This window comes from Paenirhizobium daejeonense (genome assembly GCF_014280875.1).
GTDB lineage: Bacteria > Pseudomonadota > Alphaproteobacteria > Rhizobiales > Rhizobiaceae > Allorhizobium > Allorhizobium daejeonense.
Genome location: NZ_JACLAL010000003.1, coordinates 568,592 through 626,262 on the forward strand (window position 1 = coordinate 568,592; position 57,671 = coordinate 626,262).

The window sequence follows — 57,671 nt, forward strand, 5'->3', positions numbered from 1 at the left end:
GCCTTCCATGAGGGTGCGTTCACGCTCGCGGTAGGCCTTCGGCGAAAGGCCGGCGTGGCGGGTAAAAAAACGGCTGAAATAGGCCTGATCGTCGAAGCCGAGGGCGGTTGCCACCTGTTGAACGGAAATCGAGGTGAAGACCAGATCGCGTTTGGCCTCCGAGATGATTCTTTCCGCGATCATGCGGCTCACCGGCTTGCCGCAAATTGCCCGGGTGATACGGTTCAGATGGGTCGTCGAGACGCCGAGGCGGCGGGCATAGGCGTCGACCGGCATGTGGCTGCGGAACCCGTCGCCGATCAGGTCGTTGAGTTGCGCAAAGCGTTGCTCGTCCTTTGTCGCCAGCGCTGCGGCGGCGTTGGCGCCGTTGACGGCGACGAGAAGCTGGATCGCCGTGCTGAGCAGGCTTTCGATCAGGGCCGACGGGCGCTCCGAACCCTGCATGATCTCCTTTTCGCCCCTCGTCAGCATCTGCGAAACGAGCTGGCTATCAGGTTGATTAGAGGGAAGGGGAGCGAGCCGGGGGCGGGACAGCCATTCGGTCATGCTGGGCTGCGCCGGAAGCCGTGAGAGAAAGCGTCGCGACATGATGGTCATGACGGCGCCGTCGACGTCATTCGAGAAACGGAAACCGTGGTCGTGACGTTCGGGAACGGTGATGACCGTCATCTCGCCGAAGTCATGCCAGCGGTCGTTCAGCAGAGCCTGTCCTTCACCGCTGCGGATGTGGAGGATCTGGAACAGGCGCTCGTGACGGTGCCGGCTGATCTCCCAGTCATGCAACTGGCTGCGGCTGGCGATCGATTCAGCATGCAGCCAGAATTCCGGCGTTTCCGCTGCCGTTTCGCCGTAAAGACTGTAGGTGGGCACCCTGCGGTTCATGGCGGCCTTGAGGGGTATATGTTCGATTTGTCCAAGAACTTGCCGGATTATTCCATTGTCGGCAAGGGTGACTTGCTTATCATTTCGCAAGAATTCAGGGAGGAAGTTCCATGCGTACTCAGGTCGTCATCATTGGCTCGGGCCCATCCGGGCTGCTTCTCGGTCAGCTCCTCGGCAAGGCTGGTATCGATAACGTCATCATCGATCGCGTCGATCGTGACTACATTCTCGGCCGCATCCGCGCCGGTGTTCTCGAAGTCGGAATGGTTTCGATGATGGATCAGGCGGGTGCGGGCGAGCGCATGCACAAGGAAGGCCTTGTGCATGACGGTTTCGACCTTTCCTTCTCCGGCCGGCGTCACCGCATCAATCTCAAGAATCTTACCGGCACGTCTGTCATGGTCTATGGCCAGACCGAGCTTACCCGCGATCTGATGGACCATCGCGAGGCCGATGGCGGTGCCACCGTCTACAATGCCGCCAATGTCACACCGCATGATTTTGACGGTGAGAAGCCTTACGTCACTTATGAGAAGGATGGCGTAACGCATCGCATCGATTGCGATTTCATCGCCGGTTGCGATGGTTTTCATGGCGTCTGTCGTGCTTCGGTGCAGGACAAGGGCATCCAGAATTACGAGAAGGTCTATCCTTTCGGCTGGCTCGGGATCCTTGCCGATGTTCCCCCGGTGCACCACGAACTGATCTATGCAAACCATGCGCGCGGCTTTGCGCTCTGCTCGCAGCGCTCCCTGACCCGTTCCCGCTACTACGTGCAGGTGCCGCTCACCGACAAGGTGGAGGAGTGGTCGGACGACGCGTTCTGGGACGAGATCCGCAGTCGTTTGCCTGTCGATGTCGCGGAGGCCATGGTCACGGGGTCTTCGATCGAAAAGTCCATAGCACCACTGCGTTCCTTCGTGGCTGAGCCGCTGCGTTTCGGCCGCCTGTTCCTCGTTGGCGATGCCGGTCATATCGTGCCGCCGACAGGCGCCAAGGGGCTCAATCTCGCGGCTTCCGACGTGCACTATCTGTTCGAGGGGCTGCAGGGCTTCTATGGAGAAAAGTCGATTGCCGGCATCGACGCCTATTCGGCCCGTGCGCTTGCCCGTATCTGGAAGGCGGAACGGTTCTCCTGGTCGATGACCACGCTGATGCACAGGTTCCCCGCAGAAGGCGAGTTCGGCCAGAAGGTGCAGGAAGCGGAACTCGATTACCTCTCGTCTTCCAATGCCGCGCAGACGGCCATGGCCGAAAATTACGTCGGCCTGCCTTACTAATTCACTGCCTGTTTCCTCCCAGGGGCGGCGGGGCTCAGGCTCCGCCGTTTTGCTTTCGTCAAAATATGATAAAAATCCTCAAGTATATACTTTACTATAATAGTCATGTTTTGTAGGTTCCGAATCCGAAGGGCGGGGGCTGCGAGAGGCCGGTCCTGTTGCGAGAGGAGTTTTTGAGACATGGCGAAGAAAAAGAAGCGCGACGACCAGAAGGGCGGGGCAAAATCCGCCGCCGCTGACAGCCGGGCTGCTCTCGATGTCAAAAGCTTCCTTTACGTTGGCGGGCGGGATTGCCAGGTGGCGCATCTGCGTCAGATTGCGAATAACTTCGGTGCTGAACTCATTCACCACGATGGAGGTCTCAGAGAAGCCGTATCGCGCATCGATACGGTCCTGCCCTCAGTCGACTGCGTTTTCTGCCCCATCGACTGTATCAGCCATGATGCGTGTCTGAGGGTGAAGACTGGCTGCAAAAAATTCGGCAAGACCTTCATCCCCTTACGCAACGGCAGCAAGTCGAGCTTGGAGCGAGCGTTGCAGACGTTGAATGAAAGGAATGAAAGTCAGTGATGGACGATGAACTCGACGCTGCCATGCTAGTGGCATCGCAGACGGTAGAAGACGAAAACGGTGACGGCCTTGTTCCGGCCCTTCGTGAGCGTTCGAATGATCGACGGCCACAAAATGCTACAATCGCTCAGATCATTCCAATTCCACCCTTGCACAAGCGTAGGGTGACGCCCATTTATCAGCGGTCGTCATGGGGCGACGCGATAATCATTGATTTTCCCGCCCCGAAGTGGCAGCGGAATGCTGCAAGGAAACACGGCTGAGGGCTTGAGGTTACGACGTCGGCGGGAAGACGAACCGGGAACCGAACGCATGAATGCGGAAAACCGTGTCGACTTCACGCAGGTCGATGTTCTGCCGATTCTTCCATCCCTCAATTTTTCACAGACAAGACAGTTCTACATCGAGAAGCTAGGCTTCGAGGCGGTAGAGAACTTGTGCGAAGAGTATATGAGTGTGCGTCGGGATAGCCTCGAGCTGCATTTCTGGAATTGCCAGGATCCGACTCTCAGCGAAAGCAGTTCCGTCTTCTTCCGCTCCGAAAACGTCTGGCAGCTCTATGACGATTTCGACAAGCGAGGCGTGGAACTCACACGCCATGTCGATGAATTCGATCGGCCGATCGACAAGTTTCATGTTCGTGACCCGCACGGAAACCTCCTGCTCTTCGGCCGCCGTCTCGGTCCGCCGAGCGCCTGAGGCTACTCACTCGCGCGCTGCCGGAAGAATGCTCCGGCAGCCGTGATCAGCCACCCGACCATCATCAGAATGCCGCCCGTCGGTGCGGCCATTGGGAAGAGGCGCGTTCCCATGAACTGTTTGCTGACGAGATCGCCGGCAAAGAGAATGGTTCCGAGTGCCAGCACAAGACCTGCGGCCGTTGCGGTGGGGATGCGATTTCCAGTCAACCTCAGAGCCAGCAGCGCCGGCGCGTGAACGAGACACATGGTAGAGGCGGGGCCCAGCAGCCCTTCGCTGCCGGTATGGGTGGCGGCGGCGGCAAGGCCCACGCCCGCAGCCCCCATCAGACCCGCGATAGCCAGCAACAGGCGGTTCAGCGCCTCGGAATTCTGCGACACGGTCTATTCCTTGTTCTGCATGTGATGAGCAAGCTTCTCTATGGGATCCCAGATGATGGCGCGCAGCTTCTCGTGGGTAACAGTGTCTTCCATGGCAAGGCGGAAGCAGAGTAGCCACTCGTCGCGCTCCTCGGGGCCGATCTCCGCCAGGAAATGGCGGCGTCTCAGCATCGGATGGCCTCGTTTCTCAATGTAGAGCTGTGGCCCGCCGAGGTAGCCGGTGAGATATTCGTAGAGCTTCTCCTCACTGCCTGAGAGGTCCGGCGGATGGATCGCGCGGCAGCGTGTGGCCTCGGGCAGGCTGGCCATCAGTTCGTAGAAGCGATGGGTAAGAGCCCGAACAGTCGGATCGCCCCCGATAGCCTCATAGAGTGTTATTGTCTCTTCGGTCATTTCCGGATTCCGGTTGTCGGTATTTTTCCTTACCTGCGACGGCGTGCCCTCGGCAACAGGGGAGGCGGCAATGCGGCAAAAGGCGCGTTGCAGGTCATTGCACACCGTTAGGTTATGTGTTGCCCTGTCATCACACGTCCAAAATGCTGCTCAGACAGGTATGATAAGTTTCATACTCGGCTGCAATTCATAATGAATCTGATATGATTCCGCTCAGGCTTTTTATTATACATCGTGGCCAGCTCCGCCTAAGCAGTGAGAGTGGTCATTTTTGCCGGCGCGAGGACGCATAAGCAAATGCCGGCCGAGGAGGAGTTTCGATGAAAAAGTTGGTTGTCACCACTATTGCGGCCATTCTTCTGAGTGGTACGGCCTATGCTGATACCATCAAGGTGGGTGTCATCGGGCCGTTTTCCGGGCCGTTCGCGCTGCAGGGCAAGAATTTCAAGGCGGGCATCGATGCCTATATGGCGCTGAACGGGAATAGCGTGGGCGACGATACCGTCGAAATCGTCTATCGCGACGTGCCGCAGGCAGATCCGGCCCAGTCCAAGGCATTGGCTCAGGAGCTGGTGGTCAAGGAAGGCGTGCAGTATCTCGCCGGTTTCTATTTCACGCCTGATGCCATGGCCGTCACGCCGCTTCTCAAGCAGGCCAACGTGCCGATGGTGGTTATGAACGCCGCGACTTCGGCGATCGTCACCAAGAGCCCGCTCGTCGTTCGCACCTCGTTCACGACCTGGCAGACCTCGACCCCGCTGGCGAAAGTTGCTTTCGACAAGGGTATCAAGAAGATGATTTCCGTGGTCAGCGATTACGGCCCGGGTATCGATGCCGAAAACGCCTTCAAGACCGGCTTCGAGGGGCTGGGCGGTTCGGTGGTCGAGACCATCCGCATGCCGCTCGCCACCAATGATTTCAGCCCGATCATGCAGCGCATCAAGGATTCCGGCGCTGAAGGCGTGTTCGCCTTCCTGCCGTCCGGCCCGACTACGCTTGGCTTCGTCAAGGCTTACAACGAAAACGGCCTGAAGGCCGCAGGCACCCCGCTTTATGGTCCCGGCGACTTTACGCAGGAATCGGATCTTCCGGCTCTCGGCGACATGGCGCTCGGCATGCAGACCGGTTTCCACTATTCGGTGGCGCATGATTCTCCGGAAAACAAGGTATTCGTCGAAGCCGCCCGCAAGGCGATCGGCAATCCGGCAGAACTCTCCTTCCCGGCTGTCGGCGCCTATGACGGCATGTATGTCATCTACAAGATGATCGAGGCGACCGGCGGCGAGCAGGATGCCGCCAAGGCTGTTGAAGCCGTGAAGGGCCTCTCCTGGACCAGCCCGCGCGGCCCGGTCAGCATCGATCCGGAAAGCCGTCACATCACGCAGAACATCTATCTGCGCGAAGTCGCCAAGGCCGATGACGGTACGTATTACAACAAGGAGATCCAGACCTTCGAGAACCAGAAGGATCCGGGCCTCGCCGCCGCGAAGTAACGCAGCGGTCCGCGACGCAAGGGCATTCCGGCGAATATTCCTTTTGCCGGAATGCCAGATTGGCCCAGTCGGTATTGGGTCAGAATATCCCGCCGGAGCCCTGGTCCGAGTCCGGCCCGGCCTGAGAGCGGGAGCTGCAAGGTGAAGGCCGCCTGCGTATCGAGCGGATGCGCAAGGCCAAAAGACAGGAACCACACAATGCAAACCATGTTCAGCATAGCCATCGATGCGCTCGCCTATGGCATGGTGCTGTTCGTCATTTCCATCGGTCTTTCAGTGACCATGGGCCTGATGCGCGTCGTCAATCTGGCTCACGGCGCTTTCGCCATGATCGGTGGCTATTTCGCTTCTTATGCGGCGCAGCACTTCGGTATCGGCTATGTCGGCGCGATTTTCGTCGCGGTGATCGGAACGGTGATCATCGCCATTCCGCTGGAACGGCTTCTCTATCGCCGGATCTACGGTTCGCCGCAGTTGACCCAGGTGCTGATGACCATCGGCATCACCTTCTGCGTGATCGGTATCGCCAACTACGCCTTCGGGCCTACGCTAAAGACCATTCCACTGCCCGATCAGCTTAAGGGTTCCGTCGATATCGGTTTCCGCTCTATCGGCGCGCATCGCATCTTCGCGATTGTCTGCGGTCTCGCGGTTGCCGGAGCACTCTGGTTCCTGATCGAGCGGACGGCCTTCGGCGTGAAACTGCGCGCTTCGGTCGATAATGCAGCCATGGCGGCAGCACTCGGCGTGCGGACAGAGGTGGTCTATGCGATCTCGTTTGCTGTTGCTATCGGTCTTGCCGCGTTCGGCGGTGTCGTCGGTGCGGAGCTGATGCCGGTCGAGCCTTATTACGCGCTGCGCTACATGGTGACCTTCCTGGTCGTCGTTTCGGTCGGCGGCGCGGGATCCATTCCCGGTGCGCTTGCAGCATGTCTGCTGCTTGGCGGCATCGACACGACCGGACGCTATCTCGCGCCGGAATATGGCGAATTCTTCTTCTACCTAGCCGTAATCGTGGTGGTCACTCTGTTCCCCCGCGGCCTCGCCGGAAGGCTCAAGTGAAAATGGCGGTCCTCATGAACGAAACCAATGTTGCCGGTGCTGTGCCCCGCAGAAAGATGGAAATCGGCGGTCTCGTCGGCGTGGCGGCGATCATCGTCGTCGCCATCATCGGCTACTTCCTCTTTCCCAGCAATCTGGCGCTCCTGACGCGCATCATCTCCACGGCGCTTCTGGTGCTGTCGATCGATCTTGTCACCGGCTATTGCGGCATCGCGACCCTCGGTCATGCGGCCCTGTTCGGTGCGGGCGCCTACGGCGCTGGCATCGCGGCTGCCCATTTCGGCATTACCGAACCGCTGACGATGACGTTGATCGGCGCTGCCGCCGGTGCGGTCGCCGGCCTTGTTTCCGGCGCCATCGTGCTTCGCGCCCATGGGCTGTCGCAGCTGGTGCTGTCGATTGCCGTGATCCATCTCTTCCACGAGGCCGCCAACAAGGCGTCCGGCTGGACGGGCGGCAGTGACGGTCTGGCCGATATCATGCCGGATGCACTTCTCGGTGTGTTCGAATTCGATCTCTGGGGCCAGACGGCTTACATCTACGGCGTCGTCCTGCTGCTGGTGGTCTTCGTGCTCCTGCGCATGCTGGTGCGCTCGCCCTTCGGCATGCTCTGTCGGGGTATCAAGGAGGATCCGATCCGGGTTCACGCGATGGGTGCCTCGGTCAACTCGACGCTTCTGAAGATGTATGTGATCTCCGGCATGGTGGCCGGCGTTGGCGGCGCGCTCAACGCGATCTCCACCCAGGTCGTCGGTCTTGACAGCCTGAGCTTCACGCTCTCCGCCGAAGCCCTGGTCATGCTGGTTCTCGGCGGAACGGGTTCGCTGTTCGGCGCGCTGATTGGCACCGTCACCTTCATGTGGTTCGAGGATCTCGTCTCCGCGGCCAATCCGTTCCACTGGCTGACCATGGTCGGTGCGTTGTTGATCGCGGTCGTGCTGTTTGCTCCCCGCGGACTTTACGGCACCGCGCAGCATCTGTTCAGCCGCCGCAAGGAGCGCAGCGCATGAGTGCGATATTCGAAGTCCAGCAGTTGCGTCGCAACTTCGGCGGTCTGGTCGTCACCAATGACGTGTCGATCTCCATGGCCAAGGGCGACCGTATCGCCCTGATCGGTCCCAATGGCGCCGGCAAGACCACTTTCGTCAATCTGGTGACGGGCAATCTGAAGCCTTCTTCGGGCAGCGTGAAGCTTGCCGGGGAGGATGTGACCGCGCTCAACTCCATGCAGCGTGTTCGTCGTGGCCTCGTGCGGTCCTTCCAGGTCACCCGACTGTTCTACGACATGACACCGGAAGAACATGTGTCGCTCGCTGTCCTGCAACGGGAGGGCAAATCCGGTCGCATGTTTGGCAGCCATGCCGGCATGCCCGAGGTGATGGAGGAAACCTATGACATCCTCGGAACCCTCGGCCTGACGGCGCTTGCCCGGAGCCGGGTGAGCGAGATCGCCTATGGCCAGCAGCGGCTTCTCGAAATCGCGCTCGCCCTTGCGCTAAAGCCCAAGGTGTTGTTGCTCGACGAGCCGGCGGCGGGCGTGCCGCAGAGCGATACGGGCCGTATCGAGCAGGCGCTGGAAAAACTGCCGGCGGATCTCGCCGTGCTAATGATCGAACATGACATGGACCTCGTCTTCCGGTTCGCCAAGCGTGTCGTCGTGCTGGCGGCAGGTACGGTGATCTTCGACGGTTCGCCGTCCGATGTGACCAACGACGCCCGTGTCCGTGAAGCCTATCTGGGGAGCTATGCCAATGCCGGCAGCGCCGCTTGAAATCCGCAACCTGAGCTCGGGCTATGGCCCGACGCGGGTGATCGAGGATGTATCCTTTTCCGTCGCCGCCGGCTCGCGCCTTGCGGTTCTCGGCCGCAACGGCATGGGCAAGACGAGCCTGTTTTCCACGCTCGCCGGCCAGACGAAGCGTTATGGCGGCGAGATTCGCCTTGGCGAACGCGACATTGCCGCACTGCCGAGTGCTGCACGCGCCATTGCGGGCCTCGGCTACGTACCACAAACACGCGACATCTTTCCCACGTTGACAGTGGAAGAGAACATTTTCGTCGGCCTCAAGGGACGTTCCAAGGACGCGCTTGAGGAAGCCTATGCGATGTTCCCCCGCCTCAAGGAACGGCGGCGGAACCTCGGTTCGCAGCTTTCGGGCGGCGAGCAGCAGATGCTTTCGACCGCGCGCACCATTCTCGGTCAGCCAACCGTGCTGTTGCTTGACGAACCGCTGGAAGGTCTGGCGCCCGTCATCTGCGAGGAACTGATGGCCGCCTTCTCACGGCTTGCGCAGACCGGTGACATGACCATTCTGCTGGTCGAGCAGCGTATCCAGAGCGCACTCGATTTCGCCGATCACGTCATCATCATGGAGCGCGGCCGCATCGCCTGGCGCGGCACACCCGTCGAACTTTCCGCCGACAAGCAGGCGGTCGAGGAACTGCTCGGCGTCGGCGGTCTTCACTGACTGGGTGACGGCTCCTTCTAAAGCATCGGAACGCCGCGCTTCTAATCGAGGCGCGGCGTTTGCGTTTGATCTGAGGCGCACGGTGTGGCGGAGAGATTGGGGCCTGCTTGCGGTTGTTGCGTCGTCGTTTCGCCTGCATTCTCCCGGCCACGCGGGGTTTCACGATCCGGGTGGGGCTTTCCTTCATCCTTGGGGTGGGGTAGATGAAGTAAAGACGCAGGACGCATCTGCTTGGGAGTAGAAAGCTGATGTATCTCATGGAGTTGAAGTGATTTTCCATCGCGAGTTGATGGCGATGGCGGTCTCTCCTGCTGGAGGTGAGAGCTATCTGACCTAATGCGGCTCCATTGATCAGGGTTGGTGAACGCGGCGATCTCGCGGGTCGCTGAAGGTTGCGAAACGAGAAGTTTTCATGCGCATTCATGAAATCACCAATTGGGCTTACGGTCTGACGCTAGTCTTCACCGGTCTCTCCGCAGTTGCTTTCATCGCTTCGTCCCACAGCGCGGATCGCGAAAGAGCCGCCGTTGAACACCACCTGTCTCTTGACACCCTTGCCGAGGAATTGGCGCTTGGCGCCGATGAACGCACCAACGAAGCCCGGCTCTATGTGATGACCGGTGAGGAGCGCCGCCTCGTTTCGTTTTCTGACGAGGAGAGAGAGGAAAAACGGCTGGAGGGTACGATTGCCACCATCCGCTCGCTTGAACCGCCGAAGTCGGAAGTTGATCTGCTGAATTCGATAAGGCAGGACGCGGACTTTCTCGACGCCACGGAGCGCGGTGCCATCGATGCCTATCAGCAAGGAGATGTAGATAAAGCGCGTAACACACTTTTCGGCCCGGAACATGTGCGGGTTCACACACGCTTCATGGCGAATGTGGAGGATTTTCGTAAGGACACGGCAAACCGCACCCTTTCCGCGGTGCATGATGCGCAGTTTCGGGCCGATTTCTTCGGCGTGATCGCGCGCGTCCTGCTGGGCGCGACGGCAGCGCTTTTTCTTGGAGTGCTCTATTTCGTGCTGCGTCGGCGTGTCGCGATGCCCCTTGTCAAGATGGCCGCCGTCGTGCGTCGCCTGGCGCGACAGGACTATGAAGTCGAGGTCTTGCCTGATGAGCGGCATGACGAAATCAGCGAAATGAACAATGCGCTCGCGGTGTTCCGCGAAAACGGTCTCGAGCGTGAACGTCTCGATGCGGCGCGGCGAGCCGAGCAGGAGACCAAGGACCTCATTCTGCAGATGATGCACCGGCTGCAGGCCTGCCAGACACGCGGGGAAGTGGCGGAAATGCTGACCCGCTTCATGCCGCAGATCTTTCCCACGCTTGCCGGCCATCTGCTGCTGCTCAATGATCGGCGCACCACGTTGCGGGTGGATGCCACTTGGCTGGAGCCGAGGCGTTGTCAGGATCAGTTCGAGCTTTCCGACTGCTGGGCATTGCGTCGCGGTCATCCTCATGTCAGCGACGCGCGCGGCGGCGATGCTCAATGCAAGCATCTGCGCGAGGGGGGGCAGGAGGCGCTCTGCGTGCCGCTTTCGGCGCTGGGGGATACCATCGGTCTTCTCTATTTCGAGGAGATGGATGCTGCTGGGGCCTCCGGAGAAATATCGCGCCTCTACCTGGAGTTGATCGCGGAAAACGTCGCGCTGGCCATCGCCAATCTGGAATTGCGTGAACGTCTGACTGACATGGCTATCCGCGATCCGCTGACTGGCCTCCTCAACCGGCGTTCGCTGGACGAGATGCTGAACCGGTTCGCCGACGGGCAGGGCAGTTCGCTTGCCTGTATGATGCTCGATATCGACCACTTCAAGCGCTTCAACGATGAGTTCGGTCATGACGCCGGCGATATGGTCATGCAGCATGTTGCGCAGATTATCCGCGAGAGCGTGGCGGACCGCGGAAAGGCGTTCCGTTTTGGCGGGGAGGAGTTCACAGTGCTTTGTCCCGGCATGGAAATGGAGCAGGCGCTCGATATGGCGGAAACCATTCGTGTGACGGTGGCCGATGCTCCCCTCAACCATCGCGGCCGTCCGCTTGGCCGTATCACCGTTTCGATCGGCGTGGCGCAGTCACCGAGTGAGGGTCCGAGATCGACATTGGTCAGCCGTGCCGATGCGTCGCTGCTCAAAGCCAAGGAGGAGGGCCGTAACCGAGTGCGCCCCGGTCGCGAGCAAACTTTCGATCTCGCTCCGTTGATTGATAGCTGATTTGCGGATGACGGTTGAGTTTTGCGCTCGGCTGTCCCCGTTCACCGCACCGCGCTTGTATTTCCCTGTTTACTTGCCTGCGCCCTTTTCACGCGCCGACGAGGGTGCAACTTTAAGTGGCAATGCGCAGTGGAGAGGAGAAAGCTGGGAACTCTATATGATTGTTTAACATATGTAATCCGCATCGGGGCGTGGCGCGTTCCCGCCTCGTGCCACCTATCGAGGGAAATGCTCGACGTGCGTCTCGGCGCTACGACCGAAATACAGCACACGCTTACCGAGGAATGAGACGATGTATCCCGCGCAGCCCAGCGCCTTCACGTTCTTGCAGAATGCGGCGTATGAGTATTCAGGATGGTTCGCCTGCGCTCTTTTGATCTGCGCTACCACGCCGGGCTGGTCGAATTGCGCGGCGACCTTGTCCTGCGACGGCCGGTTCTCCAGTGTGACATTGTCCCCATCCGCAAGGAAATAAGTCGTCGTGTTGCGGCGATAATCGACGACGTAGCCTTCGAACCCGGCCTTGATTAACGCTCCGACGATGTCTGGAAAGGTCATTGTCTTGTCATAGGCCGCGTTTAGGCAGCGTTCGGCAATAGCCGTTTGTTGCGCATCCATGGCGCGTTCCTTTCATCGGCTGTCAATGTTCAAGTGGCGATCAGTCGACGGGAACGCTCGTCAGTTCGCGTTCCTCGGCGATCTTTCGCAGAAGCTGCTCAAGCCGTCGGCGTTCGTCCGGAGCGAGAGCGCCGAAAAACTCTTCGTCGTTCTCGTCCGCAAGTGCGGCCAGGCGCGGGACGAGCTCCCGACCCTCCCGGTTCAAGGCGAGCGTATGGGCGCGCCTGTCGGCGGGATTGGCACGGCGTTCTATCAGGGACTTTTCGAGAAGTCGGTCGGCGAGCTTCGAGATTGCGCCCTTCGTCATGGCCATCCGGTCCGCCAGCTGGGACGGTGCAACGCTCCCAGTGTCATAGAGGGCACGCAGGAAGACCCACTCCGCGACCGTGACCCCTTCGCACTCGACCTTCCGGGCAAAACTGAGGGAGACGCCATTCGATACCATCCTGAGCCAATAACCCAGATGGGCCTCCAGCGTTGATGGGGACGAACTCGACAGCATGCGACCTCACTTGTTGACTAGGAAACTATAAGATTTTTGTTTCCTAGTCAATCAAATTTATTCTGGCGCAGGAAGGCAATGAGGCCGTTGCGGCACGCGGGGCGCAGTCGAGGGTGATTTGGCATGTGCATTGCAATTTGGCGCACCAGAGATGATGAAGATGAGAACTTTGAACTGGAGATCGAGCTATGAGCAAATCGAACGCCCGCCTCAGCGATCTTGGTGCGCTAAGTGATGCGCTGGAGCAGAGAAAACGTCTGGAAACAGTGCGGGTATTCCTCGAAGAACATGATGCTGATGGTGAGCTCTTGGGTGCTATCGATGAGGCGCTTGATGATCTGGATTTATGGATCGACGAAGAGTTGCTTGCCCAAAGTCATCCACTCCCGAGACTGTCCTCTTAAATATCCTGACGATCATGAAACCAACATCCCGAAGCTGCACTTATCTGGGCAATAGGCCTATCTTGTGGCCCGTGGTTCGTTTGAGGGCAACAATCTGGAAGGCAGGGCAGTTCGATTGGAGTTGCTGCTAGCCGATCTCGATGGTTGTTTCGTTCGACATGAGCCAAGCCGACAAAAGTTCGGCTGATACGGTAACCTTATCGGGCTTTCGCAGCGCGCACTCCCAGACTGTTGCCACACGCCACCCGCTTTCCAGAAGCGCGGCGCGAACGGTAGCGTCCCGAGCCACGTTTGCCTCGAACTTGGCCTGCCAGAATTCCGGGCGCGTCGATGGAGTGGAGGTGTAGCGGCAGCCATTATGGCGATGCCAGAAACAGCCATGCACGAAGACAACCGCGTGGTGCTTCGGAAACACGAGGTCTGGTCGTCCAGGGACATGCTTTGCATGCAGCCGGTACCGGAAGCCACGCGCATGCAGTGCTCGACGAAGAGCCAGTTCGGGCTTCGTATCTTTTCCTCTGATTCCCGCCATCATGCGAGAACGGGTCTGCCTGTCGACTATATCCATCATGTGAGCCCTGGTATTCACTGCCGAACCTGGTATACACGGCCTGAACGATTTAGGTCAGGAGACTGAATGCCTTCCACTTTCGGCATTGTCGATTTGTTCGCCGGCCCGGGGGGGCTTGGCGAGGGCTTTGCGTCCATCGTCGAGGGTGGGCATGCGCCTTTCCGGATCGGAATTTCGATCGAGAAGGAGGCATCGGCTCACCGGACCCTGACGTTGCGTGCCTTTCTGCGCGAATACCGGGCACGTCACGATGCCTTGCCCGAACAGTTCATCGATTTCCACGCAGGGCTTGTCCCCGAACCGGATTGGTCGGTGGTCGACGCGGAAGCGTGGCGGCTTGCAATTGACGAAGCTCGTGCACTCGAACTCGGCACGGAAGCTGCTGCGACTGCGATCGATGGCGCCATCGTGAAGCTGAAGGACAAATACGCCGACACGATCCTCATCGGCGGCCCGCCCTGTCAGGCTTACTCCCTGGTGGGGCGCGCCCGGGCCAAAGGCAAGGTCGGCTATGTTCCCGAGAAGGATGGACGGCACTACCTTTTCCGCGAGTACATCCGGGTGCTCGACAGGCTTCGGCCCGCTGCCTTCGTGATGGAAAACGTCAAGGGCATGCTGTCCTCGACGGTCGAGAGCCGCCTCGTCTTCGAGATGTTAATGGAGGACCTGTCCTCACTCGGTACGGGCCACGGTCATCACTACGAATTGCGGGCGATCCGGTTGGCGGATGGGAAGGCCAGCCTGCAGGAGGCGGTGCAGTCGTCGGATTTCATCGTGCGCGCCGAGAACTTCGGTGTTCCACAGCGACGCCACAGGGTTATCATCGTCGGAATCCGCTCCGACCTTGCGAGCAGGGCCGCCGGTGCGGAGATCGCCGTCTCCAGGATGAAGCGTACGGTGGGCGATACCCTCGGGACAATGCCCGCGCTGCGCAGCGGCATCAGCCGTGGTTGGGACAACGCGACCACTTGGCGACATGAGGTCGTCGACGCGGCGAAACTACTGGCCGACATCTACACGGTGCAGGACGGCGGCTCGCTTCGGGAAGCCTTCGCCTCCGCTGCCAAGCGAATGAAAGAGGAGGCGCCGGTCCGTCGGGCCGCGTCATGTATGCCGGAAGGCTACGGCATATCGAACGATGAACTGTTGCGCTGGCTTGATAGGCCTGAGCTGCGCGCCATTGCCCAGCACGAGACACGCGGGCACATGGCATCGGATCTCGGGCGCTATCTGTTCGCCGCCGTGTTCGGAGCCGTACGCGGCTATAGCCCGAAAGCTGCCGATTTTCCCCTGGCGCTCAGCCCGGATCACCGCAACTGGCACAGCGGCGCCTTCAATGACCGCTTTCGGGTCCAACTGGCTGACGAGGCTTCGACCACTGTCACAAGCCACATCTCGAAGGATGGCCACTACTTCATCCATCCGGATCCGATCCAGTGCCGGAGCCTGACGGTGCGTGAAGCAGCCCGGCTGCAGACCTTCCCCGACGACTACCTGTTCCTCGGGAATCGAACCCAGCAGTACGTCCAAGTCGGAAATGCCGTGCCGCCGTTTCTCGCGCGTCAAATCGCTAAATTGGTCCTTTCAGCCCTGACTTCTTGATCGGTTGGTGCTGATCAGCGCTGCTCTTGCGTCGTCCATTGACCACCAAGGGCGTTGAGCATGTATCATGCGGTGGCAGTTCGAACAGACCAAGGCTAGGTCACTCAAGTTGGTCTTTCCTTGCTCACCGAGCAACGAAATGGGCAAGATATGGTGACATTCGATGAATTCCCGCCCCCTCTCTCCATACGTTTGCAAGAAATCGAAGCCGCAAACCTCACAGGCAAGACAGCCGTGCTTTCGTAGCGCGGCTTCCTTCTTTTTCTTTACGAGTGTAAGGTTACGCTCTCTGGAAAGATGAACTCGGGTCATTATTCGACCTTCTGGTGCTTCGAATTCGATATCGCCGAAAGTCGCCGCCTCGGCATCGCTAGTGCCAATTAACTTCAAAATCCCGGTTGCAACACGCGCTACTTCGTCCGTACGTCCCGAAAACTCCTCCCAAAGCTTAGCTTCAAGCCCGTTGCCATTGGGCAGGCCCTTTCTGCCGTTTTCAGTGTATTGGGGGTCATAAGAACTGAAGTTTCGCAACTTCATGGCGATTGCATCTGGTGTTCGCAAAAGCACTTCGTGTCCCGTCAGACCCAAGGTCTCGCCAACCTTCGCGATACGCTGCGTGAGTTCGCCAATTTCCTCGGATTCAGGACGAGGATCATAGTTGCGATTATTCAGATGATAATCCAATGCAATGATTAGCTCATCACGGGTCCAGTCTGGGTTTCGGCGTCGCCCAGGTCTTCCGAAAAACTCTCGAACTTTGTTGAGCAGCTCTTCATCGCTGCGGCGTATCCAATGATCGTGGACTGCTCGATCTCGTTCGCTGAGTTCAGCTCCTCGCTTCTGACCATCTGACCAGCCCTTTCGACCATTGTCGAAAAGGGAATCGAATATATCACGTGTATTCCTGAGCGTATGGCGAAACTGTTGTTGAGAGCGACCGTCCGAAAGTACGTCAAAGAACAGATCGTACGCACCATTCCAGCTATCGACGCCCAGTGAGGCAGGGGGCCTCGGTACTTCGCCATCTGAAAATTCTGTGCAACGGGAGAGAAAGTACCCGACCAATATAATGTCGTCGGATCGTTTCCGTGTCTCGCCGATGTCTCGAATTTTCGCCATTTCTGTAATGACCGAATGATCTCTATTGCTTGATTTCAGGAATGGACGAGGAATGAGGCGGGTAGTTCGCTGTTCTAACTTTAGCCCACGTGTCCGGACGTTTCGCCACTTCTGAAATCTGCTGGCCTGGGGCAATCCTGTTGAACTCGGCGTTCACGATGACCGCCCAGTCCCAGAGTAGATCCCGCAGACCACCTGAAATCCCCTGTCGCATCCAGATTTGCTCAAGGTTGAGCCTGTCGCCGAGTCGGTCGGCAACGATCGACACGACATAGGTGGCGATGTTCACCCACCCCTGACGGAAAATCTCCTTCGCTTCTTTCGTCTTGATCATGCTTTCGATTGCCTTGAACAAGATGACCTTTGCGATCATCGCCCGATACCAGGGGGCATCGAGCGGGTTCGGGACAATGGTCGGATCATCATCAAGAGCACTCATGAACGCTGAGAAGTTTTTCTCGCCTGCCATTGCGACTTGACTCGGCTTTCCGCGCCACGCTTCGTGGTACTTCGCAATGTCGTTCTTGGCCAGCTTGCGTTTTGGCGGGATCATCTCCTGCAACTTCCGACGCTTCGGCGGAGTGTTGCCATCTCTCAGCAACATCACGTTGTATGCGCCAGCCGCACGCTCATAGAACCACCGTGTTGTGCCGTCGGGGCACCATGTCTCGTTTGCCAGCTTTTCAAGCTGGACATGGAACGGACGGTTCGCCGACAGGTCGGACATCTTCACAGCGTTCTGACTGTTCGCATAGCGGGAGACGTTGCTGATCAGCCGCTCGCGTGCTTCATCGTGCGACACCTTGAGAATGATGATCTTCGCCGGGACCATGACATGACTCAGGTCGATGGTCCGATCGTCGCGGGACGCGAAATAGATGGTCGAGGTCGTCTGGCCGCCGTTTACGATCTGCAGGCCTTTCAGAAACGAAAGACCCAAGTTCCCGTCGTCAGACTGCTCGAACGCCGCTTCGTCGCAGACGAGGACAAGTCCGTTGTTGAATGCAAGGAAGTGCTCCGGTTCCTTTCGCAACGTTTCGACGATCCCCTTGTTCACCGCGCGCTTTGCGCCGAGGAAGGTCCGGACATTGGCTTCAAGCAGACGAGTACCGAAACGCAGGTAAAGGTCGCGGATGACCTGCCCCGGAATTGCAGTCAGGGCGTACTCGTAATCAGCATCCGGATCCGGGACATGGACACAGGGGAGCGGTCGGCCGATCGACTGGACAAAGCTGAGGGCGAGCTCATCTCGAGGCTTGCCGTCGGTGTGACGGAACAGCCTCTCCATGTCCATGGCCTCGACAGCGACCATCTTGCTGTGGACCTCCTTGTTCGAGAAGCGTTTGGTCTTGGTCTTGCCATCAGTGATCACGAACACCCGAAGGCGGTCGATATCGCTCCAGCGGGACCGGATAGTCGCGACCAAATCGCGGACCGGATGAGTGGGGTCAATCTTCGCGTCGAGATTTCCGCTCGCCGCGCGAAACAAAAAACGCACGCCTTCACTGGCGGTGGCTGTAGCATCCGTGTCGGCCAGATCTTGCAGTTGGTCAGTGCCAAAATAGTGGGTCACGAACAGGTCTAGGGTTGTTTCATCGGAGCTGAGAGCATAGCCCGTGATGCGAAGCTTCACGTTGCCGACCTTGCCGTTCCAGTGGCAGACGGTCGGCTCGTCACAGATCCCGGTGTCCGCGACGTGCTCCATTACCTTTTCCGCAAAGACAAGTTCCTCCGAAGGAAAGGGCCCTTCTCCAGCCTCAACGCGCTCGGCAATGGTCGTTTGCAGGTCGGATCGGAAGTTGCGGTGAAATTCTTCAAGGCTCATGTCAATCCAGTCCAAATTCTTTGATCAGTTCCGAAAGTCCGATTGAGGGGATTTCGAGGGCGTCAAGGTCGAGCACATAGGCAGCTGAGCGGATGGCCGCTGGCAGCGCGGCGCGCGTAAGGCGCGGCATATCACCTTCCACACGGAGTGCTCTTGCATCCTTCAATGTCAGCGTTCGCCCGTAGAGCGGTGCATGTTCGTCGAGGTACCCCATCACCATGAGCAACGCCTCGAATCCGCGCTGCACTCCGGCCAGTCCCAACCTCTCGCGGAGTTCGGACACGAGACCGGCAAGTGAGATTCCGTCCGTATTTTCCTCAAAGCGGAAGGCTGAGAGGAAAATGGGTGTCCTGTCACCATCCAGCTGCTCGATACTGTTGATCCGCGCGAGGAAGCTGCCGGTCCGAACCGTGCTTTTCACCTCTATCGCGCCACCCCGAACATGGAAGTCCTGCGCCGCTCGCAACGGTCCCTGCCAGCAGTCGAGGGCACCGGCTCCAAGGGAAGTGTCCGCGAGCAGCCTGAGCATCCACAGCTCGCCGAGCAGGCCGATCTGCACATCGGGCGAGAGTGGGCGGTGCGTTCGAGCCATGAAGGCCTGCCACTCCCTGACCCGCTCAAGGAAGGCGTCCAGGACATCCCGGTTCGCTGTGCTGGCTGCGGCTTCCAACGTCCTCAAGACATCGACGACCATTATAGCGAAGATATCTGGTGACCCCTCGGGCCGCCTCACGAGAGCGATAGCCGTCTTCCCGGCAAAGACACTTTGACCTTCGATGCATGAGACGTCGAAGCCCTTGCCTTCGGGCAGCCTTGCCGGATTGACCGGCCATGATCCGGGAAAGGAGACGATCAACGCTTCCCGACCAAGAGGAAAGTGACAACCCGCCTCGACCGAGACAGCACCCATTCCAGTGAGGTGGACAAATCGCCAGTCTTCCGCCGCCTCCTGGCGCGCGAGCGCTCGCCACGCACGTGCGAGCCCGTCTTCAGTCCACCCACTCATTAAGGCCTCCCCACAGTACGCTATTGGCGATGTACCTCGAGTTGGAGACCCTTCTCTCGGAAGTGCTTGACGGAAAACTGATTGCCCAAGCAACGACGGGATCGGCATCCTTCAACTCATCGACGCCAGCACCCTCGGGATCGAGCAGATAAAGCATGAGCAGGCCACGTTCCCGGCGAGCCGGTATGTCCGCTTCGGCGACGCCTTCTCCAAGTATGTGACGAATCTGCGGACCTCTCGGTTCGGACGGCGGCTCCTTGCCTTCGTTTCGATCCGTGTCATTGCGCCAGGTCTTCTGGCTGAGATCGCGCGCAGCCTTCCATTCCGGCTCGGTCAGATCGATGGCCTGATCGCGAGGCGAGATCAGGGTCTTGATCGAATATCGATCCGCATGTTCGGTCGTTCTCCTCCGCTTCAGCATGTTGACCGAACAACCGCTGACCGTCCGGTACTTGTCGTCCGGACCGCTGTCCTTTCCGATCAGCGCAACCGTCCAGCTCGTGAGCTCGCGATCCTTGTTCATCTCCTCGATGAAGTCCGCAATCAGCGGACTCATGATGCGGAAGCTGGCGGGGTGGGTCCTGTAGTCCCGCAGAAACGAGATGACGTTCAGGGCTGACACATCCCGCCAAAGATGACCGTACCACTTCTGACCTTGCGGAACGAAATGCTGATCGTTCAGATCCGTCGACGGGCCAAGTGAACCGATGAACCGATCCGAAGCATTGAAGTTTGCAGTGATGTCATCCTTCCGGTTGGGAAACACGATGGTCTGCAGAAGATCGCCCGAATAGGTCAGCTGCATCGCGCGAGCGTTTCTCATCTTGGCCCGAGAGGTCACGGTCAGCACTGAGTGCGATTTCACGCGGAGGCCGAACTGCTTGGGCGTGGCGCCCGCCGCGACCATGTTGTCGAATTCTTGGCGCAGCTCTTCCGCGGCATCGGCGATGTGGCCGAACCACTCCACCATTTCCTGCGACGTGTAGAGGCGGCAGACATCAAGGTATCCATCGCGGTAGCCGAACCACCGCCCCATCTGCATGAGTGTGTCATACATGCGTGCGGTTCGCAGAAAATAGCTGGTGCAGAGACCTTCGAGCGTCAGGCCACGCGCCAGCTTGTCGCCGCCGATGGCAATTACCTTGAGGCCGGTGCCATCGTTCTCGGCATAATCAAGTGCGTCCTTCGCCGTGCCGTTGATCTCTCGCACGCGAAAGTCCGATAGGACATCGGGGAGGACGGAACGAATGTCCGCCCACGAGAAGTCCTCCAGCGTTTCCCCTTCGACCAGGGCAGAACGGATTCCCTGCATGCCTGGCAGAAAGGTCTCTTCATACTCCTTGCGCATGGACGCCTCGAGGTCCGCAAGTTCGATGCCGCGGGTGTAGCGGCCCTTCAGATCTCGCACGTACTCGGCGACCTGGTTTACGACGGCGTTCTGTACCGAGGTGAAGCGGGTAACGTGGATGAGCATCGAGGAATGCTTGCTGCCCTGTCCCCGGAGCTTCCGCACCCCACAGGCATAGACGAAGGAACGGATCGCTTCTGCTAGCGAGTCCGGCACACGGTCCTCTCCCTGCCATCGCGGTCGGTAGCCGTTCTTGTGTCGTGCCGGCATCCACGGCTGGAACTCGTCGTCCAATAGCGGGCGCACCAAGGGCAGGTCTTCGGGCGTGCTGGAGGCCGATCCGAACACGCGTCCCGGCCCGACGTAGTTCGATGGTGCTGCAAGGCTGGTGATGAAGGCTGCCGGGAAAAGGTCCGGTCCGTGCTCCTGTGTCTGCCCGCGGTCATGGATGAAGATGTTTGCGAAGGGCGTGGCCGTGTAGCCTACATAAGCCTTCCGCGAGAAGTGGTGGAGGACCGACCGGATCAACCTGTTGATGGTCTTGGGCTCATGTTCGAGATCCGGGTTGCCGAACTCGTCCACGACGTCTTCGCCCGTGTCGACCGATCCATGATCGGACTCGTCATCGATCACCAGGAGAGGCAGATTGGTGACGAGCTTTCGACCCGTTTCAGGGTCGACCTGATTGGCGACACGGTTGCGGATCCAGTGCCGCAGGCGCTCGAGGACCGTCTTGTTCTTCTTGACCACGAATAGCCATGGTCGCTGTTCGGGGCTGATGTTCATCTTTGCCGCAAGGGCCGTATTGAAGTCGCCCTTGTCGCTTCGATTGGTTGCGGCGTTGGGACGAACGGACGTGTCCTTGTCGATCAGTCCCACACCGACTGCAGGGAGATCGTCGGCGTCAGCGATGGTGGCAAAGCCAAGGAACCCCTCGTCAAGGCGGATCTGTGTCTGGGCTCTCAGGTTGTTGTGCAGGCCGGCGAGCACGATGATGATCTTGTAGCCGGCGTCGGCGGCCTTGCAGATCAGCCCGGTGTAGTTGCCGGTCTTTCCCGACTGAACGTGACCCACGACCAGACCACGACGATCCCATGCGCCTTCCCGGGTGGGGTCCTCGATTTGCGACAGGACTTCATCGGTGGCGACGTCGAGGGCGTCGAGGGCCGTCCAGGGGATGCGCGCCTCCATGTACTCGGAATAGCGCTGCCAGTATGTCCAGCCCTTCTTCCTTTCCGCATCGAGCCAGGCGACATGGTCTTCGCCGCTCGATAGGGTGGCATTAGCGCCAACAGTGCGGCTCGACCTGCGGATCAGTTCGTCAACGAGCGCGTTCCGATCGATGAGGGCAAAGTCCTCCTCCATCATGATAGCAAGCTTATTCAGCTCCCTTTCGATCATTTCCGGAGTGACAGCACTTTGGGCGCGCTCCGCAGCAAGGCGGAGCATATTCTGCGCCATGGAAAGGATTGAATCAAAAGCCTTTTGGTTCGAAATCATCATTGCGTGTCTTTCACTTCAAGGGCTGAAATCAGATCAAGATGCCGGTCGAATGGGGGCGTGCGGCCGAGCCGTTCGCGCGCCTCCGTCGGGCTGAGTCCACGAAACTTCACGAGTGCTTCAAACATCGAGGATAGCGTATCCATCACGTCGTTGTCGGGTGCCCCGGCAAAACCTGTCCTAGGCGTCTCCTTGTCTTCCGCGGTATCCAGCCAGATGCGCTGAACGGGAACTGTTTCCTCGATGAGCCGGAGGAGTGCTAGGATGTCGGGCTTGAGTGAGCCGGCGCGATTCAGGATCGACGCGACAAGGTCGTGGTCGCGGGCAATCCGGTAGGACGTCCCTTGTGCTGAACGCCGCGCCTGCCAAGCCTCCGCTACAGCGTTCGAGCGTGTGCCCGAAACCGGCGTGATGTGGCCCCGGTGGGCAAAAACCCGTCTCGCGGTGTCGCGGGTTTCCGATGCCAGGCGGTGAAGCTGGGATCGCAGTCGTACCGGCGGACCGGCCGTCGACTTCAGGACATTGATCTTCCATTCGGCGTCCGCGCTGTTTGGTATGTCGAGCCGGATGCGTGCAAGCCTATGGGCTTCATCGCGCGGCCATGGTTTGCCGCCATCGCCGAGGCCCAGCCAGCCCCCGGCGAGAAGGAGACGCCTGTTGCGATAGACGTAGAAGCCCTCCTGCTGCGTCCATCCTCCGGGTCCGGCGGCGGCTTCCTGCTCGGTGGGCTTGAGCATGTCGCGGTGCGGAAGGACATGGCATTGAACCGTCACACCCGTGGTGTGGAGGATTCGATACTCGGGGCTTTCGAGCGCCTTGCCGGGATGTCCCATCAGGTACGGATCCCAAGGCTTCACCTCTCGGGCGTTAAGAAGGAGGCGAAGTCTAGGCTGCTGACCGTCAAGAAGGCGATGAAAGGTCATCGCAAGATGCGCCTCGACGCGATCAGCAAGCTCGATCATGTCGGTGGCGGCGAAGCCATCGGTCACGATACGGTCCAGTTTCTCCCAGAGAACGACCGTGCCGTGGGCCATCTGGTCAAGCGGCGCAAGCAGATGCTCAGACCCCGGCGCTGGTCCCTCAAAGAGTGGCCATTCGGCGCCTGGCTCCTGACCGATGAGATCGAGGTCCCAGCGCAGGCACACGACAGGTCCACCGTTCTGCCGACTGGCTACGGTCAATCGCCGAGCCTGCGAGAAACTTGCTGTCTTCAGCCCCAGCCCGAAGCGCCCGAGGTCGCTGGTGGAGCGTTCAGCCCGCGGATCGCGTGCGCCGAGCCGCATTCCGGCCTCCAGAGCAGCGTCATCCATGCCGTCGCCGTCATCAACGATCCGAACCCAGCTCTCCAGACCAGCCCATTCGAGATGAACGGCGACTTCGCTCGAATTCGCAGCAATGGAATTATCGACCAGATCGGCAAGTGCAGTAGGAGGTGCGTAGCCGAGACCGCGAAGAGACTCGAGCATCGAACCGGCATGAGGAGGAGCATTTCTTACACCCGCCATCACAACCCCAGCAATTCTTGGAGGCGACGCTTGCGACCAGGATGGGAAAGACGATCGAGACCCTTCGCCTCGATCTGGCGAATGCGTTCGCGCGTCACTCCATACAGCTGGCCGATCTCCTCGAGGGTCATGTCGGCGTCACGCCCGATCCCGAAGCGCATCCGGATCACATCAGCCTGACGCTCCGGCAGTTCAGCCAGTGCGTCCGTCACGATCCTTTCGGTCTCTGCCTGATCGAAGACATTCGCTCCCACCTGCTCGGACAGCAAATTATCCCAGTCGTCGATGCTATCGGGATACTCGACCTCACGGGGAATCCCGCGAAACTGTCTCACCTCGTCAGTTGTCCATTCCAGTTCAGCGGCGAGTTCATGGTCGGAAACAGTGCCGTCAACCCGGACTTCGAGCCTTTCCATGGCACGATCAAGCTTGGCGATTTTCTCGTTCCGATGCACCGGGATACGGATTGCTGCGCCTTCATCAGCGCGCCATCGTACAATGGCCTGCCGCATCCAGTAGGTGGCATAGATCAGGAAGCGATAACCGCGCTCCGGATCAAAGCGCCGTGTGGACCGCTGCAGACCCACGAACGCCACTTGGAAGACGTCTTCCGGTTCTTCGCCTTCCTCCACGTTCCGTGCTGCAAAGCGCCGTACGTAAGACAGGTGCTCGCGGACAAGGTGCTCGGTGACAGCTTCGAAGACCAGAATCTGTGCATCCAACTGGATGGCATGCTCTTGGCACTCGGGGTCCTGTTCCAGGATGCGGACCAACTCCTTGTGAAAAGCCAGAGAGAAATCGAACGCTTCGAGCGCCGCAAGCGCTTCTCTTCGCCGTTTACCGTCCATCACGCGACCATTGGTCTGCCAGGACTTCAGGGCCTCCGCAGCGGCCATGAATTCGGCAGTCTCGGTGTGGCCCGGACGCGAAGGAATGATGGTCCTCAGCGAGACAGAACCGGGGTCTCGAAACCCGGCGCGGATGTTGTCGACGACATTGAGGATCGTTTCGACGGCAGCTTCGGAAGCGAGAATTCCCAGCTGAAGCTCCTGCTTTGCCCGTACCATGGGCTCCAGCAGCTGCAGTTCGGCGGACTTATCCATGACGAAGCGCTGCGTGCCGGGTAGCCGCGTCGCACGAGTAAGGGCTGCCTCAATCGCTTCAGCCAAGTCGTCGGGCGATATGTCCGATCTGGTGTCCCAGAACTCGACATTATACCTGTTCACCTGATCGACCAGATCGAAGCCCGCAGCTTCCAGGTTGCGCTGGAGGTTGACGCGCAGTTCCTCTAAATCACCATTGCCTTCGCAAAGGGCAACCAGCCGGTCGATATCATCGAAAGAGCACCATCCCTTCGCCAGAGTTTCCACTGCCCAATTGATGCAGATCTCCGGATCGATCGACAGTCGCGTGCCGGTCTGGACGACAGCGCGTCTGACCGATTGTCGGCCACGATTGCGGACCCTCAGGAAGTCATGCTCTGCACCATGATCGGCGACTCCTGCCGCTCTAGCGCTGATGCCCTCTCCGACAATCTGTGCAGGTGAAAGGTCTAGATCCCAATCCCCGTAATCATCATCCGAAATAGCAGGTGCCGAACTGACGAGCGCGACAAATGTCCCCGCAACCATTTTGCCCGTGTACTGGCCGAAGAATTCCTCGGGCTCTTCCTCGGCCTCGAAACTCAGGAGACCATCGAGGTCGTCAGTTGTATCGTCCGGACCCGTCTCTTGGATCAAGGTGAGGCGACGCTCTGGAACTGCATCAGTATCAACCGGGGTGGTCTCGATCTCCGAGATATCATCGTGGTCGTCGACCGGCTGGGGCTCCGGTGACCTCGCAACAAGCGAAGACAGCAGCTGCGCGGCGAAACCATGCCCTTCGGCAAATGCCACATCAGCGGGTGTCTGCCGGTCATGGTTCCGTGATGTGGGATTGGCCCCCGACCGAATGAAGAGATCGCAAACGGCAAGATTCCCCGTGCGCGCGGCAAGGTGGAGCGGCGTGTCTCCCTTGGGGTCGGTCGCGTGCAGGCGAGAGGATGCCGCGAAATTGGTAAGTCTCTCGAGTTTCCCTTCGGCAATCAGCCGAATCTCGACAGGGTCGAGAACATGGCTTTCCGGTTCGCTCGTCAACCGGGCGCGACTGCCGAGGATACGGGACAGTCTATCCATGATCTTCATGGACAACCTCCCTGTTGAGAAGCACGATCTGCTGATCCTGCGGCTTCCTTGCACCGGGATCGGTATCAAGCCCGAGACGCCTGAGCGCATAATACAGCAGCGCGCGCCGGACCTTGATCTTGGCCTTGCCCCCACGCATCCCGTAGTCGAGGGCGATGACCTTCGCTTGGGCTTCCGAAAGGGCAGGGTGGGGTCCAATCTCCAGTGTGACCTCAATATTCCAGTCGCGGTCATCCTCCGCAGGCACGCCGCTCTCCTGCGACCCACGAATTTCAAGCATCCGGGAGAGCAAGAAGTCCTTGAACGCCTCGTCAGCAAGGCAGAATGCCCGGGTGTGCCAGCGGAATCCGTCGAAACCGATGGCGTGGGGAGCAATCCAGCGCCAACGCGGCTCAGGGCTGGATAGGGACTGGTACCTCACCTCGATTGCCTGGGAGTGTCGAATGGCACCGACCACCGACCGGAGCGTTACCGGATTGACGCCACGCACAGGTGTCGGGGCAGATGCGAAGGATGGAAGATTAGCGACCCAAGAGTCCTCGCGGTCGAGGATTCCGTCAGCCACCGACCGCAATTGGGTGAGATAGCGACTCGCGTCTGGCTCGAGGAACAGAGGCTTGAAATCCGAGCCGCGGATATAGGTCCGTGCACTCTTATCATACACCATGTTGTCTGGCGCGAAGCCGATGTAACGGTTCAGGTCGGTGGATGCTTGGTTCACCGAGAGCCCGAATTGCTCCATCAGGTCGCTACGATTCACATGCCCCTCCCAAAACAGGCGGAACTCTATGAACTCGAGACGCTGCTCGACTCCCCAGCGAAGTTCGGACCTCACGTTGTCCACCACGGCCCCCAAATCATGATGCGCATGAAAACTATGCGCGCCCATTTTTTGGGCCTATGTCAAGCTAGTCAATGGATCCCTGCGTGGCAATCACAATTCTTGGTGGCAATCACAATTCTTGGTGCAATGTTAGCTTCTTCCTTCGTTGATCCTAAAGGCTGAGTTGGTTAAGCTATCGGCTGTGTCGGCCTATAGCTCTTACCTGTTCCACAGCCAGTTCGAGATCATTGTCCGGGAGCCTACGTGCAACGGCCTGCAGTTCTTCGAATAACTGCGCTCTTCGAGGGGATATGGCCGTCTCATCGAAGTCGAACAGATCGCCAAGCGGCACATCAAGCGCCTGGGCCAGCTGTTCGATGGTGATGAAGTTCGGCAGGCTTTTGCCGCGCTCAAGGTTCGACAGGGCATCGACCGAGCGGCCAATGCGAACCGCCAGTTCTTCCTGTGTCAGCTTCTTTTCCTTGCGGAGTTGTCTGAGGCGAACTCCGAACTGCGACTTCGTGACCATACCCGTATTTCAATCCGGGTTGAGATTTACGGAACGGAGTACACTTGGAAACGATTTGTAAACCCGTATAGTTATACGAGTTTTAAGGTGAATCCCGAGTCTGTTTCTGTTTGTCTCGCGTCTCTACCGTTTGCGGATTTGCATGAGGGACTTCCCCTCCAAAATTTCCAACCACGCCCGGTATAACGACCGGGACAAGACGGAGTTCCTGTCGTGAGCACAACAGCACGATTTTCATTCGCACTCATGGCCCTTTCGGCAGTGCCGGCTCTCGGTGCCGATATCGACCGCCCGATCATCGGCAATCAGGGCGGCTTCACCTATGTCGAGCCTACCGGCGTGACGGTGGAAGACCAAGGTGGTGTGACCGGCTATGTCGAGGGCAGCTTCAACAAGGCCTTTGATACACCCTATGACGTGGACAGCCGGACCTGGGCACTGCGTGGTTCCGTCAATTTCGAGGGCGACAGCGGATTGAACTTGCAGATTGATGCCAATTATGCCCGAACATCGACCGAACATGTCGATGTCAATCAACTCGGTGGCGCCGGTCACATCTACTACCGCGATCCATCTCTTGCCGTCGGCGGTTTCTTTCAGGCAAACCGGCTGGATGCGGGCTATCTCGATTACCTCGGTGACGATGCGATCAAGGATTACATGGGCGGCATTGAAGCGGCGTGGTTCACCGATCCGGGAACGCTTTACGGTCGATTGGGCTATGGTCAGGCAACCTTCGCCGGTTATTCCGCCGATCATTACTTGGGCTCGGTTAGTGCACGCTTTTACGTGAACGACAATCTGCGCTTCGATGTCGAAGGCAGCCTGAACCGTATCAGCTATTCAACGGTAGACCTGGATACACAGTCAGTTGTCATCTCCGGCAATTACCGGACGGAAGCCATGCCGGTCACACTGTTCGCCGGTTATCGCTATGACCATCTCGACCTGTCTGCAAACAACACGTCGATTACTACCGGCAATACCAATACGGTCTTTGCCGGCTTGCGGTTTTCCTATGGCTCGCGCAGCCTGAAGGATGAAGAGCGCAAGGGGCCGGTCTGGACAGCGTCAACGCTGTTGCCATAAGCCAAGCGTGAGATTGCCGATATACCTGCAGACCTCTTCATGGCAAGATGAAGGGGTTCTTCAGTCCCCATGATCAGACTGAGATGGAAAGGAACCCGAGCGATGAAGCTGCTTTCCGAACCGCCGCGTAAACAGGAGACTGATCCGTTTATGGAACTCCGACGTGAACTCCGCACTGTATTCTGGCTGACGGCCACCACGTTGGTGTTGACCTTTCTTCTCTTCGTGCGGGTCATGTTTTTATCCGCACCGTTTCCGTAAATATTGAATAATTACAATAACATATTGTTTCAATCAGGTTTTCATCCAGAATGTTCAGGTCAACACAACTTCTGGAGTTTCATGTATCATGAGTAGCACGCACCCTTACACGGCCGACAAGGCAGCCCTTCTCGCGGACTATGTCGGACGCGACTTCCTTCGCCTTGCACGCGAACTGCGGCGGGTTCAGGAACAGCGCAGCGACCTGTTTATCGAGGTTGCCGAGGAGATCGGCCTTGGACGCCGCAAGGCGTTTGCCCTTGCCCGCGTCGCCCGCATATTCGACGATCTCGACATCGATGATCTGCGATTGAACAAAATCGGCTGGGCCAAGCTCAACAAGGTCAGCAGCCGCCTCAACGAGGATAATGCCGAACGGCTCCTCACATTGGCGGAAGAACATACGTCCCACCAGCTCGACTCAGTCCTGAAGGGCGAGCTGCCGGTCGATGGCGCCAGGGTTGTTCTGCTGTATTTCACCGAGGAGGATTATGCGCTCCTGAGCAAAAGGCTGCTCGAACATGGCGCACAGCTCTCCTCGAACGGCGGGATCGCCGGCAAGGAACAGGCGCTGATGAGCCTCATCAGGGAGCTTGGTGGTTCCTGATTGTTTGCGGATTCGTTCCAATCCCCTGTTGCCCGGAGCATGAAGATGCTCCGGGCATTTTGCGTTTCAGGCGGCTGTGTATCGGCCACGAAACTGAGCTGAACAGGGCATTCCTGCGAGACAGGGCTGGTGCATGGTTTGCTCCGGTCCGCGGCGCACTGCTTGCAATGCAGGGAAAGCGTCGTCAGCTTCTGTCTCGGCAGGACATGATGTTCGTGACTTCTGAACAACGGACATCGGACCTGTCTTCATCTCTCGAATGAATTTGGAGGCCGCAATGAATTTTCTGGACGATGACGCCCCCCTGCTGGACGAGGAGGGAAGCGGTGGTCCGGTTGTCGACGCATCCTTCCTGACTGTCGCTCAGTTGGTAAGGCGTTGGCAGATTTCCGAGCGTCACATTCGTCGTCTCATCGATACCAACGCACTTTCCGTTCACCGTTTCGGAAGAAAGGTGCGTATCGCCAAGGAGGAGGTGCTCGCCTACGAACATTCCTGTCGCTGAATTGGTGCCGGCCAATCTAGCTGTTTCGACGGCGAATACGGTCATGGGGAAACACCCATGACCGATTTTCAACAAAAATAGGCAGTGGGGGTTTCACCAAGCGTTCCCTCCTGCATCCCCAGTCATCACCAGACATGTCACGTCATGAAAGGAGGCTTCACCATGGCCGCTCCTAACGATCCCGCTTTGACTCTTGAAGGGTTGCGGGCACGTCTCGAGAACGAGACGTCACTTTCTCCCTCAGTACGCGGAGAGCTGCGCTCGAAGCTCAAGCGTTTTGCCGATGTTGCGGGCAAGCATCCCTCGGAAATCATTGCCGACCCTGCTGTCATCCGCAAGGTCGTGGCTCTGGCCAACTGGCAGTCGGCGGGCCTTTCGAAGAAGGGGTGGGCGAATGTGACCTCCGGGGTAACCCGCGCAATGGTCATTGCCGGTATCAAGGTCCACCGTCGCCGCAGGAACTTCAAATTGTCCTTGTCCTGGGAGTATCTGTTGGCGCAGATGAGCCGGCGCGATCACGATGAAATCCATCGTTTCGCGGGTTGGTGTTCTGTTCATCAGATAGCCCCCTTGTCTGTCAATGCCGGCACGTTCGCCGCTTATCTGGATTATCTCACGAACGAAACGATCCAGACCAATCCTCGCGAACGGTGGCATGTGGCACACAGGGCATGGAATCGTGCGGTTGTTGCCGAAGGCGAGGCTTTCCCGGTGATACCCGATATCGCTCTGCCAGGGTGGCGTGGCTTGGACTGGTCTGCCTTCCCGGAAGCCCTGGTCGCCGAGTTTGATCAGTATGAGAAAAAGATGCTTGTGGGCGACCTTCTGGCAGATGAAGAAATTCGCCCGCTAAAGCCGATTACGATCAAGGGGTACAAGGACAAATTCCGCTGGTATCTGTCGCGCCTTGTGGAGAGTGGCGTCCCGATCGAGACGTTTTCGTCGTTGAACGCTTGCGTTGCCGTGGAACTCGTGAAGCGTGGCATTCATGCCCATCTCGGCGGGCGCCCCCTTGATGACAAATCCCGGCCCGGCCTTCATGCCATGATGACGGCGATCCTCAGCGTCGCCAATCATGTGGGTGTCGGTACCGAACAACGGGCCTTGCTCCACAAGCTTGCACGCAAGGTTCGTCATCGCCCGACCGGCATGACGGAAAAGAACAGGAATCGTCTCGCGCAATTCAAGGACCGCGAAGCCCGGCGTATGTTCATCCGGGCTCCGTTTCTGGTTGCGCAGGAGTTGAAGGATATCTCCAATCCGACCGCGCATCAGGCGTTGCGGATGCAGTATGCGGCAATCCATGCGCTTCTTCTTCATCTGCCGGTTCGTGTGAAGAATGCCGCTATGCTCGATCTCGACAAGCACATTTATCGTCCTCCGGGCAAGAAAGCCGGCCGGTGGCGTGTGCATTTCGAAGAGGGTGAGGTGAAGAACAAGGTGGTGATCGACGCCGAACTGAACGAAAAGACCAGCGCCTTGCTCGATCTGTATGTCAGGGTATTCAGGCCGCGTCTGATGAAAAAGGCCACGAGCAGGCTGTTTATCAATCAGCACGGGGTGGCCAAGGAAACTTGCACTGTGTCGAAGCAGTTTTCCAAGTTCGTGAAAAGGGAAACGGGCTTTATCGTGAATGCCCATCTGCTCCGGCATTTCGCGGCTTTCACGTTCCTGGAGGCAAATCCCGGCCATTACGAGACGGTCCGTCAGTTGCTCGGGCACAAGGACATTGCTACGACCATCCGCTTTTACGCCGGTGCTGAAACTATGAACGCGCTGGAGCGTTATGATCGTCTGCTGGCCCGGCTCATGCGTTCGGAGGGCGATGGTGCGAAGGAGCATGCGCCCAAGGTTCACGGTCTTGATGCGGAGGATCTGTGATGGACAAGGAATCCTTCACTTCCATGAAGCTGAAAGACTGGCCGGGCCGGGATCGTGAGCTGTGGCATAAGGCGCTCCAGCCGGGTGACATCCTGGATGACGACGTTTCCCCGGCATCTGCCTGGCGCCCTGCCACCCGGCGTTCTACAGAAAAGGCTTGGGGGACTTATCTCTTTTGGCTGGAAACGAGCGGCAGCCTTGAGCCTGACGATACGCCCGTCAAGCGGGTGAACTTGGCGTCCATGTCTTCGTTCATCGCGCTGTATTCTGTCGGCCGCGCTGAATTGACAGTCGCGGGGACCGTGAGAGGGATTGCCTACATGCTGCGCGCCACGGCTCCTCCTGACGGGATGCCCTGGCTGACGAAATTGGCGCACCGTCTGATGAACAATGCGGCATCCGTGCGCCCCAAGCTGCCCCGTATGGTGTCGATCAGTGATCTGGCGAGCCTCGGCCTCAAGCTCATGGCCGATGGCCGAGCGATGCTGGCAAACGGTAAGGCAGATGGGGCGATGACGTTTCGTGATGGCCTGATGATCGCCGCGCTGGTTTCACGCCCGATGCGTCGTCGTAATTTCGCAGCCTTGCGGCTGGGCGTATCGTTCCTTGTGACCGATGCAGGGGCGCGTGTTGTCTATCCGGCAGAGGAAACCAAAAGACAGCAGCCCATCGATTTCTTTTATCCGGACTGGCTTCATGAACACTTTGATTTCTATCTCGCAAGAGTTCGTCCCATTCTCATTCACTCCGGCAAATCAGAAGATGCTGGCTGGCTGTGGTTGGGCAGGAGGGGCACGGTTCTGACAGAGAATTCCATCGGGACTATCATCGGAGCGACAACGGAAGAACATCTTGGCCGTCGTGTCAGTCCTCATCTGTTTCGCGATTGCGCGGCAACGGACGTCGCGCTTCACGATTCATCTCATGTCGGGATCAGCAAGAGTGTTCTCGGTCACGCCACACTCGCCAGCAGCCAGACCCATTACAATCAGGCGACGTCGTTCGCGGCCATGCGGCGCTATCAGAAGGTTCTGGACGATTTTATGGACGAGGGGGAATGACCATTCCTGTGCAATCAATTGCAAATTTGAATCAAATCTTAACGATGGTGCGGGTCATGCGTTTGGGACCGTTGTCGAGAAATGAGGGTGGTGCGCGAATGGCGCCACTCGGCCCGTGGTACTCTGGTGGTCTTTTTCATCCGGTCATACAAGATCGGAGATGGAACACGACACAAGAACCTTCAGCGCCGAAACGGATCGGATCGAGAGCTTGTCTCTCGATACAGCTGTTGTTTGCCCGGTGGGTCGCCGCGGTCATCGTGATGGCATTGCCGTCATCAGCGACGTCCCCGAGTCACTACCGGTCACGGCCGAAGAGATCGGGCTTCTTCGTGCGTTCCTTCGTGATGAGATTTCTGCCATCCTTCATGGTGACGACGGACCGAGGAAATAGCCAATGACCGCTATGAAGGCCGCTATTTACGTCCGCGTCAGCACGACCCGTCAGGCCGAAAGTGATCTATCAATCCCCGATCAGGTCAGCCAATGTCGTTCCTATTGCGACCGTCAGGGATGGCAGGTCGTTGACGTCTTCACCGAGCCTGGGGCTTCAGCGCTCGATGAGGACAGGCCGGCGTTTCAGGAAATGATCTTCAAGGCAACACGCTTTGACCATCCGTTCGACCATGTCGTCGTGCATTCGCTCAGCCGTTTTTCACGGGATGCCCTGCATTCGGAGCTTTATGTCCGGCAGTTGCGGAAGGCCGGTGTCGAGCTGGTTTCCATTACTCAGGACATAGGCCAGGACGGCAGCGGTGAGTTCATCCGCAAGGTTCTGAACATTTTCGATGAACATCAAAGCCGTGAGAACGCAAAGCATGTTCATCGCGCCATGCTCGAGAATGCGCGGCAAGGCTTCTGGAATGGCGCTCGCCCGCCGTTTGGTTATGACACGGTGGTCAAGGAAATGCGCGGCGCCAAGGAGAAGAAGGTGCTCGTGGTCAACGAGGATGAAGCCCGCACCGTTCGTCTCATCTTCAACCTGGCCGCAGGAGAGAGGGGACGGCCGCTGGGCGTCAAGGCAATAGCCACCCATTTGAACGAGCGGGGAATTTCCCGCAGGGGCGTGCGCTTTTCGACCGGTGGGGTTCACGATCTTCTGACATCGACCACCTATATCGGTCAGCACCATTTCAATCGCAACGACAGCCGTAATCGCAGTGCTCGTCCGCCCTCGCAATGGATCGATCTGCAGGTTCCTGCAATCATCGATGAACAGACGTTCAATGCAGTGCAGGGACTTCTTCAGAGTCGTAACCCCAAGCGTGTCGCGCCGAGGGTAGTTAACGGCCCAACTCTGCTGGCGGGGATAGCGCGTTGCGGCTATTGTGGAGCGGCTCTGATCCAGAACACTGGCAAAGGAGGTACCTACCGCTATTACTGCTGCTCTCGCAAGCTCAAGGAGGGGCCGCTATCGTGCCAGGGTATTCGCATGCGCATGGAACGCCTTGATGACATTGTCATCGGGGAGATTCTTGAGCATGTTCTCAACCCGGCCCGTCTTACGGTGCTTCTCGAGGCCTACCTGAAATCCGCTACCGAGCGGGCTGACAGGAACAAGCACGAGATCGACCGGCTGCGTCAGAAGCACCGTGATACGCAGGCAGCTCTCACGCGATTGCTGTCGCTTGTAGAGAGCGGTTTGATGGAGGCAGAAGATCCGGCGTTGAAAGAGCGCTTGCTTGGGCTGAAGTTGCAGCGTGACGAACTAGCTGTGGAGATCAAAGATCTGCAACAGCGCCTGTCATCGAGTGAGCCGGAGATCACGGCTGAAAAAATCGAACGCTTCGCAATGCTACTGCGTGATAAGCTGGCCAATGGCACACCGGAGTTCCGTCAGGCTTATGCCCGGATGGTCATGCGGGAAGTAAGTGTGAGAGACGACGAAATCAGGATAAGCGGATCCAAGGCAATCTTGGCTAAAGCCACATCCCAAGGCCTCGGCAAAACTGATTGCGCTCCCTTGATTCGTCGCTAGCCACAAAAGCGTCGTTGATTTCACTACTGTTTCACAACCACCATCGCAAAGGTATAGGCGTCTCGATCCGATAGCTTTGTCCGTCCCAGAATTGAAGATATAAAAAAAGGCCCGCCGAAGCGGACCTTTCGAAATCTGTTTGATCGAATCGGGGTCAAAAATCGAGGTTGAGAACGTCCTGTTTCAAGTAGTACCGTGAGTTCCGGCCGGTCGGTTCGAACAAGGACTTGATACCTTTATCTGCGACCTTGTCGCGGACGGTGACACCGAACATTCCTCTCTGCTCTGCCAAGTGCGCCAGCGAGATGTAGTTCTCCATGAAGGTTTCAACTGACTTCGAGCAGATGTAGTCGCGCACTCGCTGCGTCTTCGGATTGAAACCTTTTACGTGTTTCAGGAAACCGAAGTTCAACAGCTCCGTCACTGTGCCAGTTGCCGTTGCCAGCTTTTGGCGCGCTTGTGCGGTGTTCATCAGACCGCACTCCTGATCAGCCGGATCAAAGATCGGCAACGTCAGTCCAGTCGCCGACTTCTGCCGGTCCTCAACAAGTGGCTGAAGCTCCGCCAAGCTTACTCCTAGTCCTGAAATAATTCCATCCTCACTGAGACGGCGAAGACCGGCCAGCTGTCCGTTGAAGACGAGTTCGATGATGTCGACAATGGTGCAGAACAAAATCTGGGTGGCACGACCAATAGGAACCAGCGCCTCAATCTCTGTCGGCGTAGCCATGGGCGCGTCCAGGCGCTTTTTGAAGGCGTCGAAATCAGAACGACGCACGCGGGAAAAGATTCGTGTTCCATCCTGGGCAGCTTCGACACGGGGCAAAAGATTTGCGTCTAGCATTTGCCGTACGCGATCAATGTTGATGCCAAGCTCTGATGCGATTTCAGGTGTTGTCAACGTAGTCAGGGCGACAGAGAGAATGTCGTGCGTCCGTTGCGCATCAAGGTAGATGCGCCCGCTCGACAAGTCTGTCGGTTCCGTCAGACCCGCGTCTAAAGCGAGCTGATAAACTCGGTCTTCAAACATTCCATATTCGATGCTGGCGGACCGAACGGAATGAAGATGGCGTTGACGTGTGGGAAGAACAAACGTTTCATCGCTGCCGATAGGCAGGTTTCGCTCGGCGATGCCCTGAAAAAGCTCGATGACTCCCGCGAACTCGTCTTTGTCTTCGTTGCGCAGTAACCAGCGGCGGAGCTTGCCAAAAAAGCCCTGCATCTCAATCGCGAAGGGACGTTCCCGTGTAATAACTTCAGCGATCATTGCTTCAATGCGTTCCGGCCCCTGGCAGGCAATTTCGAAACCGTAATCGACCAGGCTTAATTCCCCGACCGCTGTCGCCGCACTTTCGACGAGTCCGTGCTGGATCGCGAAATTGCCGATGTTTCGGCAGAGATCGATTGCAACGTAGGCTTCGAACTGATCCAGGAATTCATTGCTTGATTTCCCGTAGATGCGATTTTCCACATAGCGCGCGACTTCTACTGAAGCGGCCAAAGGCACTGTCACACCCTCTTCTCGGAGACGCTCCAGATTGTCTGCAACATAGCGAGCGAAGTCACCTTGAGCCTTTTTGTCAGGCGCAGCTTCTACGATGACGCAGCCATGGTCGACGCATGCCTCGACCGCTCGCGTCATCCATGCTGCGCGGACGTAAGGGCGTGTTTGTTCCCGTCCACTGCCTTGCTGGAGGTCAGCAGCAACGCATTTCGGGCAGTAACGGTGATAGGGCCCGACCCGCATGTCCCTGCTCATCAATGCAGGGCCAAGCCACCAGTTAGAACCGGCTCCGCTGCTTTTGATGTTGTAAGAGGATAACTGATCGGCGGGCACACCTGACCACTCCGAAAGCCGTTTGATCGCTTTTGCTTCTCCGCGCTCGAACGGCAAGACATTTGTGCCGTTGAGCGAGAGAAAAGCCTCTAGTGAGCGATAGCTGTTCGCCATTGCCAGGCGAGAAAGCACGCTCTTGCGGGTCTCTTTATCATGATATTCCAGGGTGACGCGGAGGGTCATTTCGATGCCTTTTTCCTGGAGCGCTTCGGTTCTACCGTTTTGGGGACGAGGTCGATGAGAGCGTTGCTGCGATCAAGATCGACCCAAGCCTTCGCCGTAATGATGTTTTCAGAAGGCAGGCTGCCGGAGGTGCGGCCATAAACGAATTCAAAGTCCTTAGCCTTTACAGCTAAGTGTTCTTTGGCCAGAGCCTTGTAGCAGGCTGCCCGGACCATCTCGATCAACGTACCAATCCCGCCGCCTGTCGCCTTCACCAGCCGCCCGAGGAAGTCGGGGGTCGTCAGCGCCTTGTCGACTTTCAGGCCGCAGTTGGCAGCGATGTCAGCAAGGATTTCTTCGACACGCTTGTTGTCAGCGGGTGATGACAGGGTGTCAAAACGCATAACACTCGACCGATTAGGCATTTGCTGGTCACCGGTGAACAGTTCTGACAAATCATCAACCCCGCTCAGAATAAGGTGAAGAGGCCAGTTCTCGATCACCAGGAGGCTTTTGAAGCGATCCTTAAGCCCCATCACGGCTTTGGAGCTGCCACTTTTCTTAAGATGCTGCGCCTCGTCGATGTGGAGCAGGATAGTTCCGGAAGCGCGAAGCTGGTTTTTCAACTCGTCGTACAGAACAGTCTCGTTCGAGCTGTAACTGCCATCCGCGCCCAGCTTGCGCAGGACATGGATTGCGAAGTCCTTTGGAGTAAAAGAGTATTCGACCTCGATGCTCAACATCGGGATGATCTTCTCGTTGTGCTCGTTTTTGTAAGGCTTAAACTCATCAAAACTGTTCAGGACATGCGTGATTGCCGTCGATTTTCCGGTTCCGGACTCGCCGATGATCGCCAGGGTGCGGCGGCGGCTGCCGCCTCCTGCCAGACAATCCTGTGCGTGTTCCCAGAACTCTTCAATGCGAATACGAAGATGTTTGGTCAGCGGAGTCGAGACGATACGGCAGTTCTCGCGGACGCGAAGCGCGCGAAGTTCCTCAGCCTTATTGATCATGATCAGTATTCCTCGTCGTATTTCGCAAAGTTGGAAATGAATTCTTCTGTTTCGGAATCCTTGTCGTCCTCTGCCTCACCGGTCGCTACCGGGGCCTGTTCCATCTTGTCCTTGCTGAACAGTTCCGGCTTGTTGGTGACGACGCCAAGATGCAGCGGGTCGTCCGGAAGCGGGCCCTCGTGGAGCAGCGGCGGGACATCCTCAGACGCAACGACATTCCACGAGCCGAACACCTCGGTTTCCCATTTCAGGAAATCGGCTACAGTCGGAATGCGGGGCGAAAGGCCCGCACGCAGGGTTGCCGCTTCACCGATCTTGCGAAGGCGATTGATGGCCTCGTACATAACCTTCAAACCCCGTTCCGCAGCGGTCGCATAGTGGGCACGAAGTTCGTTGCGTGCCGCGATCCACTCCGCCAGGGAAACGCTGTCATCGAGACCAACGGTGTTACGTGCCACGAGCCACCCTTTGTCGGACTCGAATGCCACCTGGGCCACGCCTTCCGGATCGAATTTGATCATAATTTCGATTTCCCCATGCTTGGTGCGCATGCGTTGAAGCTCCGGGTCGTTGTAGGTGATGCCCATGAACGTGACGCCATAGGGGGTGATGCGGCGTTTAACCTTGTGGCCGAAAATCTGCAGCATTTCAGCCGCACCGGGCGGGTAGTCGATCTCATATTCCTGGCAGGCTTGAACCCAGGCATTGTGTGGAGTGTTTCCTCCAAGCCCCTCGTGCGGCTTGTTGTGGTAGATGTCGCAGATCGCGAAGATGAAAATCTTGATCAGCTCCTCGACCAGCAGACTGGCGTGTTTCTGCGGATCGTAATCACCCTTGGCCACGACATTGTGGAAGGTACGGCCGTCGAAATACGGGGTGATCAGATGCCCAATGGAATGAAACAGCTTCTCGATAAACGGACGGCAGGCTGGTTGGCCCGCAGGTGGGCGGGTGGCTTCGATACGAGCGAGGCGAAGTACATCCTGGGTCTTCTTGGCGATGAACTCCGAGCCGTTATCATGGGTAATAAACCACGGGCGGACTTTCGCGATCCACGGCGTCTGCGCACCCACATGAGTGGACAGGTGCCGTTTATCAGTCATGATCATGCGGATCGTGGCGACAGCCGACGCACCGTTGGGAGCCAGGCTTGCCTTGAAGGCCAGGATATTGCGCGTCGCCACGTCAATGGCGGCTCCGAAGTAGATGCGCTCACGCGGGATTTTATCCTGGACGTCCTCGGGCAGGATCGCCCAGATTCCCGTCTCCACCAGCAGGGACACGAGATCGACATTGACGAAGTCCATCTCGATGCGCTGCCCGGGCGCAAGCACGGTGAAGCTGCGGCGGATCGCCATAAACTTACGGATGGCGAATTTCTCACCCAGGCGGCTCGCCACGACCTGGAAGGCGTCGAACTTGGCGATCATCGCCTCGAACTTCTTGCGCGAGACCTTTTCGACCTGGCGGTGCACCGCAACGGTTTTATTATGCTCTTGAAGAGCGGCCAAGTAGTTGCGGTAGATGTGAGCCTTCGTCGGACGACTGCGGTCGAGGTAGCCCAACGCCTCCTTGTGTGCGAAGGCAATCGACGCCGGTTTGAACGAGAACAGCTTTGGCCCGGGCCCATGATGGCGCGGCAAGAGCGCCATCACATCCATGTCGCAGCCGTGATAGAGGTCGTGCCAACGTTTGAAGGTTTTGGCGCTCGGGCGGTTGAAGACGATGATCTCCTCCGCCTGGTCGGCGCGGCCCCTCTCCGTTTCTTCATCCTCTTCGTCCAGGTCTAGCAGATCGCCGATGACCTCTTTGCGCCATTTGCGCAGATACGGCTCCAACACTTTTTCGGAAAAAGGCAGGCGCTTCCCGGTAAGTTCGCACTCGTCGGCGTACTTGTGCAGCATCTTCTCGCGCCAAAGGGCGATAGTTTGAAGATGCGGCCTGTCGTCGAAGTCGCTCCAATTCTGGTCGCCGAAGGCTGCGCGAAGCGCTTGCTGAGCGACGCCATTATGGCCGTATTTGATTTCGGCCTGATTGGAATCGAGTGCCTTGTAGATTTCCGAGTGAGTCAGGAAAATTTTGCGCTCTGCATCGTTCTCGGCCTGCATCATGTAACCGAGGTCATCGCGCATCAGCGGGATGAAGTTTTCGTTGCGCTTTTTATCTTCGTAACGGTCCTGCCGGGCCATCCCGATCATGGAATGGATGAAGCGGCGTGCGGGTACAGGGCGAAAATCCATGGGATGTCCTTTCGTTGATTAGACGGTGGAGCGGAGGGGTCAGGCGGTGCGCAGCCAGGAGAGTTCATCGATAAGGCCACGACTGACCGGTTCGATGAGGCCGAGGTCGAGGAGACGCCAGATGGCGGTACGGCGTTTGGCGCGAGGCCAGCAGTTCAGGAGCAACTGTCCGAAACGAAAGGCACCGGGAAGTTGCTGGACGATGTCATAGAGTACGGCGCATTCGGCCTGGTCGTGATGAGAACGGGACGAGAGCAGGAAATAAGCGTTTTCGAATGCTTCCTGGGTTGCCTGCGCATTCGTTACCAGAGCGACGGCATCAGCGACGCCGACCGAGCGCTTTCCACCCTTGCCGATCCCGGTGACGCCGTTGTCACAGATGCGCTCGATCAGATCGAGCATCTCGGCACGTTTACGTTCGTACTTCACGACGATTGCGATACGGGTGCCGTCGAGAAGCTCGATGAAGTAGTCGCAGGTATGGTGATGCACCTCTCCATCCTCATCGATCCATTCGACCTTTGGGTATTGGGAGATCAGCCGGGCAAGGCCGCGATATGTTTGAAGAACGACGCTCACACGATGTTCAAGGCCGCTTTCGTGGTAGATGACAGTGTCACGGTAGAAGGTGTGACCACGCGTCGTCTTCGCTTGCTTGAGCGCGGGCATGCGCACGGCAAGGCCATGATCGGGCTCGTGCCAGGCGGAGCGGGGCTTGGCCGCCATCGAACCGCTGACCGCGAGGTAGCTGGCGGAAGTCGGCACCGGCAACTGATCAAGGCTGGAAGCCGATCCGTTCGGGAAGGAAAGTTCACGCAGTCCAGCGCGTTTCAGGTAAAGATGCTTGGCGATCTTATGAGTATGACGCACGTCCGTGCTCCTCAATTTGGCAAAGCTTCGCCCTTGGCTGAATAGCCAAAGGATGCTGCCTGATGTTTTCGGATTAGGTTGCGGGCCGGAGGCCTTAGGAACGGTCGAACGCTTTCAGGCGCTCGCCGACTGACGAGAAGAAGCAGTCCTTGACGTCATAAAAGCCAAGGCAATCGGTGGTCGAGAAATCGTCAGCCGGGTGGTATCCGAACCAGTTGCGCTTGGCCTTGCCTTTACGACGCTTGGGACGCACGTTTTCGTTCCGTGTCGCCACGGTTTTCATTCCAGGGTTTGCCATTTGGTTGATCTCGGTTTAACGCTGAACCCTGCCCGACATCATGTCGATGGTTCGCAATTCCTTGCCGCGTTGATGGCGACGAGGGGATAATCCGATATCTTCACGGCCACCGCAGGTGTCGGAACCAACTGAGACAAGACTCATTTCGGTTGCAACATCGCGAGGATAAGCAACCTTCGGGCGTGGCTGACCGAACGTTTCGCGACAGGTCGCGACGGCTCGAAGCAGTCACCAAATGGCCATGTGTTGGGAGACAGGTGGACCTGGAATGCGCGTGCGCGCCAGCAGTCGTTAAGGCAGTTAGCCTGCGAACCCGTAGCGAGCGCTGAGCGCTTGATGAGGTATTCGGAAGAACGACATTACTCTTCTCCAAAGCACGCGCCGCAACGAATGCCACCGGTAGACAGGTAAGTCCAGCCGAGGGTTGTTAAGATTTTATTAAAGATTGAAGTATGGTTAACGCGATATCGGGCCACGTTGTTGTCCCATGCAGCTTCGTGGCGGTGAAATAGGGTGACCCAAATTGGAGAACCCTACACATGAAATTTCTGAAGTTGCAAAGATTAGGCGAGGTGCAGGAGAAGCTGAAGCCCGTTCTTGCAGAACTCGGACTTCAAGCGCGATATGAGAGAAACTCGACTTTGGGAGGGGACATTTGCTTCGAAAATGAAGACGGCAGCTTGCATCATGCGGTGACCATCCTCGTGACGGATACACTCTTCACCAATTCTTCAAATCCCTGGAAGGGCACATGTCTGCAGATCAAGGATGTCGGAGAAGAGCCGCTGGGCTATGGCGACTGGAAGTTTGTCGAATGGGGCTGTCCATCCGATACTCCCAAATTTCGCGGGGACGTCGATGAGATATTTGCTCAAATCGCGACGTATCTGAAAGAGTATCCGGTTCTGCGCATTCGCAATTCGCATCCCGGACTGATCGACAACACCGATTTCGTTAAGGTCCTGCGCGACGTTGAACAAACAATTCAAGACAAAACGGATAGATCGATAACGGTGAACAGGATCGATGGTGTTCTTTCGATCAACTTTGAAGTCGGGGACGACAAGTGGCGAATTGATGTCGCCAATTACGACGCTAAACTTGTTATCAATGACGTAGAGGTCAATACGGTCAAGGGTTTCAGCGTCCCGCAGGTTAAGGAAATGCTCTGGGAAGAATGGCGCAAGCGCGACATTCCTGACCTGGGTTTCGACTTCTAAGGCAAGAGTCCCTGATCCACCAAACCGGTCAGGGACCTTCCTCCTCCATCAGGATGTGTGCACGCCATTCTAGCGCCTTGCGACGCGCAGGATTTTGGCTCTCGGACATGCTTCGGAAGCCGGATGCTGTCTTCCACCGTATACCGTCGAGCTTCTGCCGCGCCGCTAGATCGATATCCACATCCTGGCCTGTGAGAGCGGCATGGATGACGTGGCCGATGACGCGATAGATGACCGGCGGCGTCGTTTCGCAGATTTGTGCACATTGCTCATGGAACGACCCAAGAAATGTCCAGTCATCTGGTATCCCCTGCAGCCTCTTCAAAATAGAAAGCGACAGTGGCACGGAATAGGTTTGCAGGTCTTCGAGCCGTGGTGTGACGGTATACGTTTCGTCCCTGTTGAAGCCTCTTTCATGCCAGTTGTTAAAGGTGTCAGAACTTCCGCGAATGAGGCTCAGGGTATCGCGCGCGTCCTTATGACCGTGATCCGCCAGCCATTCCGTCGCCCATTTGTGATACTTGATCTGGTCTTTCGTCCGCGACTCTTCTGGAATTGCTTCAATCTCCGGTAAGAAGCCGAAAGCCACGTCAGCGATAGCCTCGCCGACCGTTATTTTTATCGGGTTCGCCAGAATCGGCTGCCGGAGCCGCGATCCGTACTCCTTTGCCACACCCATCAAGATTGATCTCGGCCGATCCTGTGGCACGCCGAACGATAAAGCGTTCAGTTCAAAATCTGTGATTAGATACCCCAGCTCGTCGGCCTGACGCGCCAGCCGGTTGCGAAGGGGAAGATGTTTTGGGCCGCGAAACTCTGCAGAAGTTTCGAAGAAGAAGCCTTTCGGCCTGATATCCCGGAGCAGCTGAAACGCGTGGCCGAACTGCTGACGTTCGTCGGCTTCGCCTCGGCCTCTTTCCTTAAACGGTTGGTCTGTGAGTGTCGCAGCAAGAAGATGGACATCTTGCCCTTTGAGGCGACCGATCTCGCCGTTCAGATCAGCGAGAAGTTCGTCGTTGTCGATCTGAAAGCGCCGCACGTTCCAGCCGTGCGGGAATGTTCGTTTTCTGGGCTGCTCCAGAGGCAGAGGGTTAAACCGTACTGCGGAAGTGCCCTCCATCGTATAGGCGACAACTTTCTGTCGACCGGATGGCGTCAATGAACGGCCTCTCGGCCTTCCCGGCTTCATCGACGTGTAGGTTGCGCGAGCACGGAAACCGGCCGCATCGAGCCCGACTGCTTCAACCCCGCTCGCAGCACGCAAGATGAACGCATTCAGCTTTCCAACCGGTCTCGGCGAGAAGCGTCGTGAGAGAGTGCTGCCGCCATGAACACCGGCGAGATAAGCAATGGACGACAGCGCGTCCCAGTGAGCGTGTTCGGAATTGTCGGAAGGAAATCCGCCTAGAAACCCGCCTGCCTGAAGCGCCACAAGTGCGTGTCTTGCTTGCGCAAAATATATAAGGGTTGGGGAGTCAATTTCGACAAGGCCCCATTCTGATTTCGGAATATCGCGACCCGGAAATAACTCGTCGAATTCCTTGAGAAGGGTTTTCGCTAGGGCGACAATTTCATCTTCTTTCTCTCCGAAGAACGTTTCCTCAATCGCGCTAACCTTTACGCCCTCCTGACGTAACGCTTCGATGTCTTCATCGCTCAGGTCTGCAAGGACATTGTAGTCCTCAACCCTCTCATAGTAATGGCGCACATATCTCAGGCGCTCTGCATATCCTTGCAAAGCGATGTGCAGTTCCCTGACCATGGAGGTGAATGACTGCTGCCGCTCTCGCGCCATGCGAATACATTCGGCTTCGAAACATTCCTCCCGAAGTTTTTTAACGATATCGATATCCGGAACTTTCGAGCGCTCTGGAATATCGCGAAGGCGTACGATTTCGTTGGCACCGAGAGGTCCACCGGCAATGCCGAGGGTCATTGCCTGAGCGATAGCTTCGTCGCTGGACTGCACGAGTGCACGAACGCCGTCGTATCCCAGCCCTTGTGACTTGATCGAATCCTCGTAGTGAGCGAGCTTCGACTTCAATTCCATGTACGTGGTGATTTCATCCTCATTCAGGCCGCAGTCGCGGAGAAGAGAGATGATGTTTGCAGTGTCGTGCGTTTTTCGAAGGCTATCGATCTCTTTAGCGAGCGCGAAAATGCCTTTGCTTTGGTTCAGGCGCATCCTGTTGATTGCAATACCTGCCGCGTGAAGGGTTTCATCAGACGGCGATCTTTTGCTGGGGCGATTTTTTGCAGGCATTTTTGACGAGAATTCCTTGCGGTGGTGTTTCCCATTGCCACAAAAGGAATTCTCGTCGTCCAAACAGAACGATTAAATCTTGAAATACCTTCAGGATTGATCGCTCGGTTGCGTCAGCCCCGGATTTTTCTCCGGCTGGAGCGCTCTATAATCTCGGCCACTTTCTCTGGATCGAGAGTGCAGCGATCAAATAATTCCTTAGCGAGCGCGAGCAGTACATCGCGCTCGTTCTCAAGTATTCCTTTCGCGCGGGAAAATTCGTGTGCAAGTTTCGCGTCGATGTGTTTGCGGAGATCGGGATCGCTGCGACGCAGGGTTTCGAGACCGTCATCATCCGTTGCCACGCAATGACGGTACGACGCTCCCATTCCAAAGGATGTTTCCATCATCGTGGCCAGCCAGGTGGCCCTAGCCAGATCGGACGACTGACCCGCACCCGCACCGTCAAAAGTTTCCCCGAAGATCAGGTCTTCAGCGGCAAGTCCTGCCATCGTCATCGCGATTCGGTCGCTGTAGTTGGCTCTCCCCCGGTTCGCGATCATTGGCATCTCAAAATACGCGGCTCCTGCCTGACTGCTAGCGCCTTTACCGAGCGACAATTGTTGGACGAGACGCGTGCCGACGTATTTGCCGACGCCGAGCCTGACCCCTACCAAGGTATGTCCGGCTTCATGAACCGCGTTGGAGTAGCGGTGTTCATCGGTCAATCGGACGACTTCCGGCAACCCTTGAAGCACGTCATCAATGGTCAGATTTCGCTTTTCCCGGCGAGCGATGCGGCGAGCGTGGCGCGCCGCTTGGGCGAGGTCGGCACCGGACATCCCTTGTGTCGGGACGACCAGCCTTTCCAGTTCAGCTGCCGGGATGCGGAAGTCGGCATGCTGCGACAGGATCGCCAGCCGATCTGCAGCACCCGGCAGCGGGATCGCCACATGTCGTTCCAGGCGACCTGCACGAACAACGGCGGGATCGATCCTGTCATAGTGATTGGTCGCGCCCATGACGATCACGCCCTCTCTGCCGTCGATCCCATCCAACTGTTCAAGGAAGGCATTGACGACCTGGATCGAATAGTCAGCATTGTCGTGTTTGAATTTCTGCCGGTCGCCAATTGAATCCAGTTCGTCAACGAACAGGATGGATGGCACTGCTGCCCTTGCAGATACGAAGTCCGCCCTCATGGCCTTCAACAAATCCCCAAGGTGACCGCGTGATTGCCACTGGGCAAGGGATGTCGCGATCAGTTTTACGCCGCATTGCTTCGCCACGGCCTGAGCGAAAATAGTCTTGCCCACTCCGGGAGCGCCGCTGAGGACAATGCCCCGGTCCACGTCATCCCAATCGATGACGCCATTTCGCCAGTCTTCCAGGTCCTGCGCCAGCTGCATTCCCCAGGCTTTTGCATCGCCGTACCCGTACATGTGCTCCAGAGCAGGAACCTCCCGAGATGGTCGGTGCGTCACCACGCCTTCCTGGTCGGGTCCGGCCGACGCCAACCGTTCCAGGACCGAGGACATCGACCGGCCGCGACGGAGGGCCGACCACAACAGCTGCTCCGGATATGAAACTGCTTGCTTCGCCTCTTTGCTGCTTACCTTGATCCCCAAGACGATCCGGCATGCGATCTGCAGGTCGCGTGGTGTGATCGGAGGGATGTTGGTGATGACGTCTGCGCCGACTTTGATCTCGGCAGGAATGATCGCTCCATGCTCGACGATCACGATGGCTCGCCGCTTCTTCGAGCACTCATCGCGGAAGGTGTCCAACGTCTTCGACAGCTTGTCGCTTTTCAGGAGATACATGAAACCACGATCATCGCGGCGGAAGTCATCATCGGGGAATAGCTGGTCTAGAAGGGCTGGTCCGTACCGGACGGGTGAATGACTTTCTGGTGCGACCAGAACGAGGATGCCTTCGCCGCCTCCCGCGAACACGGGGTGGGACTTGAGGGATCGCTTCAACGAGCACATGAATGCGAAGTCTTCAGCGGTTTTCACGCTGGTGAATTGTTTCTTGGACATGGATAACCCCTGAACAGTTGGACTGTTCTTCGAAACCGGAGATCAGCCGCGACGGCGGCGGACGGTGGATTCGGGTCCGATCAAAGCTTCGTCGAGATCGATGTCGATGAAGCGGTTAAGGACCATGGACGCCATGCCTGCTATCGGCCGCGTCTCTCGAAATACGGACAGGCATTCGGCAAGCGTCAGGGTTCCATGTTCGTCCAAGGCGGCAAGCAGCCTCACACGATCTTCAAGACCAGTCTGGAAGTTTCCGTAACGTAGAAGGTCCTTGGCATTCTTCAGCCGAATGAGGGGAAGTTCGGCGCGACGTACCGCCTCATATTGGTGACCGTCTGCGCGTACCGCCCCTTCAATCCATAAGGGCGTGTCATCGGTCGCGGCATCGATAACAATGATGTCATTGCCAACTTTGGCGACGAAATCTGGCCGGTAAAATTCCTGTCCGTCACTGAAGGGGAGAGGTTGGCACCGCCATTCCGTGATGGCGTCATCGACGTCGAGAAGGCAGGCAACATCCCGTGCGAACTGGCTGCGAAAGACGGCAGGACCATCGCATCGGATCGTGGCGGACGGATAAAAGGTCTGGCCTTGAGGTGCGGTCTTCCAGGCAGGGGGCGGCGACGGCTCGATACTCATCTGAACTACTCACGATATTGCATGGGAACGGCCTCCGCAGAGGCGGCGATCACGGCGATATTCGTATGAGGTGCAGAGGGTGTAAGGTCATGGCGGGAACAAATAAAGAACATATTGACCAGAGTCAACAACTGACTTGTCGCTCGCCGCGATCCTGCTGGTTGCACGGGTAAGACCTCGACCACTCTCCAGCCGAACGCCCGTCAGAAATCACTGCCCCCTTCGTGGACGGTGCCTTCAGCATAAATTTTCGAAATAAGAAGATGCCAATTCTGGTTTGGCGAGATAGACATCATGGAGAAGCGATCCCGGAAATTCAGGGCCTTAATTGACTGAAAGCAAGACGTAAATGGCAATCAAAAAGACCGAACTGTACTCTTCTTTGTGGGCAAGCTGCGATGAGTTGCGCGGAGGCATGGATGCCTCCCAGTATAAGAACTACATCCTCACCCTGCTGTTCGTAAAATATGTTTCGGATAAATACGCCAAACAGAAATACGGCGCTATCGTCGTGCCTGCAGGTGGTTCTTTCGCTGATATGGTTGCCCTGAAAGGGCAAAAAGACATCGGTGACAAGATGAATACGATCATCGGTGAACTAGCGCGGGCCAATGAGATGGCTTGGCTGTCCAATGCCGACAATGACTTCAATCATGAAGATCGGCTTGGCAAAGGGAAAGCCATGGTCGACACATTGACCAAGCTCGTCGGCATTTTTGAGAACCTTGATCTCGGAAAGAACCGCGCTGACGGTGACGACCTGCTTGGTGATGCCTACGAATATCTGATGCGCCATTTCGCAACGGAGTCGGGGAAGAGCAAAGGCCAGTTCTACACCCCTGCCGAGGTGTCTCGCATTCTTTCGAAGGTCTTGGGCATCAACGCAAAGACCAGCCAGGACGAGACCGTATACGACCCCACTTGCGGTTCCGGGTCTCTGCTCCTGAAGGTCAACGACGAAGCGCCGAATGGCCTCTCCCTTTACGGTCAGGAAAAAGAACAGGCCACGGCAGCCTTGGCCAAGATGAACATGGTCCTGCACAACAGCCCATCGGCTGAAATCTGGCAGGACGACACGCTGTCCGCACCCCACTGGAAGGACAAAGACAGTAAGCTGCGCACCTTCGATTTTGCCGTTGCCAACCCTCCGTTTTCGCTCAAGTCATGGAGCAATGGCTTCACGCCGTCCAATGACGAGTTCGAGCGCTTCGAATACGGCGAGCCGCCCGAGAAAAATGGCGACTACGCCTTTCTGCTGCATATCATCAAGTCCCTGAAAAGCACCGGCAAGGGCGCGGTAATTTTGCCGCATGGTGTCTTGTTCCGTGGCAATGCCGAGGCTGACATCCGCCGCAAACTCATTCGCCAAGGCTATATCAAGGGCATCATCGGACTTCCTGCCAACCTCTTTTACGGCACTGGCATCCCCGCTTGCATTATCGTGATCGACAAGAGCGCCGCAGGACCAGAGCGTCCCATATTCATGATCGATGGCAGCAAGGGTTTCGTCAAAGACGGCAACAAGAACCGTCTGCGCGCGCAGGATATTCATAAGATCGTGGATGTCTTCAATCGTCAGCTCGTGGTGGATCGGTATTCGCGCCTTGTTCCATATGACGAGATCGCCAAAAAGAACGACTTCAACCTCAATATCCCCCGCTACATCGATGCCAGTGAGCCGGAGGACATCCATGATCTGGACGCGCATTTGAATGGCGGTATTCCAGATCGGGATATTGAAGCCCTGAAAGCCTACTGGGATGTCTTCCCCTCACTGCGCAAAACCCTGTTCGCCGATGGCGTACGCCCCGGTTACGCAGAGGCACTAGTGGAATCGCGCACGGTAAAGGCGACGATCCTCGGCCATGCCGAATTCGATGCTTTCAAGAATTCTTCCCTGAAGCGCTTCCACAATTGGAAGGCGAAGCACCAGGATCAACTGGCCGCGATCAAGGTCGGCGATAAGCCGAAAGAACTGATTTTCGACATTTCTGAAGACTTGCTGGCGCAGTTCGACGGCGCGCCACTGCTCAGCAAATACGACATCTATCAAATCCTGATGACCTATTGGGATGAGGTCATGCAGGACGACGTGCACATGATTGTCCAGGATGACTGGAAGATCGCCAAGACCGTCCGCCTTCTGGTGCCGATCAAGGACAAGAACGGCAAACCCAAATACACTGAAGAGCATGACTTCGAATTCGGTGCGGCCGAAACCAAGAAGCGCTATCGCAGCGATATCGTCCCGCCGTCACTGGTCATCGCGAAATATTTCGCAGACAAGCAAGCGGCACTGGATGCCCTTCAGGCTAAACACGATAGCGCGGTGCAGGAGCTTGAAACCTTTATCGAGGAAAATACCAGCGAAGACGGCCTGATCGAAAACGCCAAGAACGACAAAGGGGCTATCGGACAGAAAGGCGTGAAAGACCGGATCAAGGAAACCAATGATGCTGACGAATTGGCAGCGCTGAACAAATGCCTTGCCCTTATCGTCAGCGAGGATGCCACGAAGAAGGCGGTCAAGGCGGCAAAGCTGAAACTTGATGAGCTGGTCTTCAAGAAAATCCCAACACTCTCAGATGACGAGCTGAAGATCATCGTCGTTCATGACAAATGGTTCGGAACGGTCGAGGCGCGAATTGTCGAGGAGATCGAGCGGATAACACAGCAATTGGCCGACCGCGTGAAAACTCTGGAGGAGCGTTATGCCGAAACCTTGCCTACGGTGAACAAGGACGTTCAGAAATATGCTGGACTTGTCGAAGGCCACCTCAAAAAGATGGGGCTGGCATGGTGAAGGCAGGATACAAGCAGACTGAAGTCGGTGAAATTCCAGAAGACTGGGAGATTGAGCCACTTAGTAAGGACGTAAACCTCATATCGGGACACCACATCTTAGCTGACTACTGCAATAAGTCAGGCTTGGGGACACCTTATCTGACTGGACCAGCCGATTTCCCAGACGGGAGAATAACGCAGACGAAATTCACTACCAGGCCAGCCGCTTTATGCGACACTGGCGATTTGCTGATTACGGTGAAGGGCTCAGGGGCCGGTACTATTGTTGAGGCAGATAGTGTTTACTGTATTAGCCGACAGCTGATGGCTATTAGGGCTAAAAAGTGGAATAAAAAGTTCCTCTACTATTCAATATTGCAAAATGCATCTCAAATCCAGGCAGCTTCGGCTGGCCTGATACCTGGGCTCTCGCGACACGATATCCTTGATCAAGAAATCCCTCTGCCAAATGACGAAGATGAACAAAAAGCCATCGCAGATGCTTTGTCGCACGTCGATTCGTTGATCGCGTGGTTGGAAAAGCTGATCAAGAAGAAGCGCGACATCAAAACTGCGACGATGCAGCAACTGCTCACCGGCAAAAGACGCCTGCCGGGTTTCGGCGAAGGCAAAGGAAAAAAGCAGACCCAACTCGGCGAAATCCCGGAAGATTGGGATGCAGCCCGCATAGGCGATAATTTCGACTTCAAAAATGGCCTCAATAAAGCCAAACAATATTTCGGCCACGGAACACCTATCGTTAACTATATGGACGTGTTCTCGAACTATGGAATTGGAGCGTCCCAAATACAAGGGAAGGTTGATGTTTCGCGAGATGAGATAAATAACTACAGCGCCAAAAAAGGAGACGTGTTTTTTACTCGAACGTCAGAGACCGTCGATGAAATTGGTATCGCCGCAACACTTGTGGAGGACGTTCCGAATACAGTTTTTAGCGGGTTCGTTTTACGCGCTCGCGAGAAGGACGGGAGTAAGTGCCTATCCCTAGAATTCAAGAAATACTGCTTCCATTCTGAAGTCGTACGCAAGCAAGTAAGATCGACAAGCTCCTATACGACGAGAGCGCTTACAAACGGAAAATTGTTGTCCGAAGTGCGCTTCCCTCGCCCGAGAGATATACGGGAGCAAGAAGAAATCGCGCGCGCTATATCAAATATGGAATCTGAGATTTCCGCAATCGAGAAGCGCCTCCATAAGACCAAGGCCATCAAACAAGGCATGATGCAGGAATTGCTGACGGGGAGGACGCGATTGGTATGACGATCACCCGCAGCTATTACCGGATCATGCTGGGCCGCAAAAGCGTCCATGCTAAGGAGTGTCATGACGGGCAGTTCATCGGTGGCGATTGGGGTATGGATTTTGACCTGAGCAGCACGCTGCCCGATAACTGGCGCGACTTTAACAAGATGTACAATCCGATCTTCCTGGAGCGTAATCCAGGAAAAAGCAAGGTGGCTGCTGGTCTAGCCTGCGGCATGCTGCACACCATCTGTAAGGGCCTCAAGATCGGTGATTTCGTCCTTTGCCCAACCGGCAGTGGAGCCTATTGGGCGGGAGAGGTCGTTGGAGATTACACTTACGTCCCGGGCGCAATCTTGCCCCATCGCCGTCAGGTCCGCTGGTATCCGAAGACCATCGACCGCAGCGAACTCAGTCAGGCCTTGGTGAATTCAGCGGGCTCCATCGGCACTGTCAGCAACATCTCCAAGCACGGCGCGGAGATCGAAAGTCTGCTGGCCGGGCATGCCCTACCGACGCTGATATCAACGGATGAACTGGTTGAAGACCCCACTGTGTTCGCGCTCGAAAAGCATCTCGAAGACTTCCTTGTACAAAACTGGGGGCAGACCGAGCTGGGGAAACGCTTTGACCTCGTTGAGGATGAGGGTGAAGTCGTCGGCCAGCAATATCCAACTGATACCGGCAACATAGATATTCTGGCCATCAGTAAGGACAAGACTGAATATCTGGTGGTGGAGTTGAAGAAGGGCCGCGCAAGCGATGCCGTGGTCGGCCAAATTCAGCGCTACATGGGCTATATTCTGGATGATATCGCAGAGCCGAACCAAGGTGTGCGTGGAGCAATCATTGCCTTGGAAGATGATTTGCGTCTGCGCCGAGCCCTGCGCGTGACCAGCAATATTGAATTTTACCGTTATTCGGTGAGCTTTAAGCTATTTAAGAATTAGGGGGAGCCATGAACGATGTTGGGCAGGTGGAGCGCGCGACGCAGAATAGAATTGTCAAACTGTTCTGCGAGCAATTGGGATATAGCCATCTTGGCAATTGGATAGATCGCCCTGATAACAGCAACATCGAGAAGGACATTCTGGGCGATTGGCTTCGCGGGCGCGGCGTCAGTGACGTCCTGATCACCCGCGTTTTTCGCGAGTTACAGAATGCCGCCGCCCTTGGTGATGGCCGCCACCTCTATGATGCCAATAAGGACGTCTACCGCCTGCTTCGCTACGGCGTGAAGGTCAAGGAAGGTGCCGGAGAGCAAAACCAGACGGTTTACTTGATCGACTGGAAAAATCCCGAAAAAAACGATTTTGCTATCGCTGAAGAGGTTTCGGTTAGCGGCGCGAACAAGAAGCGCCCGGACGTTGTTCTATACGTAAACGGAATAGCGCTGGGTGTGGTTGAACTTAAGCGCTCTAGCGTTTCCGTGGCCGAAGGCATACGCCAGAACCTCGATAATCAGAAAAAGGCCTTCATCCGCAATTTCTTCACGACCATGCAGCTCACCATGGCCGGAAACGACACCGAGGGACTGCGCTACGGCACCGTCGAAACCACCGAGAAACACTATTACCAGTGGAAGGAAGACGGCGAGAACCCTTACGGCTATCTGCTGGATTTCCATCTCAGCCGCCTTTGCCAGAAAAAGCGCTTCCTGGAGATCATTCACGACTTCATGGTGTTTGATACCGGCACCAAGAAAACCTGCCGCCACAACCAGTATTTTGGCGTGTCGGCAGCGCATGATCATGTGCAAGATCGCAAAAGCGGCATCATCTGGCATACGCAAGGGTCGGGCAAAAGCCTGACCATGGTCTGGTTGGCCAAATGGATACGCGAGAACGTGAAGGACTCCCGCGTTCTTGTCATCACCGACAGAACGGAGCTGGACGAGCAGATCGAAGGAGTGTTCTCCGGTGTTGACGAAAAGATTTACCGGACCAAGAACGGCGATGACCTGATTGCCACGCTGAACAATTCGACCGAATGGCTGGTCTGCTCTCTGATCCATAAGTTCGGCAGGCAGGGAGAAGACGAAGACACCAAGGCCACCGAAGACTTCATCAAGGAGTTGAAGGCCAGTCTGCCAGCTGGCTTTAAAGCAAAGGGCGACTTTTTCGTCTTTGTCGATGAATGCCACCGAACGCAGTCCGGCAAACTGCACGATGCCATGCGGCTGATCCTACCGGACGCAACCTTCATCGGCTTCACCGGAACGCCCCTCCTGAAAGCGGACAAGAAGAAGAGCATAGAGGTTTTCGGCAGCTTCATCCATACCTACAAGTTTGACGAAGCCGTCGAGGATGGCGTGGTGCTCGATCTTCGATATGAAGCCCGAGACATCGACCAATACGTTTCCTCTCAGGAAAAGATCGACAAATGGTTCGAGGCCAAGACCAAAGGCCTATCTGACATGGCCCGCGCCCAGCTCAAGCTGAAATGGGGCACATTGAAGAAAGTCCTGTCCAGCCAGGACAGGCTGGAACAGATCGTCAACGACGTTTTGATGGACATGGAAACCAAGCCGCGCCTGATGGATGGACGCGGCAATGCCATGCTTGTTTGCAGCAGCATCTATCAGGCATGCAAGGTCTACGATCTCTTCTCGAAGACTGACTTGGCCGGAAAATGCGCGATTATCACCAGCTACCAGCCGTCGCCCGCTGACATCAAGGGCCAGGACAGTGGTGCCGGGCTGACCGAAAAACTCAATCAGTATGCGATCTATCGCCGGATGCTTGCCGAGTATTTCGAAAAACCAGAAGACGAAGCCATGTACATGGCCGAGGAATTCGAAAAGCAGGTGAAACGGAAGTTCATCAAAGAGCCAGGGCGAATGCGTTTGCTCATCGTGGTGGACAAGCTGCTCACCGGCTTTGATGCGCCCTCCGCGACCTATCTCTATATCGACAAGGAGATGCGCGACCATGGTCTTTTCCAAGCGATTTGCCGTGTCAATCGGCTCGACGGCGAGGATAAAGAATATGGATACATCGTCGACTACAAAGACCTGTTCCACCGCCTAGAGGGAGCGATCAGCGACTACACCAGCGGCGCATTCGACGGCTATGACGAGGCAGACGTCAAAGGCCTTCTTGGAGATCGGTTGGAAAAAGGCCACGAGCGGCTGGAAGAGGCGAGGGAAACCGTCAAGGCGATCTGTGAGCCGGTCCTCGAACCAAGAGGACAAAACGAGTATCGCCACTACTTCTGCGGCGATCCTGCAAACCCTGGGCAGCTGCAAGATTTCGAAGCCCGCCGGATTGCCTTGTATAAGGCTGTCGCCAGCTTGCTCCGCGCTTATGCCAACCTCGCAAATGAACTTGAAGATGCAGGATACACAGCAGCAGAAGCCGCGCAAATTAAGCACGAGGTTGAACACTTCAGCAAGGTAAGGGAGGAAATCAAGCTGGCGAGTGGCGATTACATCGACATGAAGCTTTACGAACCAGCGATGCGCCACCTTTTGGATACCTACATCAAGGCCGAAGATAGCGAAGTTGTTGCTGACTTTGAGGAATTGGGCCTGATTGAACTCATCGTGAAGCGTGGCGATGCTACCCTTCAGGATACCCCGCTCGCGATGATGACGAGCGAAGAATCTATGGCTGAGACTATCGAGAATAACATGCGCAAGGTTATTATCGATGAGAAAGACGTGAACCCGAAATACTATGAGAAAATGTCGGAGCTGCTGGACGCGTTGATCGAGGAGCGGCGAAAGCAAGCTTTGGATTACAAGGAGTATCTGTTCCGCGTAAAGGAATTGTCGGTGCAAGTTCTCAACCCAGGTGGGATTGATCCGAAATCCTATCCGGCATCAGTTGACACGCCTGCAAAGAAGGCGCTGTACGACAATTTTGAGGCTTATGAGCTGTGGGTCACCAAGGTGGATACGGCAATACGAACCGCCAAGAAGGCCGATTGGATTGGAAATCCTCAGAAAGAGCGCGAACTCGCGGGCGCGATTTACCGGGCCATCGGCGATGACGAGCGTATCGAGAAAATCGTCGAACTCGTGAAGAACCAGTATGAGTACAGATAGCCGGTACGTCGAAGTGTCCGGGCTGTACGTCGAGGTCGTTCGGAAGAAAATTAAAAACCTTCATCTAGCGGTTTATCCTCCGGACGGGATGGTGAGGGTTGCAGTTCCGTTGCAAACCACCAATGAAAGCATTCGCTTGGCAATCATTTCTCGTCTTGGCTGGATAAAGAGGAAGCAAGCGGAATTTGAACGACAGCCTCGGCAGTCGGAACGACAATTCGTGACGGGCGAGAGTCATTATTTTAAAGGACGGCGCTACATACTGGAGGTCTTCGAGCGGTCAAAGAAACCGTCAGTAGAGCTGAAAAACAACTCAAAAATACTTCTTTCCGTTCGGCCCGGCACACCTAAAGAAGCCCGATCAAAAATCATGGCTGATTGGTATCGGTGCCACCTCAGAGAACAAGTGCCCGCTCTTCTGGACAAGTGGCAACCCGTGATCGGGAAGGAAGCTAGTGGCTGGCGCATTCAAAAAATGAAGACCAGATGGGGTAGTTGCAACATTGCTTCGAAGCGGATTCTGGTAAACCTCGAACTCGCAAAAAAGCCTCCAGAGTGCCTCGAATACATCGTTGTTCACGAACTCATTCACTTGCTCGAACGCCATCACAACGAGAATTTTCGCGCATTAATGGATCGTTTTCTACCGAGGTGGCGATTGTGGCGAGATTTGCTGAATAGCGAGCCTCTTGCCCACGAGAACTGGAGTTACTGACTGTTCATGAGCGGTATGCCGTTAGTCTCACATCTGCATTTGAATCGACCTCTACCCAGTTAGTTGGTTTTGGTAACCCTGGCGGCAAACACCGTCGACCCCGCTACAAATGAAACTGGCTCCGCGCCATGCCGATTTCCATTCTCCTGACCCATTGTGAAAGCCCGAAAAGTTTGTAATTGGTCGTCTCAAGTCAGGACATTAAACGGTGCCCCGGGGGATTTTTGAAGAAAAAAACATTCAGTCGCGCCGAACGATATGCTGTCTGGACCGCGCATGGCGAACGATGCTGGCTGTGTCGCAAGCCAATGAATTATGCAGAAATGCACATCGATCACATAATTCCGGAGGCACTCGTAGGAACCGAAGAGCTAAAATCGGTCCTCGAAACGTTCAAGCTACCGCCAGACTTCGACCTTAATTCTTGGTCAAACTGGATGCCTGCCCATGGTCCTTGTAACGTAGATAAGAAAGAGCACGTATTCGAGCCTGCGCCAATTATTCTCAAGTATATCGCTGCTGCTCGCGTTAAATCGAATGAGGTGCAAAGACTTCACGATAGGTTTCTTGCTAACCGGAAACTCGATGTCGCATTTGCTCAGGTAATTCAAGCCTATGAGGACAAAAACCTGAGCAGCGATCAACTGATGGAATTGGCCAAGGTCGCCGCCCACGAACATACTCCGAACCGCGCGGCAGACATGAAGGATCAGCCCGTTTTACTCGCACCCGGAATTACGGTCTTACGCGAGAACACAGACCAGTTTATCCTCCAAGGGCCGAGCGGGATGGTCGGAGTGCGGCCTAAGGGGGACCGGCTTCACAGCAGCTGGGACTGTCCCAGTTGCGGCGTCACCGGGTGGAGCGGAGCGCGCTGTATACGCTGCGGTCAGTTCAGCGATGATTGATATTCGCTTTCTTGTCCCAACTGTGCCGTACTAAGCAATGCATGCAAAGTAGCGCTCTGAGGCGAGGCGGCAATCTCTGGAGGAGCCGAGACTTCACCTTTATGCGAGCTGAAGGCCGGGTACTGACAATGGCTCCATGCGAGCGTGCCACCGGTCTTCCATTGGATTGTAAATTCCTGGTAGAGGGTAGAACCGGTCGATCAGTGTGAAGTCTTTGACGTTCATGGTTGCGATTGCCACTCTGTGAACGAGGGCGACTGCCGCTATGTGGAGGTCTTGTCCAGCTCTGGGCTTTTGGGCCCTCGCGTTTGCGACAAATAGGTTTTTCAATCGGGGGTCAGCGGCAAGGACGCCCCAGACCTCTGCGATCTCCGTGTTCGTATCGATGACGGGAAGCCCGGAGGCCGCAAGGCGTTGATACCAGGTCGCTAAGCGTACGGCGCGAACCGGGTCCTTTTGAGAAATTTCCGTGATGCCCATTTGGAACTCCATCACGACTGCTATCGGAAGCATCAGGTTCTCGGCTGTCTCAATGAACCGGATCACCGCAGGATGCGGGTTTCGCCTGCTTGTTTCGCTGAGAACGCATGTGTCGAGTAAATAGCCGAGTGACATGTCGATAGCCTAGTTTTCGCTGCCGACAGCCTTCCATTCTGTGGTTAATTTCGAATTAAAGGTAAACCGCATGCTCGATTGAGCGATTCGTGCTGCCACGATACTTCGATACTTGTTTTCGGACTTGCTAATAAAAGTTTGCTGGACATTCTTTTCATTTCACCTATATGCTCGGCATACCGGCTTCGCGCTTCTGTCATTAATCGGAGGCTCGAAGAATTCTTTGTTTCCGGAGGTAAATGTGTCAGGCAGCAGCCCGGAAGAATTCCTTATCCTCACAGAAAACGACCAGGAGCTTAATCGCTTCTTTGACCGCGTGCGTGTTGCGGGAAAGATTGTGGTGAAAGCTGGCGAACACGAATTCGTCGTCGAGCACAGACCGGCTACCATTACCGGTGAAGCGCGGCGGCTGCTTG

Annotated in this window: 50 protein-coding genes (2 of these 50 running past the window's edge); 27 read left to right on the forward strand and 23 right to left on the reverse strand. The window is 56.8% G+C overall.

The window, feature by feature from the left end:
- Positions 1-882: the 5' portion of a helix-turn-helix domain-containing protein gene (locus tag H4I99_RS09515; protein ID WP_163900462.1), read on the reverse strand. 3 nt of this gene lie to the left of the window's left edge; 882 of the gene's 885 nt are visible here — the first part of the coding sequence; its start codon is at positions 880-882; the stop codon falls past the left edge of the window.
- Positions 883-992: 110 nt separating this feature from the next.
- On the opposite strand from H4I99_RS09515, the gene pobA reads away from it, so the two are divergent.
- From pobA to H4I99_RS09530, 3 genes are all read left to right on the forward strand, one after another.
- The gene (gene pobA / locus H4I99_RS09520) at positions 993-2,162 is read left to right on the forward strand and encodes a 4-hydroxybenzoate 3-monooxygenase (protein WP_163900460.1); all 1,170 of its coding nucleotides are present in this window, start codon (positions 993-995) and stop codon (positions 2,160-2,162) included.
- A 180-nt stretch (positions 2,163-2,342) separates the two neighbouring features.
- Positions 2,343-2,732 carry a DUF2325 domain-containing protein gene (locus H4I99_RS09525; RefSeq protein ID WP_163900458.1) on the forward strand — a complete coding sequence of 130 codons (390 nt, stop codon included), beginning with the start codon at positions 2,343-2,345 and terminating at the stop codon, positions 2,730-2,732.
- A 312-nt stretch (positions 2,733-3,044) separates the two neighbouring features.
- Positions 3,045-3,431, forward strand: a complete 387-nt coding sequence (locus H4I99_RS09530) for a DUF8817 family protein (protein ID WP_163900456.1) — start codon at positions 3,045-3,047, stop codon at positions 3,429-3,431.
- A 2-nt stretch (positions 3,432-3,433) separates the two neighbouring features.
- Here the strand turns inward: H4I99_RS09530 and H4I99_RS09535 are convergent, their stop codons facing one another.
- Positions 3,434-3,757: a DUF423 domain-containing protein gene (locus tag H4I99_RS09535; protein WP_163905789.1), complete on the reverse strand. Its 324-nt coding sequence runs from the start codon at positions 3,755-3,757 to the stop codon at positions 3,434-3,436.
- Positions 3,758-3,814: 57 nt separating this feature from the next.
- Positions 3,815-4,204 carry a globin domain-containing protein gene (locus H4I99_RS09540; RefSeq protein WP_163900454.1) on the reverse strand — a complete coding sequence of 130 codons (390 nt, stop codon included), beginning with the start codon at positions 4,202-4,204 and terminating at the stop codon, positions 3,815-3,817.
- Positions 4,205-4,524: 320 nt separating this feature from the next.
- On the opposite strand from H4I99_RS09540, the gene H4I99_RS09545 reads away from it, so the two are divergent.
- The 6 genes from H4I99_RS09545 (at position 4,525) to H4I99_RS09570 (ending at position 11,442) form a co-directional block, all read left to right on the forward strand.
- The gene (locus tag H4I99_RS09545; RefSeq protein WP_163900453.1) at positions 4,525-5,697 is read left to right on the forward strand and encodes an ABC transporter substrate-binding protein; all 1,173 of its coding nucleotides are present in this window, start codon (positions 4,525-4,527) and stop codon (positions 5,695-5,697) included.
- Positions 5,698-5,895: 198 nt separating this feature from the next.
- A complete protein-coding gene (locus H4I99_RS09550) occupies positions 5,896-6,759 on the forward strand; it encodes a branched-chain amino acid ABC transporter permease (RefSeq protein WP_163900451.1) in 864 nt (287 codons plus the stop codon).
- Between the two features lie 56 nt (positions 6,760-6,815).
- On the forward strand, positions 6,816-7,769 hold the full coding sequence (locus H4I99_RS09555) for a branched-chain amino acid ABC transporter permease (RefSeq protein WP_244625014.1): 954 nt from the start codon (positions 6,816-6,818) through the stop codon (positions 7,767-7,769).
- The gene (locus tag H4I99_RS09560; protein ID WP_163900449.1) at positions 7,766-8,530 is read left to right on the forward strand and encodes an ABC transporter ATP-binding protein; all 765 of its coding nucleotides are present in this window, start codon (positions 7,766-7,768) and stop codon (positions 8,528-8,530) included. The genes H4I99_RS09555 and H4I99_RS09560 overlap by 4 nt, the downstream gene beginning before the upstream one ends.
- Positions 8,511-9,227, forward strand: coding sequence for an ABC transporter ATP-binding protein (locus tag H4I99_RS09565; RefSeq protein WP_163900447.1), 717 nt, complete (start codon positions 8,511-8,513; stop codon positions 9,225-9,227). The genes H4I99_RS09560 and H4I99_RS09565 overlap by 20 nt, the downstream gene beginning before the upstream one ends.
- A gap of 412 nt (positions 9,228-9,639) precedes the next feature.
- A complete protein-coding gene (locus H4I99_RS09570; protein WP_163900444.1) occupies positions 9,640-11,442 on the forward strand; it encodes a sensor domain-containing diguanylate cyclase in 1,803 nt (600 codons plus the stop codon).
- A gap of 216 nt (positions 11,443-11,658) precedes the next feature.
- Here H4I99_RS09570 and H4I99_RS09575 read toward each other — a convergent pair whose 3' ends face one another.
- Positions 11,659-12,060: a DUF1398 domain-containing protein gene (locus H4I99_RS09575; protein WP_163900442.1), complete on the reverse strand. Its 402-nt coding sequence runs from the start codon at positions 12,058-12,060 to the stop codon at positions 11,659-11,661.
- A 40-nt stretch (positions 12,061-12,100) separates the two neighbouring features.
- Complete coding sequence (locus H4I99_RS09580) at positions 12,101-12,562, reverse strand: MarR family winged helix-turn-helix transcriptional regulator (protein ID WP_163900440.1); 462 nt, start codon at positions 12,560-12,562, stop codon at positions 12,101-12,103.
- Positions 12,563-12,750: 188 nt separating this feature from the next.
- On the opposite strand from H4I99_RS09580, the gene H4I99_RS09585 reads away from it, so the two are divergent.
- Positions 12,751-12,966 (forward strand): hypothetical protein, encoded by a 216-nt coding sequence (locus tag H4I99_RS09585; RefSeq protein WP_163900438.1) that lies wholly within the window; start codon positions 12,751-12,753, stop codon positions 12,964-12,966.
- A gap of 127 nt (positions 12,967-13,093) precedes the next feature.
- On the opposite strand, the gene H4I99_RS09590 is transcribed toward H4I99_RS09585, so the two are convergent.
- On the reverse strand, positions 13,094-13,537 hold the full coding sequence (locus tag H4I99_RS09590; protein ID WP_163900436.1) for a very short patch repair endonuclease: 444 nt from the start codon (positions 13,535-13,537) through the stop codon (positions 13,094-13,096).
- Positions 13,538-13,603: 66 nt separating this feature from the next.
- On the opposite strand from H4I99_RS09590, the gene H4I99_RS09595 reads away from it, so the two are divergent.
- The gene (locus H4I99_RS09595) at positions 13,604-15,139 is read left to right on the forward strand and encodes a DNA cytosine methyltransferase (protein ID WP_163900434.1); all 1,536 of its coding nucleotides are present in this window, start codon (positions 13,604-13,606) and stop codon (positions 15,137-15,139) included.
- On the opposite strand, the gene H4I99_RS24335 is transcribed toward H4I99_RS09595, so the two are convergent.
- The 8 genes from H4I99_RS24335 to relB all read right to left on the reverse strand — a co-directional run bounded on the left by H4I99_RS24335 (position 15,122) and on the right by relB (position 26,977).
- A complete protein-coding gene (locus H4I99_RS24335; RefSeq protein WP_206110883.1) occupies positions 15,122-16,258 on the reverse strand; it encodes an HNH endonuclease in 1,137 nt (378 codons plus the stop codon). The two genes, H4I99_RS09595 and H4I99_RS24335, sit on opposite strands and share 18 nt — an antisense overlap.
- A 22-nt stretch (positions 16,259-16,280) precedes the next feature.
- Complete coding sequence (locus H4I99_RS09605) at positions 16,281-18,083, reverse strand: AIPR family protein (protein ID WP_163900430.1); 1,803 nt, start codon at positions 18,081-18,083, stop codon at positions 16,281-16,283.
- Between the two features lies 1 nt (position 18,084).
- Entirely contained in the window at positions 18,085-19,089 is a 1,005-nt protein-coding gene (locus H4I99_RS09610) for a PD-(D/E)XK motif protein (protein ID WP_163900428.1), read from the reverse strand.
- Complete coding sequence (locus H4I99_RS09615) at positions 19,073-21,886, reverse strand: Z1 domain-containing protein (RefSeq protein WP_244624988.1); 2,814 nt, start codon at positions 21,884-21,886, stop codon at positions 19,073-19,075. Before H4I99_RS09615 ends, H4I99_RS09610 begins: the two co-directional genes overlap by 17 nt.
- Positions 21,887-21,936: 50 nt before the next feature.
- Positions 21,937-23,442 carry an ATP-binding protein gene (locus tag H4I99_RS09620; protein ID WP_163900425.1) on the reverse strand — a complete coding sequence of 502 codons (1,506 nt, stop codon included), beginning with the start codon at positions 23,440-23,442 and terminating at the stop codon, positions 21,937-21,939.
- Positions 23,442-25,577, reverse strand: coding sequence for a sigma-70 family RNA polymerase sigma factor (locus H4I99_RS09625; RefSeq protein ID WP_206110882.1), 2,136 nt, complete (start codon positions 25,575-25,577; stop codon positions 23,442-23,444). The genes H4I99_RS09620 and H4I99_RS09625 overlap by 1 nt, the downstream gene beginning before the upstream one ends.
- A gap of 31 nt (positions 25,578-25,608) precedes the next feature.
- Complete coding sequence (locus H4I99_RS09630) at positions 25,609-26,514, reverse strand: helix-turn-helix transcriptional regulator (protein ID WP_194362072.1); 906 nt, start codon at positions 26,512-26,514, stop codon at positions 25,609-25,611.
- Between the two features lie 127 nt (positions 26,515-26,641).
- Positions 26,642-26,977 carry a type II toxin-antitoxin system RelB family anti-toxin gene (gene relB / locus H4I99_RS24695; RefSeq protein WP_163900423.1) on the reverse strand — a complete coding sequence of 112 codons (336 nt, stop codon included), beginning with the start codon at positions 26,975-26,977 and terminating at the stop codon, positions 26,642-26,644.
- A 213-nt stretch (positions 26,978-27,190) separates the two neighbouring features.
- On the opposite strand from relB, the gene H4I99_RS09640 reads away from it, so the two are divergent.
- The 8 genes from H4I99_RS09640 to H4I99_RS09670 all read left to right on the forward strand — a co-directional run bounded on the left by H4I99_RS09640 (position 27,191) and on the right by H4I99_RS09670 (position 34,359).
- The gene (locus tag H4I99_RS09640; protein ID WP_163900420.1) at positions 27,191-28,066 is read left to right on the forward strand and encodes a hypothetical protein; all 876 of its coding nucleotides are present in this window, start codon (positions 27,191-27,193) and stop codon (positions 28,064-28,066) included.
- 102 nt (positions 28,067-28,168) lie between these two features.
- Positions 28,169-28,327: a hypothetical protein gene (locus H4I99_RS09645; RefSeq protein ID WP_163900419.1), complete on the forward strand. Its 159-nt coding sequence runs from the start codon at positions 28,169-28,171 to the stop codon at positions 28,325-28,327.
- Between the two features lie 88 nt (positions 28,328-28,415).
- Positions 28,416-28,934 (forward strand): hypothetical protein, encoded by a 519-nt coding sequence (locus H4I99_RS09650; protein WP_163900417.1) that lies wholly within the window; start codon positions 28,416-28,418, stop codon positions 28,932-28,934.
- A gap of 277 nt (positions 28,935-29,211) precedes the next feature.
- Complete coding sequence (locus H4I99_RS09655; protein ID WP_163900415.1) at positions 29,212-29,439, forward strand: helix-turn-helix domain-containing protein; 228 nt, start codon at positions 29,212-29,214, stop codon at positions 29,437-29,439.
- A 420-nt stretch (positions 29,440-29,859) separates the two neighbouring features.
- Positions 29,860-31,320, forward strand: coding sequence for a tyrosine-type recombinase/integrase (locus H4I99_RS09660; protein ID WP_206683977.1), 1,461 nt, complete (start codon positions 29,860-29,862; stop codon positions 31,318-31,320).
- Positions 31,320-32,381, forward strand: coding sequence for a site-specific integrase (locus tag H4I99_RS09665; protein ID WP_163900411.1), 1,062 nt, complete (start codon positions 31,320-31,322; stop codon positions 32,379-32,381). Before H4I99_RS09660 ends, H4I99_RS09665 begins: the two co-directional genes overlap by 1 nt.
- A 160-nt stretch (positions 32,382-32,541) precedes the next feature.
- Positions 32,542-32,775 carry a hypothetical protein gene (locus tag H4I99_RS24340; protein WP_164490784.1) on the forward strand — a complete coding sequence of 78 codons (234 nt, stop codon included), beginning with the start codon at positions 32,542-32,544 and terminating at the stop codon, positions 32,773-32,775.
- A gap of 3 nt (positions 32,776-32,778) precedes the next feature.
- Positions 32,779-34,359 carry a recombinase family protein gene (locus H4I99_RS09670; RefSeq protein WP_163900409.1) on the forward strand — a complete coding sequence of 527 codons (1,581 nt, stop codon included), beginning with the start codon at positions 32,779-32,781 and terminating at the stop codon, positions 34,357-34,359.
- A gap of 154 nt (positions 34,360-34,513) precedes the next feature.
- Here H4I99_RS09670 and H4I99_RS09675 read toward each other — a convergent pair whose 3' ends face one another.
- The 5 genes from H4I99_RS09675 to H4I99_RS09695 all read right to left on the reverse strand — a co-directional run bounded on the left by H4I99_RS09675 (position 34,514) and on the right by H4I99_RS09695 (position 40,755).
- Positions 34,514-36,379 carry a TniQ family protein gene (locus tag H4I99_RS09675; RefSeq protein WP_163900407.1) on the reverse strand — a complete coding sequence of 622 codons (1,866 nt, stop codon included), beginning with the start codon at positions 36,377-36,379 and terminating at the stop codon, positions 34,514-34,516.
- Positions 36,376-37,371: an AAA family ATPase gene (locus H4I99_RS09680; RefSeq protein WP_163900405.1), complete on the reverse strand. Its 996-nt coding sequence runs from the start codon at positions 37,369-37,371 to the stop codon at positions 36,376-36,378. Before H4I99_RS09680 ends, H4I99_RS09675 begins: the two co-directional genes overlap by 4 nt.
- Positions 37,372-37,373: 2 nt before the next feature.
- On the reverse strand, positions 37,374-39,611 hold the full coding sequence (locus H4I99_RS09685) for a TnsB C-terminal domain-containing protein (RefSeq protein ID WP_163900403.1): 2,238 nt from the start codon (positions 39,609-39,611) through the stop codon (positions 37,374-37,376).
- Between the two features lie 39 nt (positions 39,612-39,650).
- On the reverse strand, positions 39,651-40,481 hold the full coding sequence (locus H4I99_RS09690; protein ID WP_163900402.1) for a hypothetical protein: 831 nt from the start codon (positions 40,479-40,481) through the stop codon (positions 39,651-39,653).
- Between the two features lie 94 nt (positions 40,482-40,575).
- A complete protein-coding gene (locus H4I99_RS09695; protein ID WP_162764483.1) occupies positions 40,576-40,755 on the reverse strand; it encodes a hypothetical protein in 180 nt (59 codons plus the stop codon).
- A gap of 563 nt (positions 40,756-41,318) precedes the next feature.
- On the opposite strand from H4I99_RS09695, the gene H4I99_RS09700 reads away from it, so the two are divergent.
- A complete protein-coding gene (locus H4I99_RS09700; RefSeq protein ID WP_163900400.1) occupies positions 41,319-41,999 on the forward strand; it encodes a hypothetical protein in 681 nt (226 codons plus the stop codon).
- A 28-nt stretch (positions 42,000-42,027) separates the two neighbouring features.
- On the opposite strand, the gene H4I99_RS09705 is transcribed toward H4I99_RS09700, so the two are convergent.
- The 3 genes from H4I99_RS09705 to H4I99_RS09715 are packed head-to-tail and all read right to left on the reverse strand — an operon-like array spanning position 42,028 to position 46,922.
- Positions 42,028-44,325: a DNA cytosine methyltransferase gene (locus H4I99_RS09705; RefSeq protein ID WP_163900399.1), complete on the reverse strand. Its 2,298-nt coding sequence runs from the start codon at positions 44,323-44,325 to the stop codon at positions 42,028-42,030.
- 50 nt (positions 44,326-44,375) lie between these two features.
- Positions 44,376-46,283: an AAA family ATPase gene (locus tag H4I99_RS09710; RefSeq protein WP_163900397.1), complete on the reverse strand. Its 1,908-nt coding sequence runs from the start codon at positions 46,281-46,283 to the stop codon at positions 44,376-44,378.
- 42 nt (positions 46,284-46,325) lie between these two features.
- Positions 46,326-46,922, reverse strand: a complete 597-nt coding sequence (locus H4I99_RS09715; RefSeq protein WP_163900395.1) for a hypothetical protein — start codon at positions 46,920-46,922, stop codon at positions 46,326-46,328.
- Between the two features lie 349 nt (positions 46,923-47,271).
- Between H4I99_RS09715 and H4I99_RS09720 the strand changes: the two genes are divergently transcribed.
- From H4I99_RS09720 to H4I99_RS09745, 6 genes are all read left to right on the forward strand, one after another.
- The gene (locus H4I99_RS09720) at positions 47,272-49,725 is read left to right on the forward strand and encodes a type I restriction-modification system subunit M (RefSeq protein WP_163900394.1); all 2,454 of its coding nucleotides are present in this window, start codon (positions 47,272-47,274) and stop codon (positions 49,723-49,725) included.
- The gene (locus tag H4I99_RS09725; RefSeq protein WP_163900392.1) at positions 49,719-50,987 is read left to right on the forward strand and encodes a restriction endonuclease subunit S; all 1,269 of its coding nucleotides are present in this window, start codon (positions 49,719-49,721) and stop codon (positions 50,985-50,987) included. Before H4I99_RS09720 ends, H4I99_RS09725 begins: the two co-directional genes overlap by 7 nt.
- Positions 50,984-51,919, forward strand: coding sequence for an endonuclease NucS domain-containing protein (locus tag H4I99_RS09730; RefSeq protein WP_163900390.1), 936 nt, complete (start codon positions 50,984-50,986; stop codon positions 51,917-51,919). Before H4I99_RS09725 ends, H4I99_RS09730 begins: the two co-directional genes overlap by 4 nt.
- Before the next feature lie 8 nt (positions 51,920-51,927).
- Entirely contained in the window at positions 51,928-55,017 is a 3,090-nt protein-coding gene (locus tag H4I99_RS09735; protein ID WP_163900387.1) for a type I restriction endonuclease subunit R, read from the forward strand.
- A complete protein-coding gene (locus H4I99_RS09740) occupies positions 55,004-55,732 on the forward strand; it encodes a M48 family metallopeptidase (RefSeq protein WP_163900385.1) in 729 nt (242 codons plus the stop codon). Before H4I99_RS09735 ends, H4I99_RS09740 begins: the two co-directional genes overlap by 14 nt.
- 224 nt (positions 55,733-55,956) lie before the next feature.
- Entirely contained in the window at positions 55,957-56,640 is a 684-nt protein-coding gene (locus H4I99_RS09745; RefSeq protein WP_163900384.1) for an HNH endonuclease, read from the forward strand.
- 99 nt (positions 56,641-56,739) lie between these two features.
- Here H4I99_RS09745 and H4I99_RS09750 read toward each other — a convergent pair whose 3' ends face one another.
- On the reverse strand, positions 56,740-57,255 hold the full coding sequence (locus H4I99_RS09750; RefSeq protein ID WP_163900382.1) for a PIN domain-containing protein: 516 nt from the start codon (positions 57,253-57,255) through the stop codon (positions 56,740-56,742).
- Positions 57,256-57,496: 241 nt separating this feature from the next.
- Here H4I99_RS09750 and H4I99_RS09755 point away from each other — a divergent pair, with 241 nt between their 5' ends.
- Positions 57,497-57,671, forward strand: partial view of a hypothetical protein gene (locus H4I99_RS09755; RefSeq protein ID WP_163900380.1) — the 5' portion only. The gene runs 23 nt beyond the window's last position; only the first 175 of its 198 coding nucleotides appear in the window; its start codon is at positions 57,497-57,499; its stop codon lies beyond the right edge, outside the window.

Bases quoted from the DNA above. Each gene is read 5' to 3' on its own strand.
- pobA (WP_163900460.1), top strand. From the start codon at position 993: ATGCGTACTCAGGTCGTCATCATTGGCTCGGGCCCATCCGGGCTGCTT.
- H4I99_RS09525 (WP_163900458.1), top strand. From the start codon at position 2,343: ATGGCGAAGAAAAAGAAGCGCGACGACCAGAAGGGCGGGGCAAAATCC.
- H4I99_RS09530 (WP_163900456.1), top strand. From the start codon at position 3,045: ATGAATGCGGAAAACCGTGTCGACTTCACGCAGGTCGATGTTCTGCCG.
- H4I99_RS09535 (WP_163905789.1), bottom strand. From the start codon at position 3,757: ATGGGGGCTGCGGGCGTGGGCCTTGCCGCCGCCGCCACCCATACCGGC.
- H4I99_RS09540 (WP_163900454.1), bottom strand. From the start codon at position 4,204: ATGACCGAAGAGACAATAACACTCTATGAGGCTATCGGGGGCGATCCG.
- H4I99_RS09545 (WP_163900453.1), top strand. From the start codon at position 4,525: ATGAAAAAGTTGGTTGTCACCACTATTGCGGCCATTCTTCTGAGTGGT.
- H4I99_RS09550 (WP_163900451.1), top strand. From the start codon at position 5,896: ATGCAAACCATGTTCAGCATAGCCATCGATGCGCTCGCCTATGGCATG.
- H4I99_RS09555 (WP_244625014.1), top strand. From the start codon at position 6,816: ATGGAAATCGGCGGTCTCGTCGGCGTGGCGGCGATCATCGTCGTCGCC.
- H4I99_RS09560 (WP_163900449.1), top strand. From the start codon at position 7,766: ATGAGTGCGATATTCGAAGTCCAGCAGTTGCGTCGCAACTTCGGCGGT.
- H4I99_RS09565 (WP_163900447.1), top strand. From the start codon at position 8,511: ATGCCGGCAGCGCCGCTTGAAATCCGCAACCTGAGCTCGGGCTATGGC.
- H4I99_RS09570 (WP_163900444.1), top strand. From the start codon at position 9,640: ATGCGCATTCATGAAATCACCAATTGGGCTTACGGTCTGACGCTAGTC.
- H4I99_RS09575 (WP_163900442.1), bottom strand. From the start codon at position 12,060: ATGGATGCGCAACAAACGGCTATTGCCGAACGCTGCCTAAACGCGGCC.
- H4I99_RS09580 (WP_163900440.1), bottom strand. From the start codon at position 12,562: ATGCTGTCGAGTTCGTCCCCATCAACGCTGGAGGCCCATCTGGGTTAT.
- H4I99_RS09585 (WP_163900438.1), top strand. From the start codon at position 12,751: ATGAGCAAATCGAACGCCCGCCTCAGCGATCTTGGTGCGCTAAGTGAT.
- H4I99_RS09590 (WP_163900436.1), bottom strand. From the start codon at position 13,537: ATGATGGATATAGTCGACAGGCAGACCCGTTCTCGCATGATGGCGGGA.
- H4I99_RS09595 (WP_163900434.1), top strand. From the start codon at position 13,604: ATGCCTTCCACTTTCGGCATTGTCGATTTGTTCGCCGGCCCGGGGGGG.
- H4I99_RS24335 (WP_206110883.1), bottom strand. From the start codon at position 16,258: ATGGCGAAAATTCGAGACATCGGCGAGACACGGAAACGATCCGACGAC.
- H4I99_RS09605 (WP_163900430.1), bottom strand. From the start codon at position 18,083: ATGAGCCTTGAAGAATTTCACCGCAACTTCCGATCCGACCTGCAAACG.
- H4I99_RS09610 (WP_163900428.1), bottom strand. From the start codon at position 19,089: ATGAGTGGGTGGACTGAAGACGGGCTCGCACGTGCGTGGCGAGCGCTC.
- H4I99_RS09615 (WP_244624988.1), bottom strand. From the start codon at position 21,886: ATGCTCCGCCTTGCTGCGGAGCGCGCCCAAAGTGCTGTCACTCCGGAA.
- H4I99_RS09620 (WP_163900425.1), bottom strand. From the start codon at position 23,442: ATGGCGGGTGTAAGAAATGCTCCTCCTCATGCCGGTTCGATGCTCGAG.
- H4I99_RS09630 (WP_194362072.1), bottom strand. From the start codon at position 26,514: ATGGGCGCGCATAGTTTTCATGCGCATCATGATTTGGGGGCCGTGGTG.
- relB (WP_163900423.1), bottom strand. From the start codon at position 26,977: ATGGTCACGAAGTCGCAGTTCGGAGTTCGCCTCAGACAACTCCGCAAG.
- H4I99_RS09645 (WP_163900419.1), top strand. From the start codon at position 28,169: ATGAAGCTGCTTTCCGAACCGCCGCGTAAACAGGAGACTGATCCGTTT.
- H4I99_RS09650 (WP_163900417.1), top strand. From the start codon at position 28,416: ATGAGTAGCACGCACCCTTACACGGCCGACAAGGCAGCCCTTCTCGCG.
- H4I99_RS09655 (WP_163900415.1), top strand. From the start codon at position 29,212: ATGAATTTTCTGGACGATGACGCCCCCCTGCTGGACGAGGAGGGAAGC.
- H4I99_RS09660 (WP_206683977.1), top strand. From the start codon at position 29,860: ATGGTCATTGCCGGTATCAAGGTCCACCGTCGCCGCAGGAACTTCAAA.
- H4I99_RS09665 (WP_163900411.1), top strand. From the start codon at position 31,320: ATGGACAAGGAATCCTTCACTTCCATGAAGCTGAAAGACTGGCCGGGC.
- H4I99_RS24340 (WP_164490784.1), top strand. From the start codon at position 32,542: ATGGAACACGACACAAGAACCTTCAGCGCCGAAACGGATCGGATCGAG.
- H4I99_RS09670 (WP_163900409.1), top strand. From the start codon at position 32,779: ATGACCGCTATGAAGGCCGCTATTTACGTCCGCGTCAGCACGACCCGT.
- H4I99_RS09675 (WP_163900407.1), bottom strand. From the start codon at position 36,379: ATGACCCTCCGCGTCACCCTGGAATATCATGATAAAGAGACCCGCAAG.
- H4I99_RS09680 (WP_163900405.1), bottom strand. From the start codon at position 37,371: ATGATCAATAAGGCTGAGGAACTTCGCGCGCTTCGCGTCCGCGAGAAC.
- H4I99_RS09685 (WP_163900403.1), bottom strand. From the start codon at position 39,611: ATGGATTTTCGCCCTGTACCCGCACGCCGCTTCATCCATTCCATGATC.
- H4I99_RS09700 (WP_163900400.1), top strand. From the start codon at position 41,319: ATGAAATTTCTGAAGTTGCAAAGATTAGGCGAGGTGCAGGAGAAGCTG.
- H4I99_RS09710 (WP_163900397.1), bottom strand. From the start codon at position 46,283: ATGTCCAAGAAACAATTCACCAGCGTGAAAACCGCTGAAGACTTCGCA.
- H4I99_RS09715 (WP_163900395.1), bottom strand. From the start codon at position 46,922: ATGAGTATCGAGCCGTCGCCGCCCCCTGCCTGGAAGACCGCACCTCAA.
- H4I99_RS09720 (WP_163900394.1), top strand. From the start codon at position 47,272: ATGGCAATCAAAAAGACCGAACTGTACTCTTCTTTGTGGGCAAGCTGC.
- H4I99_RS09725 (WP_163900392.1), top strand. From the start codon at position 49,719: ATGGTGAAGGCAGGATACAAGCAGACTGAAGTCGGTGAAATTCCAGAA.
- H4I99_RS09730 (WP_163900390.1), top strand. From the start codon at position 50,984: ATGACGATCACCCGCAGCTATTACCGGATCATGCTGGGCCGCAAAAGC.
- H4I99_RS09735 (WP_163900387.1), top strand. From the start codon at position 51,928: ATGAACGATGTTGGGCAGGTGGAGCGCGCGACGCAGAATAGAATTGTC.
- H4I99_RS09740 (WP_163900385.1), top strand. From the start codon at position 55,004: ATGAGTACAGATAGCCGGTACGTCGAAGTGTCCGGGCTGTACGTCGAG.
- H4I99_RS09750 (WP_163900382.1), bottom strand. From the start codon at position 57,255: ATGTCACTCGGCTATTTACTCGACACATGCGTTCTCAGCGAAACAAGC.